The following is a 54,864-nucleotide window of genomic DNA, read 5'->3' as shown; positions in this document are numbered from 1 at the left end:
TCTGGGTCGTGACCCGGCATGCGATCGATTACCGCGGCAATGTCGCCGCCGGCGAGAGCGTGACCGGCGAAACCTGGGTGCCGGAACCGCCCAAGGGCGCGCGCTTCGACCGGCACGTCCGCTTCACCGGCGCGGATGGCCGGGTGAAGGTGGAGGCGGTGACGACCTGGGCGCTGCTCGACCGCGCGACCGGGCGGTTGCTGCGCGTGCGGCCGGAGGTGGCGGCGCCGTTCTTGTCCTAACATCCTCCCCTGCTCCGCAGAGGCGGGGCGGAGGGGCAGCCAAGCAAGACTGTGGCCTGTGGCTGCCCCTCCACCACTCGGCTGCGCCGAGCGGTCCCCCTTCCCGCAGAGCGGGGAGGATTTGCATTACCCGCTGTTCCTCAGCGCCGTCGCCACGGCGTTGATCGACAGGAGGATGCCTTCGCCGATGCGGGGGTCGTCTTCGCCGGCGCGGTGGCGCTTCATGAGTTCGATCTGGAGGAGGTTGAGCGGTTCGATATAGGGCAAACGGAGGCGGATCGAGGCTTCCAGCGCGGGATGCTTTTCGAGCAGGCGCGACTGGCCGGTGATCGCCAGCAGGCCGTCGTGGGTCTGGTGCCAGCCGTCGCGGATGCGGGTGAAGATAGCCTCGCGCAGGCGTTCGTCCTCGACCAGCTGGGCGTAGTGGCCGGCGATCTCGATGTCCGACTTGGCGAGCACCATCTCCATGTTGGCGAGGGTGGCGGCGAACAGCGGCCAGCCCTCTGCCATCTCCTTGAGCAGCGCCTTGTCCTCGAAGCCGGCGAGCGCCTGGCCGACGCCGTACCAGCCGGGCAGCATCACCCGCGCCTGCGCCCAGCTGAACACCCAGGGGATGGCGCGCAGATCCTCGATCGCATCCGATTTCTTGCGGCTCGCCGGGCGGCTGCCGATCTTGAGCCCGGCGATCTCGCCGATCGGCGTCATCTGGCGGAAGAAGGTGCGGAAGCCCTCCGTGCCGTAGACGAGGTCGCGATAGGCATGGAAGGCGGTGTCGGACAGCCGATCCATCGCGCCGGCGAATTGCGTGTTCTCCGTATTGGACAGCCGTTCGGGTTCGAGGCTGGCGAGCAATGTCGCGGACGCGATCGCTTCGAGGTTGGTCATCGCGCTGTCGCGGGTGCCGTATTTGGCGGCGATCACCTCGCCCTGTTCGGTGATGCGGATGCGGCCCTGCACGGTGCCGGCGGGCTGCGCGCGGATCGCCGCGAAGGCCGAGCCGCCGCCGCGGCCGACCGCGCCGCCGCGGCCGTGGAACAGCTGCATGCCGACGCCCGCCGCCTCGAACACCGGCTTCAAGGCGGTCGATGCCTTGGACAGCTGCCAGGTGGAGGTGAGGTAACCGCCGTCCTTGTTGCTGTCTGAATAGCCGATCATCACCTCCTGATGCCCGCGCCCCCGCGCGATGGCGGCGATCTCGGGCAGGGCGAACCAGTCGGTCATGATGCCCGGCGCGGCTTCGAGGTCGCCGACGGTTTCGAACAGCGGCACCGCCATGATCGCGGCGGTCGCCGGATCGCCCGCACGGTAGAGGCCGACCTCCTTCAGCAGCAGGTTGATCTCGAGCAGGTCGGACACCGACTGCGCCATCGAGACTATATAGTTGGTGATGCACGCCGGGCCGTATTTGGCATGCGCCTCCGCCGCGGCGAGGACGATCTTCAGTTCGGAATCGGTTTCGTCCGAATAGGTGGTGAAGCGGCTGGCGAGGGGGCGGGCGTTGGCGAGTTCGCGGCGGAGCAGCGTGACCCGCGCCGCCTCGTCGAGCGCCAGGTAATCGTCCTCGACCCCGGCGGTCTTCAGGAGTTCCGCGACGACGCGCTCATGCACGGCGCTGTTCTGGCGCAGGTCGAGCGTCGCGAGGTGGAAGCCGAACGTCTCGACCGCGCGGATGAGGCGGCCGAGCGCGCCGCCGGTCTTGAGCGCCCCGGCGGCGGACAGGCCATGGGCGATGGCGACGAGATCGGCGCGGAAGGCCTGCGGATCGGGATAGGGATCGCCGGTGAGATGGCCGGGGCGGGCGGCGGGCTTGCCGGTCAGCGCCTGGTGGGTTGCGGCAAGACGCGCGTAGATGCCCGACAGCGCGCGGCGATAGGGCTCGTCCGAACGGCTTTCGGCGGTGTCGCCGCTTGCCGCCGCCAGCGCCTCGACCGCGGCGTCGACGGGGACGTGCTGGGTCGAGATCGACAGTTCGGCGCCCAGCGCATGCACCGCGTCGAGATAGAAGCCGAGCACCGTCTCGCAGGCGCGGGCGAGCGCGGTGCGCAGCGAATCGGCGGTGACGAAGGGATTGCCGTCACGGTCGCCGCCGATCCAGCTGCCCGGCCGCACGAAGCTGGGCACGCGTTCTCCGAAGGCGCGGTCCCAGCGCTGGTAGAGCGCGGGGAGGGCGGGGAGGAACACGTCGCGCATGTAGGAGAGCGCGGTTTCGACCTCGTCGGTGACATACAATCGCTCGCGGCGCAGCACGCGCGTCTGCCAGAGCAGCGCGATCTGGCGGGTGATCGCATCCTCGACCCGGTCGCCGTCCGGCGTCTCTTCGCGGCCGGCATCCTTCAGCTGCATCAGCTGGGCGATGCGGTTGCGATGGTCGATCATGCTCTTGCGCCGCACCTCGGTGGGGTGGGCGGTGAGCACGGGGACGATCAGCGCATGGGCGAGCAGCTGCTGGACGCGATCGCGGCCGATCCCCTCCGCCTCCAGCGTGGCGAGCGCGGCGGCGACGTCGGCGCCCTGTTCGGCGGCGATGCCCTGGCGATCCTCGGCAAGGTTGGCGAGCATCGAGAAGAGCATGAAGCCGCGCACGAAATCGAGCGTCTCGTCGAGGCCGAGGTCGCTCAGCTGGCGATGCACCGCATCGCTGTCGCCGTGGCCGCGGTGGCGCTCGACGGAGGCGCGGCGGATCGTCTCGGTCGCCTCGAACAGCGCCTCGCCGCCATAGGCGCGGATGACGTCGCCGAGCTTGGCGCCGAGGAAGCGGACGTCCGGGTTGTTGGCGATGGGCGGCAGGGATGCGGGATCGACGGTGGCCATGCCGCCATGCTGCGCTGCGGTAGAGGCGCGGTCAACCGGGGATGGCGTTGGGCGGGGGAAAGGAGAGCCTTTGCGGGGATCCTCCCCGGCACGGGGAGGTGGCACGCCGCAGGCGTGAGGGAGGGGGCGACACCTATGCGGATCCCCCCCCTCCACCACCCGGCTGCGCCGGGCGGTTCCCCTCCCCGTGCCGGGGAGGAATGGGGGCTATTTCTCGGCGGCCTGGTTGCCCAGCGGTTCGCCGAGGACGGGGCCGGTTGTGGCGGGGGCGGGGCGGCGGCCGGCGCGCCATTCCTTTTCCTCTTCGGAGGTGACGGTGCCGTCGCGGTTGAGGTCCATCTGGTCGAAGCGCTTGATGGTGCCTTCGCTCCATTCAATCATGCTGATCTCGCCGTCGCCATTGCGGTCGAGCGCCATCAGGCGGCTGTTCTGCCGCGGCAGTTCGGTGCGGTCGAGCCGGTCGTCGCCATTGCGGTCGAGCGTGCGGAAGCGGCGTTCCATGGCGCTGGAGAAATCGACGCGGCTGGTCACCGCCGGCGGCACGAAGCCGGCCGCATTGACGGTGGCGTCCGCCTCTGCCGCGGAGTTTTCCTGCTTGCCGCAGGCGCCCAGCGCCAGCAGCGCGCCGCCCAGCGCCGCCACGATCAATCCGCCACGCACATGCTGTCTCCCGTGTCGTTACGCCTCGAGCTCGACGTCCCAATAGAGCCAGTCATGCCATGTGTCGTGCAGATAGTTGGGCGGGAAGGCGCGGCCGTGTTCCTGCAATTGCCAGTTGGTCGGCCGGATCGGCTCTATATAGAGCGGCATGTGCGCCTGTTTGGGGGTCCGCCCGCCCTTTTTGAGGTTGCACGGCGCGCAGGCGGTGACGACATTCTCCCACGTGGTCCGTCCGCCCTGCGCGCGCGGCACGACATGGTCGAAGGTGAGATCGCGCGTCACGCCGCAATATTGGCAGGCGAAGCGGTCGCGCAGGAACAGGTTGAAGCGGGTGAAGGCGGGAAAGGCCGAGGGGCGGACATATTGCTTGAGCGCGATGACGGAGGGCAGCTTGATCTCCGCATTGGGGCTGCGCACGGCGCGCTCGTAATGCGCGACGATGTCGACCCGGTCGAGGAACACCGCCTTGATCGCGGTCTGCCACGGCCAGACGCTGAGGGGATAATAGGACAGCGGCGTGTAGTCGGCGTTGAGGACGAGCGCCGGGCAGCTGTCGGGGTGACGGATCAGATCGGGATGAAACACGGCTCCTCCCACGGATTACCCGCAGGCCGTGTCGCCCACGAGAGTGACGGGGGTATGACAGCACGGCCGGACGATCGGGGTCAAGCGTCCTGCGTCAGCTCCCGGCGGCGGCGCGGCGGATGACCGGCGTCGTCACCCGTTTCGCGCCCAGCCCGACGGGGCCGCTGCACCTGGGCCATGCCTATGCGGCGATCCGGGCGCATGACCATGCGCGGGGGGCCGCGGGCGGGGCCGGCGGCACCTTCCTGCTGCGGATCGAGGATATCGACGGCACGCGCAGCCGCGAGGAGCATGTCGCGGGGATCATGCAGGATCTCGCCTGGCTGGGGCTGACCTGGGACGGGGAGGTCGTGCGGCAATCGCAGCGACTCGGGATGTACGAGGCGGCGCTGGCGACGCTGCGGGCGGGCGGGCTGCTCTTTCCGTGTTTCTGCACGCGGGCGGATATCGCGGCGAGTGCGAGCGCGCCGCATCATGGGCCGGACGGGTTGGTCTATCCCGGAACGTGCCGGCATCTCGGCGCTGCCGAGGTGGAGCGGCGGATCGCGGCGGGCGTGCCGCATGCGTGGCGGCTGGCGATGGATCGGGCCGTGGCGGCGGCGGGGCCACTCGGCTGGACCGATCTGACGGCGGGGCCGCAGGTCGCCGATCCGGCGGCGTTCGGCGATGTCGTGCTGGCGCGCAAGGACGCGCCGGCGAGCTATCACCTGGCGGTGACGATCGACGATGCCGCGCAGGGCGTCACCGATGTGGTGCGGGGGCGCGACCTGATGCGCGCCACCGACGTGCACCGGCTGCTGCAGGCGCTGCTCGGGCTGCCGACGCCGGTCTATCGCCATCATGCGCTGCTGCTCGGTCCGGACGGCACGCGGCTGGCCAAGCGCAACGGCGCACCCGCACTCGCCGACCTGCGGGCCGCGGGCGAGGATGGACAGGCGCTCGCCGATGGCCTGCGCGCCGGCCGGCTGCCCTTGGGCTTTGCGGCGACGAGCGCCTAGGGCCATTGGCTTTGCGACGGCGAACGCCTAGATTGGCGGCATGAACACCTTCCTCGTCATTCTGCTGATCGCGGCGATGCTGGCGACGGTGGTTTCGCTGGTCCGCGGCATCATCGCCTTCCTCCAGGAAAGCCATGCGCAAGTGAAGAACGGCGAAGGGCCGTCCGCCGCTTCGCTGAAGTCGAACCGGATGATGCAGATGCGCATCTTCTACCAGGCGCTCGCCATCCTGATCGTGGTGGTGATCCTGTTCGCCGCCGGGCGGACCTGACGCGCCGGGTGGTCAAGCTCAACCGCATCTATACCCGCACCGGCGATGCCGGCACGACCGGCCTGGTCGACGGATCGCGCGTGTCGAAGGCGGCGCCGATCATGGCGGCGATCGGCGACGTCGACGAGGCGAACAGCGCGCTGGGCGTGGCGATCGGCCTGCTGGGGACCCGCAAGCCGGCGGCGTGGGCGGCGGTGATCCAGAACGACCTGTTCGACCTCGGCGCGGATATCGCGACGCCGGCCGGCATCGACGGCGCACTGCGCATCGTGCCGGCGCAGGTGGCGCGGCTGGAGGCGGAGATCGACGCGATGAACGCCGATCTGGCGCCGCTGACCAGCTTCATCCTGCCGGGCGGCGACCCGGCGGCGGCGGCGCTGCACCTCGCCCGTGCGATCGCGCGGCGGGCCGAACGCAGCGCCGCCGCGGTCGAGGGGCTGAGCCCCGCGGCGCTCGCCTATCTCAACCGATTGTCCGACTGGCTGTTCGTCGCGGCGCGTGAGGTGAACGGGCGCGGCGCGGGCGACGTGCTGTGGCGGCCGGGCGCCAGCCGCTGACGCGTCACCATTGACCGATTCCGCACCGAGGGCGGTGCGGATGCAACCCTTTGCGCCGCCAAACGCTTCACCTCGATCAATGATGGGGGGAGCATAGGTCGTGTTGAAGCTTGCCCCCGACCCGTCCCATGCGCTCGGCGAACGCTATCGCGCGGTGCGGGGACTGACGCTGGCGCTCGCCGCGCCGCTGTCCGATGCGGACGCGACGGTGCAGTCGATGCCCGACGCCTCGCCGGCGAAATGGCACCTGGCGCATACCACCTGGTTCTTCGAGACGTTCGTGCTGCGCGACCATGTGCCGGATTACCGGCTGCACGACGATCGCTTTCCGTTCCTGTTCAACAGCTATTACGAGGCGGAAGGGCGGCGGCATGCGCGCGACCGCCGCGGCATGATTACCCGGCCGACGCTGGACGAGGTGCGCGCCTATCGCGCCCATGTCGACGCGGCGCTGATCGCGGCGCTGCCGGCCCTGCCCGCGGCGGCATGCGAGCTGGTGGCGCTGGGCTGCCACCACGAGGAGCAGCACCAGGAGCTGCTGGTCACCGACATCCTCCACCTGTTCGGCGAGAACCCGCTGGAGCCAGCGCTGTGGCCGGCGGCGCCCAAGGTGCCGGTGGCGATGCCCGGGCCGATCCGCTGGATCGAGCGGGCGGGCGGCATCGTGACGGTCGGCCATGACGGCGACGGCTTCGCGTTCGATTGCGAGGGGCCGCGGCACGAGGCGCTGCTGGTGCCGCATGCGATCGCCGACCGCACCGTCACCAACGGCGAATGGGCGGCCTTCATCGCCGACGGCGGCTATCGCGAGCCGCGGCATTGGCTGGCGGACGGCTGGGCCTGGGTGAAGGCGGAGGGCGTGACGGCGCCGCTCTATTGGGAAGAGCGGGACGGCGGCTGGACGCGGATGGGGCTCGACGGGCGGCGGCCGATCGACCCGGCGGCGCCGGTGACGCATGTCAGCCTGTACGAGGCGGATGCCTATGCCGCCTGGGCGGGCGCGCGGCTGCCGACCGAGTTCGAATGGGAAGCGGCGGCGCAGGCGCATGACGCGGCGGGCGGCAACCAGATGGATCGCGCCGGGCCGGTCGAGCCGCGTCCGGCGGCGGCGGGGGATTCCGCCTTCTTCGGCGATGTATGGGAATGGACCGGCAGCGCCTATCGCCCCTATCCCGGCTTTCGCGCGGTCGAGGGCGCGGTCGGCGAATATAACGGCAAGTTCATGAGCGGCCAGTTCGTGCTGCGCGGCGGCAGCTGCGCCACACCGCGCAGCCATGCGCGCGCCAGCTACCGCAATTTCTTCTATCCGCACCAGCGCTGGCAGTTCACCGGCGTGCGCCTTGCCAAGGACATCTGAATGTTGAAGCCCGAGATCGAGGACGGCGAGCAGGGCCTCGCCGATCCGCAGTTCCGCGCCGACGTGCTGACCGGGCTGGAACGCCGCCCGCGCGCGATCCCGGCGCGCTGGTTCTACGACCGCCGCGGATCGGAGCTGTTCGAGGATATCACCGCGCTGCCGGAATATTATCCGACCCGCACCGAGACGGCGATCCTGGAGACGATCTGCCCCGAGGTCGCGGGGATCGCGGGCCGGGGCCGCGCCGTCGTCGAGTTCGGATCGGGATCGTCGACCAAGACGCCGGTGCTGCTGCGCTGCACCGAGCCATCGGCCTATGTGCCGATCGATATCTCCGGCGCGTTCCTGCGCGAATCGTCGCGGGTGCTGTCGCAGGCGTTTCCCAACCTGCTGGTGCTGCCGTTCGAGGCGGATTTCATGCGCGCGCTGGTGCTGCCGCAAGCGGTGGCGGATGCGCCGAAGCTCGGCTTCTTTCCGGGATCGACGATCGGCAACATGATCCCGCTGATGGCGGTCGACCTGCTGCGGGCGATGCGCGCCTCGCTGGGGGAGGGCGCGATGCTGCTGATCGGCATGGACCGGGTGAAGGATCCGGCGACGCTGGTCGCCGCCTATGACGATGCCGCGGGGGTGACCGCGGCGTTCAACCTCAACCTGCTCGAACGGATCAATCGCGAGCTGGACGGGACCATCCCCGTCGACGCTTTCGCGCACGAGGCGCGCTGGAACGACGATCGCGCGCGGATCGAGATGCATCTGGTCGCGCGCCGCGAGGTCGATTTCACAGTCGACGGCCGGCCCTTCGCGATGGCGGCGGGCGAGAGCATCCATACCGAGAACAGCCACAAATACGGATCGCGCGACGCGCGCATCCTGCTGCGCTCGGGCGGGTGGACGCCGCTGAAGGAATGGACCGACCCGGACGGCCTGTTCTCCGTCTACCTTGCCGAGGCGCAGGCGGAGCGGCCCGCGCCCTGATTGCCGGAGGATCGAAAGCCGCTATGGCGCGTCCAACGAGCGAGGAGATGGACGTGAGCAAAGCAGTGGGCGTGATCGGTGCGGGGCAGATGGGCGCGGGCATCGCACAGGTGTCGGCGGCGGCGGGCTATCGCGTCGTGCTGAGCGACGTGTCGCTGGAGCGCGCGGAGGCGGGCAAGGCGGGGATCGCCAAACTGCTGGCGCGCGCGGTCGAGAAGGAAAAGATCGACGCCGCGACGCGCGATGCGACGCTCGGGCGGATCGAGCCGGTCGGCGATGTCGCGGCGATGGCGGAATGCGGCCTGGTGATCGAGGCGGCGACCGAGCGCGAGGCGATCAAGCGGGCGATCTTCGGCGATGTCGGCAAGGTGCTGGCGCCGGACGCGATCCTCGCCTCCAACACCTCGTCGATTCCGATCACGCGGCTGGCGCAGGCGACGCCCGATCCGGCGCGCTTCATCGGCGTGCACTTCTTCAATCCGGTGCCGGTGATGGGCCTGATCGAGGTGATCCGCGGGCTCGCGACGTCCGATGCGACCGTCGCGGGGATCGAAGCCTATGCCGAGCGGCTGGGCAAGGCGGTGGTGCGCGCCAACGATGCGCCGGGCTTCATCGTCAACCGCGTGCTGATGCCGATGATCAACGAGGCGATCTTTGCATTGGGCGAAGGTGTCGCGACGATCCGGGATATCGATCTTGCCTGCCAGCTGGGGCTCAACCACCCGATGGGGCCGCTGACGCTGGCCGACTTCATCGGCCTCGACACCTGCCTGGAGATCACGCGCGTGTTGTTCGAAGGGACGGGCGATCCCAAGTTCCGCCCGGCGCCGCTGCTGGTGAAATATGTCGAGGCGGGATGGTTCGGCCGCAAGACCGGCCGCGGCTTCTACGATTACAGCGGCGCGACGCCGGAGCCGACCCGCTGAGGAGACGCGCGATGAGCCTGGACGACACGATCGTCGAGACGCCCGAGGGGCCGATGACGTTCAAGGAATGGAAAAAGAAGAACCCGGTGCAGCTGCCCTCGCGCCGGACGAAGGGCAAGGACCTGCCCAACAAGGTGAAGACGCGGACGGGGGAGTAGGGCCGTCCCGCTCTCAACCGTCATCCCGGCGAAGGCCGGGATCCATGGACTCGATGCCGGCCGTCGTTGCGCGCTACGATCAGCCGCGTGCATCCATGGGTCCCGGCGTTCGCCGGGATGACGATCAAGAGCGGTAACGCACCGCATACACCAGCGCCAGCACCGCCAGGAACGGCAGGCCATAGGCCAGCGTCGCCGCGAACGCGGTGGTGAACGGCGTCGTCAGCAGGATCGCGAGGATCGCGCCGGCCCCGGCGAGGCTGGTCCAGGGATAGCCCCACAGCCGGAACCCCGGCGGCGGCCCGTGGCGGCGGCGGAAGGCGAGATGGGTGGCGAAGATCATCCCCCAGGTGAACAGCGCGCCGAAGATCGAGATGGCGATCATCACCCCGAACGCCGCCTCCGGCCGCCATGCATAGACGCCCGCCGCGACCGCGATCCCCGCTGCCGACACGATCAACGCCGAGAGGGGGACGCCGCGTGCGCTGACCCGCGCCAGCGCCGCCGGTGCGAGGCCGCTTTCCGCGAGGCTGAACAGCATGCGCGAGGCGGTGTAGAGCTGGCTGTTCATCGCCGACAGTGCCGCGATCAGCACCACCGCGTTGATGATCCCGGCGGCATAGGGCACGCCGGTCGCCTGCATCACGGTGACGAACGGGCTGGTCGCGGTGCCCGCCGCGGTCCAGGGCACCAGCGCCAGCATCACCGCCAGGCTGCCCAGGTAGAAGAGCGCGAGCCGCAGCATCGTCGAGCGGAAGGCGCGGACGATCGCGCGTTCGGGATCGCGGGCCTCGCCGGCGGCGACGGCGATCATCTCGATGCTGAGATAGCTGAAGATCGCGACGATCACCGCGGTCCAGATGCCGCCGATGCCGTGGGGCGCGAAGCCGCCGTGCGCGGTGTAGTGGGTGAGGCCGATGCCGCTGCGCGCGATCACCCACAGGCCGATCGCGATGAACGCGACGATCGCGGCGATCTTCACCGCCGAAAAGACGTATTCGACTGCGCCGAACAGCCGGACGCTGGCGCCGTTCACCGCCAGCAGGGCAAGGCCGAAGCCGGCGATCCACCACAGCCCCGCCACGTCCGGCGCCCAGTAACGCATGTAGACGGCGACCGCGGTCACCTCCGTCCCGATCGCCAGGATGATGCAGGCGACATAGGCGTAGCGGACGAGGAAGCCGGCGAACCGGCCGAGGTAGCGTTCGGCGAACAGCCCGAACGATCCCGTGGCGGGGTCGGCCACCGTCATCTCGGCGAGGCAGCCCATCAGCGCCAGCGTGATGAGGCCGGCGATGGCATAGCTGACCAGCACCGCCGGCCCGGCGAGGCCGATCGCGAAGCCGCTGCCGAGGAACAGCCCGGTGCCGACCGCGCCGCCTATGGCGATCATCGCCAGCTGGCCCGGCCCGAGCGTCCGCTTGAGGCCGGTCATGGCGGGATCAGCCGATCAGCAGCCCGGCGAGCGCCGCCGACATCAGATTGGCGAGGCTGCCCGCGGCGAGCGCGCGCAGGCCGAGCTTGGCGATCATCGGCCGCTGGTTGGGCGCGAGGCTGCCGGTGACCGCCATCTGGATCGCGATCGACGAGAAATTGGCGAAGCCGCACAGCGCGAAGGTGACCACCGCCACCGTCTGGTGCGACAGGCCGGTCTGCTTGCCGAGATCGATATAGGCGACGAATTCGTTGAGCACGATCTTTTCGCCGAACAGGCCGCCGGCGATCCCCGCCTCGTCCCACGGCACGTTGAGCAGGAACATGACCGGCTGGAAGACGTAGCCGAGCAGCGCCTGGAAGCTGAGGCCGGGCAGGCCGACGAGGCCGCCCAAGCCGGCGAGCAGGCCGTTGGCGAGCGCGACCAGCGCGACGAAGGCGAGCACCATCGCGCCGACCGCGACGGCGAGGCGCACGCCGGTCTGCGCGCCTTGCGCGGCGGCCATGATGAGGTTGGCGGGCTTTTCCTCGTCATGCGTCGCTTCGGGCAGCGGCTCTCCCGGCGTGCCTTCGGGGAGCAGCGCGGCGGGGCCGGCGCCGCTGATCCGGCTTTCGGCGAGGTGGATCTGGCGGTTCTCGTCGGGCAGGTCGCCCAGCGGCAGTTCGCCTTCGGGCGCCACGCTGCGGTCGGGCATGATGATCTTGGCCATCAGGATGCCGCCGGGGGCCGCCATGAAGCTCGCGGCGAGCAGATATTCGATGCGGATGCCCATCGAGGCATAAGCGGCGAGGATGGTACCGGCGACGCCTGCCATGCCGCTGGTCATCACGGTGAACAGCTGCGGCGGGGTGAGCCCCGCGAGATAGGGGCGGATGACGAGCGGCGATTCGGACTGGCCGACGAAGATGTTCGCCGCCGCGCAGAGCGATTCGACCTTGGAGGTGCCGATCACCCGCTCGATCGCGCCGCCGACCCAGCGCACCACTAATTGCATGACGCCGAGATAATAGAGGATCGAGACGAGGCTGGCGAAGAAGATGATGACGGGGAGGGCGGCGATCGCGAAGCTCTGGCCGCCGATCTCCGGGCTAGCGAGCTTGCCGAACAGGAATTCGGTGCCGCGCTGCGAATAGCCGAGCAGCGCCGACACGCCAGCCGAGGCGCCGGCCAGCGCGGCCCGGCCCGGCCCCCAATAGAGCACCATCGTCGCGATCAGCGCCTGCAGCGCGAAGGCCGCGCCGACGACGCGCAGCCGGATCGCGCGGCGATCGGTGGACAGCGCGAAGGCGAGGCCGAGAATGACGAGGATGCCGGCAACGCCGATCAGGATACGATGCATCGAAGAACCTGCGGGAAAGGAGCACGCGGCCCCCCGGCAGCGCGCGCGCCAGCATACACGTGGTTTTTTGCGTGGCCAGTCTGGAGTTTGCCGGGACGGGCGCCGAGTGAAGAGCGGCACCCTCCTCCGCTCGCCCTGAGCCTGTCTAAGGGTGCCATGCCTCAAGCGTGACGCCCCCTGGATAGCCGCCCTTCGACAGGCTCAGGGCAAACGGTGGTTCCTAGTTGCTGTGCAGGACCTCAGACGAAGCCGAGGTTCCAGCCGGATGCGTTGTAATTGCCCATGTTGGGGAGCACCGTGGTGAGGTCGCCGTTGCCGACGCCGAACCAGCTGGCCAGCGTCGCGGCATATTGATCGACCGCGATGGTCGGCAACAGGCGGCCCTGGCCGACGTCGTCGGGCGTGCCGTTGCCGACCGCGGGCGGCGTGCCGTAGAAGCGGCGGCCGCGCACCGCACCGCCCATGACGAGATGGTGGCTCCCCCAGCCGTGGTCCGATCCGTCGTCGTTTGATTGCAGCGTGCGGCCGAAGTCCGATGCGGTGAAGCTCGTCACCTTGTCCGCGACGCCCAAAGCGACGGTGGTGTCGTAGAAGGCGCGCATCGCGTCGGCGACCTTGCCGATCAATGCGGGATGCTGCGCGACGAGATTGTCGTGCAGGTCGAACCCGCCGATCGAGACGAAGAACACCTGCCGCTTGGCGCCCAGTTCCGACGACACCGAGATCAGCCGCGCGACCATTTTGAGCTGGTCGGCAAGGCTGTTGCCGGTCGGGAAGAGCGGGAAGTTCGCCGCGGGGGCGCCGGCGAGCGCGCCGCTGACCTGGGTATAGGTGTCGAGCGCGCGCTTGCTGACGCGGGCGTGCTCGCCGGCGAAGAGGTTGGCGTTGCTGCCGGTCATCAGGCTGCGCAGCGTCGCCGCCGCGGTGGTCGAGCCGTAGAGGGAGCTGGCGTTGTTGATGAGCGCGATCGGGCCGCCGGTGCCGATCGCATATTGCACCGCCGCCTTGCCGGTGAGGTACACCGCATTGCCGCTGGCGTTGATGCAGGTCAGCGTCGAGGCGCCGTTGCCCGACTGGAACAGGTCGCCGATCCGCCCGCCCCAGCCCGAGGTGGCGCCTTCGGGATTGGAGGCCTGGAAATAGCTTTGCTGATCGTTGTGGCTGAACAACTTGGGCGGCAGGCGGACGCTGTTCGCCTGATATTGCGCCTTGGTCGTCGGCTGGACGAGGGTGCCGACGTTGAGCGCGACGGCGAGCTTGCCCTGATCGAACAGCGGCAGCAGCGCAGCCATCGTCGACGCCAGCGCATATTGCCGCCCGCCGGGCAGCGCGGTCGCCGGATTGAGCAGCGTCGCCGCCAGCGATTCGCGATTGAGCGCGATGTTGGAACGCGCGGCGAGATAGGCGGCATAGCTGGCCTGATCGTAGGCGGGCAGCGTGTTGGCGTAATCGTTGCCGCCATAGAGGAAGATGCAGACCAGCGCCTTGTAATCCGTGGCGGTCGCGGCCGCCGCCTCGCCGATCGCGGCGAGGCTGGTGACGAAGGGTGTGGCGACCCCGGCGACGCCGAGGGCGGCGGAGCGCTTGAGGAAGGCACGGCGGGAGGTGTCTCGGGCGAAATCCATGGGGCTCACCGCAGGGTCAGGAAGTCGGGGGAGGCGAGCGTCAGCAGCAGCGCGATGCCGACGCGGTTGGTGGCGGCGTTGGTCGCCGTCATCGCGACGCTGTCCACCGCCGCGCGGATCGCGGTGACGGTGGCGGCGCCGAGCTGGCCGGCGGCGAGGACGAGATTGACCTCGTCGACCAGCGCGGCGCTGTCGGACGCCTTGGCCGTGAGATCGGAATAGTCCGGCTTCATGTCGCCGGTGCCGTTGGCGACCAGGGCCTGCATGTAGTTGACGTAGGCGACGACGCTTTGTTCGTTGGTGATCTGAAATTCCGGCGCGACCAGGCCGGCGTTGCTGATCGCGGTGGCGGGCGGCGTGTAGGCGGGGCGGAAGAAGTTGAAGACGGTGGCGCTGCGCCCCATCGACTGGCCGAGCCGGTTGGACTGGCTGGAGGTGTCGCCGAAGCCCCAGGCGTTGGAGGCGGAGGCGATCTTCGCCAACCGCGCCCAGGCGGTGAGCCGCATGACGGGTTCGCGCAGCTTGCCGGCGGTGGTGCTGGCGAGGGCGTCGTCGCTGCGCGCCTCGGTGTCGAGCAGGATCGCCTTGATGACCGCCTTCATGTCGCCGCGGACGCCCGCGCCGTTGTTGGCGAAGACGGCGGCGACGCGGCCGACATAGGCGGGCGAGGGGTTGCTGGTGACGAGGCGCTGGATCAGCTGCTTCGAGACGAAGGGCGGCAGGTTGGCATGCGCGAAGATCGTGTCCAGCGCGGTCTTGATCGCCGCCATGCCGCCGCCGCTGGTCGAGGTGCCGAGAAAGCTGGCGGTGCCGGTTTCGTTGATCGCGGCGTTCATCACCAGCGGCTGGCGATAGCGATCGGGCGTGCTGCTGACAGTGGTGGCGAGGCTCAATCCGGTGAAGACGCGGGCGAGGCCGGAGACGTCGGCCGGCGTATAGGTTTCGAGCGGCACGCCGGCATTGGTCCTGACGCTGCCGTCGGCGTTCAACTGGTAGAGGCCGAGCGTGAACAGCTGCATCAGCTCGCGCGCATAATTCTCGTCGGGCTGCGCGCCGGTCGCGGCATTGGCCTTGCGGTTGCCGAGGAAGGTGAGGAACGATCCCATCGCCGCGTTGGTGGTGATCGCATCCAGCAGCGTGCGGTAATTGCCGAAGGCGTTGTCGAGCAGCACGTCGACATAGGCCGCGGTGGCGAACTGCTTCCAGTTGAGATTCACCCCGCCGATGCCGACGACGAGCATGTCGAGCAGCGCCATGCCGATGCGCTGGCGCAGCTGGTCGGGCTCGGCGATCATCTGTCGCCACAGCGTCGTGTCGAAGCCTGCCTCGCCATTGATGTTGGCGGCGACGTTGTAGCCGTTGGCGACGAGCCAGTCCCAGTGCGAGGTCGCGCGTGGCAGTGCGAACTGGTCGTCGATCCAGCCTTCGTAGCGGCGGCTGACGACCGTATCGATCATCGTGCGGGTCGCGCCCATGGTGCTTTGCGCGAGGAAGCGGCTGGCCTGCGTCGGGGTGATCGCGGCGGGGGCGACGACGACGGGTGTCGATGCGGTCGGCGCCGGACTGCCCGTGCCGCCGCTGCCGCAGGCGGCGAGCAGCAGCGCCGGCGCGAGCGTGCCGCCGAGCTTCAGCGGATCTGCTCCGCCGGCGTCGTCTGAAACGATGGCGAGCGTATCGGCGCCCGCCGAATCCTGATCCAGCATCGTGTTGCAGTCCCCCGACCGGCGCGCTCGAACACCCTCCCGCGAGCGTTCCGGACATGTAGCGGCATCATAGCAGGCAAGATGTTAACGAAGTGGTTTAACGCCGATCGGATCGGCGCGGATCGGGCCGGATTGGCCGCAGCCGTAACGAAAAACGCCCCGGGGTGAGCCGGGGCGTTTCTTGGGGTGGGGCCGGGTCACGGGAGTAAATCCCGTGACGTCGATCGCGGCTTTGCCGCGTCGGCCGAGCCGAGGGCGTGCGGCTTTGCCGCATCGGGGCGTAGCCTTAGGCTACGCACCTCGCCCTCGCCTCAATCGATCTTCGGCAGGGTTTCGAACTGGTGGTAGGGCGGCGGCGAGGAGAGCGTCCACTCCAGCGTCGTCGCGCCTTCGCCCCAGGGATTGTCCGGGGCCTTCGGCCCCGCGATCAGCGAATAGATCACGTTGACGAAGAAGATCACCATGCCGGCGGCCATGATCTCATAGCCGTGCGTCGCGATCGCATTCCACGTCGCATAGGCATCCGGGTAATCCGGATAGCGGCGCGGCATGCCCTGCAGGCCGAGGAAGTGCATCGGGAAGAACAGCACGTTCACGCCGACGAAGAACACCCAAAAGTGCAGCTGGCCGAGGAACTCGTTATACATCTTCCCGAACATCTTCGGGAACCAGTAGTAGAAGCCGGCGAACAGGCCGAACACGGCGCCCAGGGACAACACGTAGTGGAAGTGCGCCACGACGTAATAGGTGTCCTGCATGTAATCGTCGATGCCGCCGTTGGCGAGCACGACGCCGGTGACGCCGCCGACGGTGAACATGAAGATGAAGCCGATCGCCCAGACCATCGGCGTCTTGAACGACAGCGAACCGCCCCACATCGTCGCGATCCACGAGAAGATCTTGATGCCGGTCGGCACCGCGATGACCATGGTGGCGGCGGTGAAGTACATCTTTACGTTCACGGAAAGGCCGGTCACGAACATGTGGTGCGCCCACACGACGAAGCCGACGACGCCGATCGCGACCATGGCATAGGCCATGCCGAGATAACCGAAGACGGGCTTGCGGCTGAACGTCGCGATGATCTGGCTGACGATGCCGAAGCCCGGCAGGATCATGATGTACACTTCGGGGTGGCCGAAGAACCAGAACAGATGCTGGTAGAGGATCGGATCGCCGCCACCGGCGGGATCGAAGAAGGTGGTGCCGAAGTTGCGGTCGGTCAGCAGCATGGTGATCGCCGCGGCGAGCACCGGCAGGGCGAGCAGCAGCAGGAAGGCGGTGACCAGCACCGACCAGACGAACAGCGGCATCTTGTGCAGCGTCATGCCCGGTGCGCGCATGTTGAAGATGGTGGTGATGAAGTTGATCGCACCGAGGATCGACGAGGCGCCGGCGAGGTGGAGCGACAGGATCGCCATGTCCACCGACGGTCCGGGCTCGCCATAGGTCGAGAGCGGGGCATAGACCGTCCAGCCGGTGCCGGCGCCGCCGAAGAAGGGCGAGGCGAGCAGCAGCGAGAACGCCGGGATGAGCAGCCAGAAGCTGACGTTGTTCATCCGCGGGAACGCCATGTCGGGCGCGCCGATCATGATCGGCACGAACCAGTTGCCGAAGCCGCCGATCATGGCGGGCATGACCATGAAGAACACCATGATGAGGCCGTGCGCGGTGATGAGCACGTTCCACAGGTGGAGCGCATGGTCGAGGCCGCCGTCGCCGCCGGGCAGGAAGTTCGCCCAGCCGACGAGATATTGGATGCCGGGATGCGCCAGTTCGGCGCGCATCAGGCCCGAGATGGCGCCGCCGATGATCCCCGCGACGATCGCGAAGATCAGGTAGAGGGTGCCGATGTCCTTGTGGTTCGTCGACATGAACCAGCGGGCGAAGAAGCCGGGCTTGTGATCGGCATCGTGATGCGCGTGATCGTCGTGCGCGACGAAAGCGTGGGGGTGGAGAGCGGTATCCGTCATCTTACTGTCCCGCGTTGCCGGTGGCCGGGTTGCCGGTCGCACCCTGCGTCGTTGTCGGAGAGGCATTGACCTCGGTGGTGGGGCGCAGCACCGGTTCCGTGCCGTTGTCGGGGCCGGTGATCGCGTCCGCTTCCCGCGCCTCCTCGCGCTTCACCGCGGAGCCTTCGGCGCCGGGCTGCGGGATCACCTTGTCCGAGGGCGCCTTGCTGCCCGGCATGGTGCCGCCCTTGGCGCGGACCCAGGCGGCGAATTCCGCAGGCGGCACCGCCTGTACCGCGATCGGCATGAAGGCGTGGCGCGCGCCGCACAATTCGGAGCACTGGCCGAAGTAGAGGCCGGGCTTTTCGATGGTGAAGCTCGTTTCGTTGAGACGGCCGGGCACCGCGTCCAGCTTGATCCAGAAGGCGGGCACCGCCCAGCTGTGGATCACGTCCTGCGAGGTGGTGATGAGGCGGATCGGCACGCCGACCGGCAGCACGATGCGGTTGTCGACCGCGAGCAGGCGCGGGCCGTCGGCATCGGTGCGGAACCGCTCGCCCTTGGCGACCTGATCCTTTTCCTTCAGCATGTTGGCGGTGATCTCGAACCCGCCGTTATCCGGGTATTGATAGCTCCAATACCATTGGTTGCCGATCGCCTTCAGCGTCACCGCGCCCGCCGGGGCGGGTTTGAACTGCGCCTGCAGCAGCCCGATCGAGGGCACGGCGATCAGCACCAGGATGATGACCGGTGCCAGCGTCCAGATGATCTCGATCGCGGTGTTGTGGCTCGTCTTCGACGGGATGGGATTCGCCGCCTTGCGATAGCGGACGACGACCCAGAGCAGCAGCAGCAGGACGAAGACGCTGATGATCGTGATGAGCGGGAACAGGATCGAATCGTGGAACCAGTGCGCGAACTGCCCGTTGCGCGTGACCTGCGGTTGCAGGCCGATGCGGCCGTCGACCGGATGGCCGACGCCGGGCTCGATCGCGGTCACCGGTGCGCCATCCTGCGCGAGCAGTGGCGAGGCGGGAGCGGCCGGCGGCGTCGCGGCCGCCGTGGTCGGCGCGACGTTCGACACGCCGGCCGGAGCGGCGGCGGCCTGCGGTTTCGGCGATGCCTGTGCGGCGACCCCCATGCCTGCAAGCGCCAGCCCCGCGGCGAGTGCGATCCCCTTGAACCCTGTGCGCATGCGTGTCGTCACCCCGTCCTATTCCCTCGCCCGCCCGGCGTGCGGGCCGTTCCGGGCGCGGAAATTGCACCCCTTTTGCCATGGCCTATACGCGCGGGCACGGCGCGCCTCAAGCGCCACACCCATGTTTATGACGCGCGGGCGCTTGGCGCAGGCGTGGCGAGTTCTTATGGAGCGGCCATATCCGACGCAGTTTTCGTGAGACGCATGATGACCGACGACGACGTGCTGGCCGAATTCCGCGCCGCCGATGCCCTGCTGGAAGGGCATTTCATCCTGTCGTCCGGCCTCAGGAGCTCGCGCTACCTGCAATGCGCCCGCGTATTGATGGACCCGCGCCGGGGCGCGCGGCTGGCCGAGGCGCTGGTGGAGCGGATCCCGGCGGAGCTGAAGGCGCGGATCGGCGCGGTCGTCTCCCCGGCGATGGGCGGCGTGATCGCCGGGCACGAGATGGCGCGCGCGCTGGGCGTCGAGGCGATGTTCGTCGAGCGGCCGACCGGCACCTTCGAATTGCGCCGCGGGTTCCGCCTGGAGCCGGGGCAGGAGGTGCTGATGATGGAGGACGTCGTCACCACCGGGCTGTCGTCGCGCGAGGCGATCCTGGCGATCGAGGCGGCGGGCGGGCGCGTGATCGCGGGCGCCGCTTTGGTCGACCGGTCGGGCGGGACGGCCGATCTGCGCGTGCCGTTCTTTCCGCTGATCCGGCTGGACGTGCCGACCTATGCGGCCGATGCGCTGCCGCCCGAACTGGCCGCGATCCCCGCGATCAAGCCGGGGAGCCGGGCGGCTTGACCGATCGCCTTCGCGCCGCCGACGATCGCCTTCGGCTGGGGGTCAACATCGACCATGTCGCGACCGTCCGCAATGCGCGCGGCAGCGGCTATCCCGATCCGGTGCGCGCCGCGCTGCTGGCGGCCGAGGCGGGGGCGGACGGCATCACCGCGCACCTGCGCGAGGACCGGCGGCACATCACCGACGACGATATCGCCCGGCTGTCGGCCGCGCTGACCGTGCCGCTCAACCTCGAGATGGCGGCGACGGACGAGATGCTGGGCATCGCGCTGCGCCACCGCCCGCATGCCGCCTGCATCGTGCCCGAAAAGCGCGAGGAGCGGACGACCGAGGGCGGTATCGACGCCGCCGGACAGCACAACCGGCTGGCGCCGCTGGTCGCGGAGCTGGGTGCGGCGCGGATCCGCGTCTCGCTGTTCATCGAGCCCGACCCGCGCCAGATCGAGGCGGCGATGCGACTGGGCGCGCCGGTGGTCGAGCTGCACACCGGCCGCTATGCCGAACTGGATGGCGAGGCGCGCGCCGAGGAGCTGCGCCGCCTGGCCGATGCCGCCGCGCTGGCGGTGAAGAACGGCATCGAGGTGCACGCCGGCCATGGCCTGACCTTCGACAATGTCGGGCCGATCGCGGCGATCCCGCAGGTGCGCGAATTGAACATCGGCCATTTCCTGGTCGGCGAGGCGCTGTTCGTCGGGCTGGACGAGAGCGTGCGGCGGATGCGCGAGGAGATGGATGCGGCGCGTGGGTGATCCCGTGCCGGGGAGGATCGGCGCATGATCGTCGGCCTGGGGTCGGACCTGTGCAACATCGAGCGGATCCAGGCGTCGCTGGAGCGGTTCGGCGCGCGCTTCGAAACCCGCGTGTTCACCGACGCCGAGCTGGCGCGCGCCGCGCGGCGGCCGTTCACGCGGGCCGGCACGCTCGCCAAGCGCTTCGCGGCGAAGGAGGCGTTTTCGAAGGCGGTCGGCACCGGCTTCAAGGCGGGCGTGTTCATGAAGGATATCGGGGTCGTCAACGCCCCCTCGGGCGCGCCCACGCTGGCGCTGACCGGCGGCGCGAAGGAACGCCTTGACGCGATGATCCCTGACGGCCACGTCGCACGGATACATTTGACCCTGACCGACGATCATCCCTGGGCACAGGCCTTCGTGATCATCGAGGCGATTCCGGATCCCCAGCCATGAAGGAAGCGGTGTTGGACGGCAGCAAGCCCAGCGAAGCGGCGGCGGCGGGGGTGCCGGCGCCCGAACCGGCCGCGGCGCCCCCAAAGAAGTCGACCGACTGGTGGGGCGAGATCAAGGGCATCTTCTGGCTCGTGCTGATCGTGCTCGGTTTCCACAGCTTCATTGCCAAGCCCTTCTATATCCCGTCGGAATCGATGCTGCCGGGTCTCAGGATCGGCGACCGGCTGGTCGTGTCGAAATTCGCCTACGGCTGGTCGTTCGTCTCGCCGACGATCCCCAACCCGGTCGCGATCTTCAAGAGCCTGGTGCTGCACGAGCCCGAGGAGAGCTGGAGCGTCGGCCTGCCGTTCGTGCACGGCCGCCTGTTCGGCAGCCTGCCGACGCGCGGCGACGTGGTGATCGTCACCCCGCCGGGCACCCGCAACGATTACATCAAGCGCGTCATCGGCCTGCCCGGCGACACGCTGGCGGTGCGCGGCGGCACCGTGATCCTGAACGGCAAGCCGATCCAGCGCGGCCCGCTGCATTACGTCGACCTGCCGGTCGATACCAACAGCCCGTGCAGCGAGAGCGAGTATTACGGTGCCAAGCGGCCCGCGCCCCAGGGCTCCAAGGGCGGCGGCTACGTCTGCCACCTGCCGATCGTGACCGAGACGCTGCCCAATGGCCGCCATTACGACACGGTCGATCTGGAACCGGACAGCCCCGGCGACAATTACGGCCCGGTGAAGATCCCCGCCAACCACGTCTTCCTGATGGGCGACAACCGCGACCGGTCCGCCGACAGCCGCTTCGCGCTGTCGCAGCTGGGGCTGGGCGGCCCGGTGCCCTATGAGAACCTGGGCGGCCGCGCCGAATTCCTCACCTTCAGCCTGGATGGCGATGCGACGCTCAACCCGCTGACCTGGTGGGGATCGCTGCGCTCGGGCCGTGCCGGCCTGTCGCTCCACCCCGCATCGGACAAATAGCATGAGCGACGCAGCCACCGGCCCCGCGATCGTGCAGGACCCGAGCCCGAACGAGTTGCGCGATCCGTTCGTGCGGCAGGAGCTGAAGCGGGCGACGGTGTGGCTGGGCCTCGCCGGTGCCATCGCGCTGGCGGTGATCCTGGTGCAGCCGCTGCTCATCATCTTTGCCGGGCTGGTGTTCGCGGCCCTGCTCGACGGCGGCGTGCGGCTGCTCGGCAAGGTGCTGCCGATCGGGCGCGGCTGGCGGTTGCTGATCGTTGTCCTGCTGACGATCGCCTTCCTTGCCGGCACCTTCTACCTCACCGGCGTGCAGGTGTCGGCGCAGGTATCGCAGCTGCGCTCGACGCTGGAATCGCAGGCGAACCGGGTGACGAGCTGGCTGAGCACGCAGGGCCTGATGCCCGGCGCCTCCGACGTCAGCGGCATCGCGCGGCAGGCGCTGTCCTCGGTCGGGCGGATCACCTCCTGGGTCGGCACCGCGTTCGGCGCGCTGACGACGATGTTCATGATCGTCGTCATCGGCCTGTTCGTGGCGATGGACCCGCGCACCTACCTGCGCGGCCTCGAATGGATGGTGCCGCGGCGCAACCGTGCGGAGTTCTCCGTCGTCGTCGAGCGGATGGGCAAGACGCTGCGCCGCCTGCTCGCCGGCCGCCTGCTCGGCATGGTGGCGGAGGGCATCCTGACCGGCATCGCGCTGTCGATCGGCGGCGTGCCGATGGCGATGATTCTGGGCATCCTGACCGGATTGCTCGCCTTCATCCCCAATATCGGCGCCTTCATCAGCGGCGCGCTGATGATCGCGGTCGGTTTTTCGGCGGGCACCCATGTCGGCTTCTGGGCGATCGGCACCTATGTGATCGTGCAGGGCTTCGACGGCTATGTGCTGCTGCCGATCGTCGCCAAGAAGACGGTGGACCTGCCGCCGGCGCTGACGCTGGGCGCGCAGATCATGGCGAGCGCGCTGTTCGGCATCCTGGGGCTGGCGCTCGCCGATCCGATGACGGCGATGGTGAAGACCGCCCTGGAGCGCAGCGCCGAGCGCGAGGGCGAGCAGGATTCAGGTCAGGGCGTCGAATAGCGCCAGGTAGCGCGCGGCGGAATCGCTGCCGGGCTGCGGCACCGGCACCGGGCGCGGGGCGTCCAGCCAGTGGGTGAGCGCGGCGGCCAGCGCGGCGGGATCGTCCATCGCGACGATGCTGCCATGCGCCGGCGTCGCGACGATTTCCTGCACCGACGGGCTGCAGGCGGTGGCGACGACGGGCGTGCCGACCGACAGCGATTCGCGCAGCACCCCGGGCACGCCTTCGTAATCGGAGGGCAGCGCGAGGACGCCGGCGCGGGCCATCGCCGGCAACGGATCGGCGACATGGCCGGGCAGGTGGACGCGGCCGGCGAGGCCGGCGTCGCCGACCTGCCGTTCCAAGGCGCCGCGGAGCTCGCCCTCGCCGAGGATCACCACCTGCACGTCGGCGGGCAGCGCCGGGACGGCTGCGACCAGCCGGTCCCAGCGCTTCTGCGGCGCAAGGCGGCCGACACCCAGGACGATCCGCCCGGCGGGGAGCGGCGGCGCGACGGCGGCGGTATCGCCGTGAAGGGCGGGCGGATTGGGGATGACGCTGGTGCGCAATTCCATGCGCGTCGCGCGCGCCGCCTGCGCCGCGGTGGCGGGCGTCATCGCCACGAGATGATCGAGGAAACGGCCGTGCTGCGCCAGCCACAGCCGCTGCCCGGTGCCGAGCAACAGGCCATGGTCGCCGCGCTGCGTGGCATTGGACATCTTGGCGACGATCGGCGGACACTCCGCGCCGAGCCGCGCGCGCAGCCAGGCGGCGACCAGCGTGTAATGGTTGCCGGCGCAGAACACCGCATCGGGCCGCAGGCGCCGGACGATGGCGGGCAGCCGGACAAGCTGCCGCGCATAGCTGCGCCCGCCCATCGGCTCGATGGCGAGGCCGGGCGGGATCTCGCCGGCAAGCGCGCCGCGCGAATCGCCGATCGCCAGCGTCACGCGCCGCCCCGCCGCCAGCCAACCGCGGGCGAGGCGCAACTGCGCCCGCTCGACGCCGCCGCCTGCCAGGTCCTGGGCAAAGGTGAGGATATGGTCGGCCGGCATCGTCTTGAAACGTCTGCCATAGGTGTGCGTGACGCGACAGTGAAACGAAATTCATGTGCACGAAAGGTCGATTGAGGTTAAGCGGCGGGCACCATCATCGTTCGGACCAACGGGTGCAGATCGACCATAGCGCAGGCCGTCCCCACGCCGAGATCGTGCCGCCGTCCCCGGACATCGCGGGGCTACAGCCCTTGAAAACCATCCGGAGCCGTTGGCCTGCGATCATCGGCGGGCTGGTCACGCTCGCCATGCTGGCTGGCCTGGCGCATGAGCTGCTGAACGCCGGTCTTGCCGGCCTGGAACGGGCGACGCCGCGCAACCCGCTGTTCTACCTCGCCTTCGCATTGCTCTATTTCGTGCCGCCGGTCGCCGACTATGTGATCTTCCGCCGGCTGTGGGGGATCCCGCTCGCCGGGCTCGTCGCGCTCATCAAGAAGCGGATCGCGAACGACGTGGTGATGGGCTATTCGGGCGAGGCCTATTTCTATGCCTGGGCGCGGGCCCGCGCGCAGCTGGTCGCGGCGCCGTTCGGGGCGGTGAAGGACGTGTCGATCCTGTCGGCGATCGCCGGCAATGCGGTGACGCTGGCGATGATCGCGATCGCGCTGCCGGTCGGGCGCAACCTGATCCCGCCGGAGATGATGCGCTACGTCTACGGGTCGCTGGCGGTGATCTTCGGCACGTCGCTGCCGTTCCTGATCTTTTCGCGCAAGGTGTTCTCGCTGCCGCGCGGGCAATTGTGGTTCGTGTTCGGCGTGCATTGCGCGCGGCTGATTCTGGGTGCGTTCTTCCTGGCGCTCGCCTGGGCGCTGGCGATGCCGAGCGTGGCGCTCGGCACGTGGTTGTTCCTGTCCGCCGGGCGGATGCTGTTCTCGCGCCTGCCCCTGCTGCCCAACAAAGACCTGCTTTTCGCCAACTTCGCGATCCTGATGATCGGCGAAGACCAGGCCCTGTCGGAGCTCATCGCCTTTACCGCGGCCGCGGTGCTGCTGGTGCATGCGCTGCTGATCCTGGGCTTCGGCCTGCACCATCTGGCGACGAGGAAGCCGGCATGAAGCGTGTTGCGTTCACTCTGGCGGCGGTAGCGGCGGCGGCGATGACGGCGGCGCCGGCCGCCGCACAGGTGCTGGGCAGCGACGAGGCGGCGTGCCGGCCCGGCGGCGGCCCGGCGATCCTCGCCCAGGTCGTTGGCATGAAGGACCGGCAGGGCCGCATCAAGCTGGAGCTGTATCCCGCCAACGACGAGGATTTCCTGAAGGACGACAACGTGCTGGTGGCGCAGGGCAAGACGTTCCGCCGCGTCTGGACCGGCATCCCGGCGAGCGGCCCGGTCGCGGTGTGCATCCGCGTGCCGCGCCCCGGCCGCTACGCTCTGCTCGTCACCCATGATCGCGACGGCAAGAACAAGTTCAATTTCTTCAAGGACGGCGCCGGCTTCCCCGGTTCGGGCAAGCTCGGCATGTCGCGGCCCAAGCTGCCGCAGGCGGTCGTCGACGTCGGCGAGGGCACGGCTGAGCGCGTCGTCCGCATGCAGTATCTGCGCGGGATCATGAGCGGTTTCGCCCCCCTGAAAGATAATTGAGGCGCGCCATGCGGATCGTCGACGTCAACGAGATCTATTCGCCGACCGGCGGCGGGGTGCGCACCTATATCGATCGCAAGATCGAGGTGCTGGCCGGCATGGGTCACGAGCTGATCGTGCTCGCCCCCGGCCGCGAGGACCGGATCGAGGAGCGGCCGGGCGGCGGCGCGGTGCATTACATCAAGGCGGCGGGCATGCCGTTCGATGCCAATTACGGCCTGTTCTGGGATGCCGAGCCGCTCCACCGCCGGCTCGATGCGCTCGACCCCGACGTGGTCGAGAATTGCTCGCCGTGGAAGAGCGCCTGGATCGTCGCGCAATGGCGCGGCCGGGCGATCCGGTCCTATTTCATGCACAACGACAATCTGGAGGCCTATCCCAAGCGCTGGTTCAAGCAGCTCGCCTCCGGTAAGCGGATCGAGCGGGCATTTTCCTGGTACGACCGCTACCTCGGCCATTGCCTCGACCAGTTCGACACGGTGGTGACCAACGGCCCGTCCTTGACCCGCCAGCTCGCCCAGCGCGGCGTGCACGTCGATGCAACCATGCCGCTCGGCATCGAGCGGGCGCATTTCTCGCCCGGTCTGCGCGACGAATCGCTGCGTAGCGCGCTGCTCCAGCAATGCGGCCTGCCGCCGCACGCGCATCTGCTGCTGGGTGTCGGCCGCCATCATCCCGAAAAGCGGTGGCCGACGGTGATCGACGCGGTGCAATGCGTCGGCGCCCAGGCGCCCGTCGGCCTCGTAATCCTGGGCCAGGGCATGGATACCAAGACGCTGGAGCGGCATATCGGCGACAATCCGCATATCCGCCTGTTCAAGCCGGTGTACGACCGCCGCCGGCTGGCGACGATCATGGCGAGCGCTGACGCCTATATCCACGGCTGCGGCACCGAGACGTTCGGGCTGGTGCCGGCGGAAGCGCTGGCAAGCGGCACGCCGCTGATCGTGCCCAACGGCGGCGGCACGGCCGAGATCGCCGACCCGCGCTATGCCGAGGTGTACGAGCAGCGCGACGCGCGCTCGTGCGCGGATGCGATCCTGCGGCTGCTGGCGCGGGACCGGCCGATGCTGCGGCGCGCGGCGCTGGTCGCCTCGTCCCGGGTGCGCACCGACGAGGAACATGCCGCCGATCTGGTCGCGCATTATGCCGCGGTGATCGCGGCCAAGGCGGGTCAGCCGGCGAGAAGGTCCGCGTAGGCCGCCGGCTGGTGCCGGCGGAACGCGGCAAAGGTCGCGGTGATGCTGGCGAGCAGCGCCGGCACGCCGGTGTCGCCCGGATGCACCGCGATGCGGACGTTGCGCGTCGGCTGCAAGGCATGGCGCAGCACGCCGGCCGCGGCGAGCGAACTCAGCTGGCGCGGGCGGCTGCGGCTGGCCCAGGTGATGACCGGCCCGCGCGCGACCGTGGCTCCGCCGGGCTGCCAGACGCGGGCGTGATCCTCCGCCAGCGCGAAGCCTGCATCCTTCAGCGCGGCCCGCGCGCCTTGCGAATAGAGCCAGGCGGGGGCGATGAAGCCGGTGGCGGCGCGGCCGGTGATATCCTCCACCAGCGCCTTGCCGCGGCGCATGCGCAGCAGCGCCGCGGCATGGCTGAGGCCCAGGAATTCGCCCTCGCCCGCCGTCATATGCTTCGCCTTGAACGCGGCGGAGCCGCCGGCATGCGCACTGTCGTCGCGGTGCGTCCAGCCATGGACGAACATCTCGATCCCCTCGTCTGCCCAGCCGCGCAGGCGGGTGGCGAAGGCGGGGGTGATCGGCGCGCTGGACCAGTGATCGGGCACCACCAGCATTGCGAGCCGCCGGCCGACATGCGGGGCGAGATGGTCGAGCAGGCGGTCGACCTCCCCCTCGAAACGGGGCGAGACGTCGTGGATCGAGGCGAACAGGCGTTTCATCGCGTGCGATGATAGACGCGCAACAGCTCGTTGCCCATCGGCAGCGTGGCGGTCAGCCGATAGTCGCGTGCGACGGCGGCGACGACCAGGGCGCGGCCTGCGGGTCGTTCGCCCTTGAACAGTGGCCGCATGACGATCACCGCGGGGCGTGCCACGAGGATGCGGCGGATCTCGCCATCCTGGTCGACGCCGGTCGCCCCCGCTTCGCGCATGCGGGAGAGGTGTGAGGACAGAAGGTAGGGCGAGAGGGCGCAGCGCCCCGTTGCGGCATAGATCATCGGATTGCCCGAATAGACGTAGAGGCAGCTCGGGCCGTGGCCGACCGCCCGGGCGATCGCGGCGAGCTGTCGCGCGTCGCCGCGCTCCATGCGCTGGACGAGCAGCGTGATCTGTCCGGCGAGCGCCGCGGTCAGCAGCAGCGCCGGGGTCCAGCGCCGCTGCCATGTCGCACGACCGAGCAGGCCGGCGGCGGCGGCGCAGGCGGGCAGCAGGATCGGCAGCGCATAATGATCGAACCAGGGGCGGAAGACGAGCACGCTGCCGATCGCCACCGCCAGCCACAGCGCGACGAGGCGCCGTTCGGCGGCGCCGGCGGACGGCGTCTCTCGCCGCAGGGCGAGGACGGCGAGTGACACCACCGGCGACACGATGAGGATCAGCTGGCCGAGGTTCTGCGCCAGCTCGCCGATCGGATCGGGGTTGCGATGGAAGATCGAGATGAAATTGGCATAAGCAAAGGCATCCCATCGCCCGATCGCGGCATACCAGGCGGCAGCGATACCGGTGGGGGCGAGCGCGACGGCCGCCAGCGCGGCGCCATAGGCCAGCGTCACCATCGGCCGGCGCGTCGCCCGCCAGTCGGCGAGCATCAGCCACAGGCCGAAGAAGATGCCTTCGAACACGACCGAATATTTGATCTGCAACGCGATGCCGACCAGCGCCATCGCCCCGAAGCCGCGCGCCCGCGTGATGTGCGGCGGCACGATCAGCAGCGCCGCGACGATCATCAACAGATTGTAGAAGACCGGCGCCTGCCCGTCCTGCCCGCCGAGCAGCACCAGCCAGAGCAGATAGGCGATGCCCGCCGCGGTCGCCCCGGCGGCGTAGCCCAGCCGATCGGCGAGCCGGGCGACTGCCCATGCGGTGGCGATCGCGCTGGCGGTGGCGAGCAGCTGATAGGCCAGGATGCCGGCGGGAAAGCCGAGCCGGGCCGGAACCGCGTACAGGAGGAACAGCCCGACCGGCTTGCGATCCCAGATATCGACGAACGGCACCGCGCCCTGCCACATCCGCAAGGCGGTGACGAAGTAGAATTCCTCGTCGACATGCACCACCGGATTGCCGAAGGTCAGCGCCCGCGCGGCGATCGCGACGAGGATCAGGACCGGCAGGCGCAGCCGCGGATTGGCGAGGATGGGCATCAAGGCGGCCTAGCCGCGCCAGGGCCGCGTGCCAACGGCCAGTACATCGCGGTCATAGCACCCGTCATGCCCGCCGCTACGGGCATGACGGATGCGGTCGGCGTGGCTCAGTTGAGGACGACGGTCACCGCGCGGCGGTTTTGCGCCCAGCTCGCCTCGTCCGATCCCAGCGCGACCGGGCGTTCCTTGCCGTAGCTGATCGTCGTCAGGCGCGACGGATCGATGCCCTTGGCGACGAGGTAGTTCTTGGCGGCATTGGCGCGGCGGTCGCCCAGGCCCAGGTTGTATTCGCGCGTGCCGCGCTCGTCGGCATGGCCTTCGATCGTCGCGCGCACCTGGGGAAAGCGTTGCAGCCAGGCGGCCTGGCTGTCGAGGATGGCGCGCGCATCGGCGTCCACGTCGCTCTGGTCGAGGCCGAACAGCACGGTGTTAGAAGTCACCGAGCGGCGGAAGTCGGCATCCGAACCGGGCACGACGGTGTCGCCGACCGGACCGGTCGCGGGCGGGGGCGTATTGAGGCCGGCGGTGTTGTCGACCGGAGGCGGCGGCAGCTGCTTGGGCTTGCTGGCGCAGGCCGCCAGCGAAGCGAGTGCGGCTGCGGCGAGCAGCGTGTGGGTCAATCTTGCCATCGTCATGTCTCCCGTGACTGGAACGTTTCGCCCCCGAAACTCCCTGTTCGTAACGCTTTACGGCCGTAAGGGTCCCCAGGCCGGATCCGACCCGTCGAGCGGCGTCGGGATGCGGCGCTCGACCTGGCCGGTCAGGTCGACCATCCACAGGTCCGCCTTGCCGCCGCTGCCCGAGCCTGAGCGGTAAAAGGTGATGACGCGGCCGTTGGGCGACCAGCTCGGCCCCTCGTCCTGGCCGCGGGTCAGGATCTTCTCGCCGCTGCCGCTGGGCGACATGGTGCCGATGCGGAAGGCGCCGCCCAATTTGGTGAAGGCGATGAGGTCGCCGCGGGGGCTCCACACCGGCGTCGCATAGCGGCCGCCGCCGAAGCTGATCCGCTGCTGGTTCGATCCGTCGGCGTTCATCACGTAGATCTGCTGGCCGCCCGACCGGTCGCTCTCGAAGACGATGCGGCTGCCGTCGGGCGAATAGCTGCCGCCGGTATCGATGCCGGGCGAATTGGTGAGCCGCTGCGGCGTACCACCCTGCGCCGAGACGCGGTAGATGTCGGTGTTGCCGTTCTGCGCCATCGAGAAGAGGATCCAGCGGCCGTCGGGCGAGAAGCGCGGCGCGAAGGTGAGGCTGGCGTTCTGCACCACCCGGCGCGGGCGGCCCGAGCCGAGATCGTAGACGTAGATCGACGGCCGGTCGTTCTCGTAGCTCATGTAGACGATAGACTGCTGGTTCGGCGCGAAGCGCGGCGTCAGCACGATCGACTGGCCGTTGGTGAGGAAGCGGTGGTTGGCGCCGTCCTGGTCCATGATGGCGAGGCGCTTGATGCGCTTGCCCTTCGGCCCCGTTTCGCTGACGTAGACGACGCGGCTGTCGAAATAGGGACCTTCGCCGGTCAGTCGCGAATAGACCATGTCGGCGCATTTATGGCCGGCGCGCCGCCAGTCGGCGGGCGAGACGACGAAGCCGGTACGCTTCAGCTCGATCTTGGAAAAGACGTCGTACAGATAGCAGCCGATCGTCAGGTTGCCGTCGCCGTTGGCGCGGACGAAGCCCTGGACGAGCGCCTGCGCGCCGGTGCCGCCCCAATAGTCGAACGCGGGGGCGTTGACCTCCTGGAAGCCGACGGGGCGCAACTGGTTGGCGCCCAAGGGCGTGAACAGGCCGGAGTTCCTGAGGTCGTTGGCGATGATGTCCGCCATCTGCCGGCCGAGCGCGTCGGTGGAGCCGGCGGGCGTATCGACGACCTGCGCGGTCGGCATCGCGGGAATGGCGATCGGCATCGGTGCCGAGACGCCGCCGGTGACGGAGACCTCGAGAGGCGCCGGACCCTGCTGTCCCGCGGGCGCGGCCTGATCCGGCGGTGCGGGTGCGTCCTGCGCCATGGCGGGGGCGGCGAGGGCGACGCCCAGCGCTACGAGCAGGGATCGGATCATGGGCATCGTCTGAAACCTCTTTACCTTCACTGGCACCAATCCCTCGTCACCCCGGACTCCTTCCGGGGTCCACGTGTCCGCGGCGGCTGGCCTCTCGCCGCCTGTGTCGCCGCTTGCCGCCCGGTGGCCCCCGGAACACATCCGGGGTGACGCCGTGTGTGCGGCAGGACTCACCGGATCTTCCACTGGAAGTTGATGTTGTTCCAGCCCCCCGAGGGGGTGGAATAATATTCCGCCGGCAGCTTCAGCGGCGAGCAGCCCTTGAAGGCGGCGACGCCGAGGTCGATCACGCGCTGCTTGTAGCGTTCGTTCTCGTCGGTCACCCCGGCCTGACGGACCATGCGCGGCGTGGCCGCGAGCGTGCCGTCCTCGTTGAGCTTCAGGTTGAGCGTCGTCACGATCTCGTTGGCGCCGGGGCCGGGGTTCACCTGCCGGTCGGCGCAAGGCTGGATCTGCCGTGCGATCGCCTGGACGATGCCGGCCATCGCGCGCGCATCGATCTTGGCGGCGCGGGGGGCGGTGGAGGTGCTGGTCGACGGTTCGCTGGTCAGCCCCTCCAGGAAATTGGCGCCGAGCCGCGATCCGCGCGGCTTGGCGGCCTTGGCGGTTTCGCTGTTGCCGGTGCCCTTGGCGGCGGCGGGCTTGGCCAGAGCGGAGGGCTTGGCCGCGGTCTTCGCCGGTTTGGCAGGGGCGGCCTTCGCCGTTTCGCGGGCGGGCGCCGGCTTGGCCGCGGGTTTCGTCGGAGCTTCCGCCGCGGGCTTCGGCTTGGGCTGCGGCTTGGCCGGGGCGGGCTTCGGCTTGGGGGCCGGCGCGGGCTGGGGCTTGGGCGGCGCCGGTTTGGGCGGCGCCGGCTTGGGCTGGGGCGCGGGCGGCGCGGGTTCGGGTTCCGGCTCGGGTTCGGCGACCGGTTCCGCCGGCGGCGCGGCATCCTCCGGCTCGCCCTGCTCGGGCGCGACCGACTGGGCGGGCGGGGTGACGGATTGCGGCGCGGTCGCCTCCAGCCCGACGTCCTTCACCAGGCTGACCTCCATCGGGGTCTGCTGGAGCTTTTCGGGGTTGGGCGTGGCGAGGAAGCCGACCGACAGCAGGCCGAAGAGCACGACGTGTCCCGCGACCGCGACGCCAAGGCCGATCTTCTCCGCGCGATCCATCAGCGGGCGTCTCCGCCTTCCACCGTCACCAGCGACACGCGATTGAGGCCGGCGCGGTTGAGTTCGCCCATGACCCGCATCACCCGGCCGTAATCGAGCGCACGGTCGGCGCGCAGGAACACCTGCGGCGGCTCACCGCCGGCCTGCACCGCGGCGATCCGTTCGAGGCGCTGCGGCAGCGCGGTTTCGGCGATTTCCTCGTCATCGAGGAACAGCTTGCCTTGCGCGTCGAGCGACAGCTGCACCGGCTTTTGATCCTGGTCGAGCGCCTTTGCCCGGCTGTCGGGCAGGTTGACCGGCACGCCCGCGGTGAGCAGCGGCGCGGTGACCATGAAGATGATGAGCAGCACCAGCATCACGTCGACCAGCGGCGTGACGTTGATGTCGGCGACCGGCGCGCGCCGGCCACGGCCGCGCTGCGAGGGGAGGTTCATGGCCATTAGATCCTCCCCGGCACGGGGAGGGGGACCGCGTCACGCAGTGACGTGGTGGAGGGGGCTCTCCACACAATGCGGCGCCTGCGGGAGCTCCCCTCCGTCACCGCTGCGCGGTGCCACCTCCCCGTGCCGGGGAGGAGTTGGAAGACGCCGCTCACCGCGAACCGTCCAGCTGGCGCGAGAGGGTGGTGTGGAAGCCATCCGCGAAGCGATTGAGTGCGGCCTCGATACGGTTCACGCCGTGGCTGAAGCGGTTGTAGGCGATGACCGCCGGGATCGCGGCGAACAGGCCGATCGCGGTGGCGAACAGCGCCTCGGCGATGCCGGGGGCGACCACGGCGAGGCTGGAGTTCTGTGCCTGGGCGATGCCGGTGAAGCTGCGCATGATACCCCATACCGTGCCGAACAGCCCGACGAAGGGCGCGACCGAGCCGATCGTCGCGAGGATGTTGAGTCGATCGCCGATCCGGTCGATCTCCAACGCGGCGGCGGCGCCCATCGCGGTCGCGAGGCGCTCGCGCGTGCCGCCCTTGTCGATCGATCCGCCCGCGGTGGAGCGGCGCCATTCCTTCACGCCGGCCACGAAGACGCGCGCCGAGGGCAGGTCCTTGTCCCCTTCCGCCTTGTAGAAGGCGTCGATATCCTCCGCCTTCCAGAAATCGCGCTCGAACCCGGCCATGCCCTTGCGGATGCGACCGAGGCGCCGCCAGAAGGCGATGATGAGCGCCCAGGTCCAGATGCTGGCGCCGAGCAGCCCGGCCATCACGATCTTCACGACCACGTCCGCCTGCAGGAACAGTGCGACCGGCGACAGCGTCGCCGCATCCATGTTGAACACCGGATTCATGAAGAGGTCCCCTGCCAGATCAGGCTTTGATAGATATCGACCCACGCGGCCGGTTGACGCTTCGGCCGCCCCGATGGCGCGACCAGCGCCGCCGTGACCTCGGCCTCCGTCAGAACAAGCGGACCGCGCCTGACTGTTTGATGAATAACGACGCTGGCGGCGCGCACGACGGCCATGCGGCTGACGACGAGCAGCGCATCGTCGAGGCGCGCGGGCGCGCGGTAGCGGATGGAAAGATCGGCGACCGCATAGACGCCATCGCCCGCATCGTGGACGCCGCGCTGGTCGATCCCGGCGAGGCGCAGCATGTCGGAGCGCGCACGCTCCATGTAGCGCAGGTAATTGGCGTGATAGACGACGCCGGACAGATCGGTGTCCTCGAAATAGACGCGCACCGGGAACCGGTGCTCGCGCCCTTCGAAGCGTCCCGCCTGCGGCTGGTCGATCGCGTCCTCACCCATAGGGTGGCGGCGTTAACCGAACCGCGCGCCAGGGGAAACCCCATAGGCGCGTGGCCCGGGCAGGATCAGTGGGTTACGACGGCGCCCGTATCCGCGAAGACGCTGGGGTCGAGTTCCAGTCGCGGACGCGCGGCGGGGATGGCGGCGGGGACCGCCTGCACCACCGCGCTGGCGGGCGTCGCGACGTTCATCGCCATGCGGTTCGCCGCCGCCCGCTGGGCGCGCCAGGCGTCGAAGGCGGCGTAGAAATCGGTGAAGGGTTTTTCCAGCACCGCCAGCCGGCCGGCGGCAAAGGCGGGCAGATCGGCCGCGGTGACGGTCGCGCCGTCGGCCAGCGTCGCGGCCGCGGCGTTGCAGAAGGCGTCGTGCGCGGGCACCTGGCTGAAGAAATTGTAGAGCCGCGTCATCTGATCGTCGTAGCGATCCTGCCAGTCGCCGCCGCCGCTCTTGAATTCGGCGGCAAGGCGGGTCTGCGCGGTGGCGAGCGCCGCCTTCTGCTGGGTGAGCAGCGCATTGTAGCCTGCGACGATCGCCGCCTCGTCGGAGCCGCGGCAGGCGAGCGCGGCGACGTTGAGCGCGGCGCGCAGGTGCCAGACGGTGGCATCGGCACTGAGGTTGCGATTGGGCGTGGCATAGCGGCCGTCGCTCATCAGCGCGGGGATCGCCATGCCGGCATAGCCGCCCTTGGGCATCGCAAGCGGGGCAGGAGCGGGCGTGGGAAGCGGCGGCGGGGCGACCGCCACCGTCTTCGGCTTGACCGCGCAACCGGCGAGCAGCGCCAGGCCGACCGCGGTGAGAGCTATGTAACGGCGCATCGCACGAATCCTTCCCTGCCCCCCGGCAAGGTGCGGATCATCGCGCAGGAATGGTTAACGGGAGGTAAGGATCACGCTCGTTTCTTTCCCGGCACGGGGAGGGGGACCGCGCCGCGCAGCGGCGTGGTGGAGGGGCAGCCCCAGGCGACGTGCCTGCTTGGCCGCCCCTCCGTCAGCGCCTTGCGCTGGATTTACGCAGTGCGCTTCTCCAGCGCGCTTGCGGCCTCGGTCATCAAGGCGGCGATGATGTCGGCGATCGGTTCTTCCCGGGTCACCATGCCGACCGACTGGCCGGCCATGACGCTGCCGTGTTCGATGTCGCCGTCGATCACCGCACGGCGCAGCGCCCCCGCCCAGTAATGCTCGATCTGCAACTGCGCCTCGGCCATGGCGACGCGGCCTTCGTCGAGACTCTGCGCGACCTCGCGCTGCTTGGCGGTGAAGAGTTCGCCGCCGGCATTCTTGAGCGCGCGCACCGGGATCACCGGCAGGCGCGGGTCGATCTGCACGCTCGCCACCGCGTCGCGGGCGGAGGCGCGGATGAACGCCTTCTTGAAATTGGCATGCGCGATCGATTCGGTCGCGCAGACGAACCGCGTGCCGAGCTGCACGCCCGCCGCGCCCATGTCGAGATAGCCGGCGATCGCCTCGCCGCGGCCGATGCCGCCGGCGACGAACACCGGGACCGCCTCGGCGATCTCGGGCAGCATCTCCTGGGCGAGCACGCTGGTGGAGACGGGGCCGATATGGCCGCCCGCTTCCATCCCCTCGATCACCAGCGCGTCTACCCCCGAACGGATCAGCTTCTTGGCCAGCGCCAGCGTCGGCGCGAAGCAGATGACCCTGGCGCCGGACTCCTTGATCGCCTCCAGCGCGCCCTTGGGCGGCAGGCCGCCGGCGAGCACGACGTGGCCGACCCGGTGGCGCGCGCAGACCGCGATCAGGTCGAACAGCGCGGGGTGCATGGTGATGAGGTTGACGCCGAACGGCCTGGCGGTCAGCGCCTTCGTGCCCGCGATCTCCGCGTCGAGCAGCTCGGGCGTCATCGCGCCGCAGGCGATCACGCCGAAGCCGCCGGCGTTGGACATGGCGGCGACGAGGTTGCGCTCGCTGACCCACGACATCGCGCCGGCCATGATCGCGACCTCGCTGCCGAGGAAGGCGGCGCCGCGCGCCATGCGGCGCCGCAATCTCTCCCCTCCTGCGTGCAGGGGGGGCTGGGGGAGGGCTTGGACGGCGGTTTCGTTGGCAGCGAGAGTCATGGCTTACGCCATGCCCTCCCCCGGCCCCTCCCGCAAGCGGGAGGGGAGTTTACCGGCTTACGCCGCCTCGGCGTCCAATCCGTAGGCGGTGTGGAGGACGCGGACCGCCAGCTCCGTTTCGTCTTCGTGGATCAGGACCGACACCTTGATCTCGCTGGTCGAGATCGCCTGGATGTTGATGCCGCGCGCGCCCAATGTGGTGAACATCGTGCTGGCGACGCCCGCGTGGCTGCGCATGCCGACGCCGACCACCGAAATCTTGGCGACGCGCGTATCGTGCACCAGCTCGCCGAAGCCGATCGCCTCGCGCGCCTGGTTGAGCGATTCCAGCGACCGCGCGAGGTCGGCGGACGGCACGGTGAAGGTGACGTCGGTCGAGCCGTGGTTGTGCGCGATATTCTGGATGATCATGTCGACGTTGATGTTCGCATTCGCGAGCGGTTCGAAGATCGCGGCAACCGCGCCCGGCTTGTCGGGGACGCTGGTCAGGGTGATCTTCGCCTCGTTCTTGTCGTGCGCGATGCCGGTGATCAGCTGGCGTTCCACGTCGTCAATCTCCTCTTCGCCGACGATCATCGTGCCGGGCAATGTGTCCGCCATCGGAGCATCCTCGCCGGTGAAGGACGAGAGCACCTGGACGCGGACCTGTTCCTTCATCGCGAGGCCGACCGATCGGGTCTGCAGCACCTTCGCGCCGACGCTGGCGAGTTCCAGCATCTCTTCATAGGTCACCTTGGCGAGCTTGCGCGCACGCGGCACGATGCGGGGATCGGTGGTGTAGACCCCGTCGACGTCCGTATAGATGTCGCAGCGGTCGGCCTTCACCGCCGCGGCCACCGCCACCGCCGACGTGTCCGACCCGCCGCGGCCGAGCGTCGTCACCCGATTATCGTCGGTCAGGCCCTGGAAGCCGGGGATCACCGCGACCTCGCCCGCGCCCATGCTGGCGAGCAGTGCGTCCGTCTCGATGGTGCCGATCCGCGCCTTGGCATGGGCATCGTCGGTGTGGACGGGCAACTGCCAGCCGAGCCACGAGCGTGCCTTCACCCCCGCCGCCTGGAGCGCGATCGCCAGCAGGCCGCTGGTGATCTGTTCGCCCGCCGAGACGACGACGTCATATTCCTTCGGGTCGTAGAGCGAGGACGCCTCGCGGCAGAAGCCGACCAGCCGGTCGGTCTCACCCGCCATCGCCGACACGACGACGGCGACCTCGTTGCCCGCCTCCACCTCGCGTTTGACGCGCGCCGCGACGCTCCGGATGCGCTCGATCCCGGCCATCGACGTGCCGCCGAACTTCATCACGATCCGCGCCATGGGTTCTCGCCAAACTCCTTGGGGTAAAGGGGCCGTCCTGATAGGTAGGGGGCATGGGAAGCGCAAGCAGCACGATCGATCCTCCGCGGGCCAGCACGATTGACCCCCGCGAAGCCAGGCATTTCGGGGCCATGGCGCAGGACTGGTGGGACCCCAAGGGCTCGTCGGCGATGCTGCACCGGCTGAATCCGGCACGCCTCGGCTATATCCGGGCCGCAATCGACCTGCATTGGGACGGCGACGACACCAGCTTCACGCCGCTGTCCGGCAAGACCGCGCTGGATGTCGGCTGCGGTGCCGGCCTGCTGTGCGAGCCGCTGGCGCGATTGGGCGCGCATGTCACCGGCATCGACGCGGCGGCGGAGAATATCGCGGTGGCAGCCACGCATGCGGCGGCAAGCGGCCTCGCCATCGATTATCGCGCCGTCGGCGTGGAGGCGATGACGGGGCGCTTCGACCTCGTCACCAGCCTGGAGGTGATCGAGCATGTCGCCGATCCCGCCGGCTTCGTCCGCGGCCTTGCCGAATGCCTGGCCGACGACGGGCTGCTGATCCTGTCGACGCCCAACCGCACGCCGCTCTCGCGCCTGGCGCTCATCACGCTGGCGGAAGGGACGGGCCGCATCCCGCGCGGCACGCACGATTGGGACAAGTTCCTGACCCCGGACGACCTTGCCGACCTGCTGACCCGCGCCGGGCTGACGGTGACGGACGTCACGGGGCTGGGCTTTTCGCCGGCCAAGGGCTTCGTGCTGAGCGAATCGACGGCGCTCGATTATTTCATCACCGCGAAGCGCGTGCGGGCTTAACCGAGCGCCTGATCGAGCAGCTTGGCGAGACGAAGCCCGCCGCGCTCCACCTCCAGCCGGGCGACGGGGACGATCCGGTCGATCGTCGCCGCGTCCAGCGTCACCTTGGCGGGCGACGGCGCGCAGGGATCGCCTTTCAAGGCGCTTGCATAGACCACGTCATGCGCGACCTGCCATGATTCGCGGCTCCAGTCGGTGACGGTGCCGGCGGCGATCCGGCGCTTCTCCGCGGCGGGATAACGGCGGACGAGGCTGGGGCCGCTGGTGATCGCGCGCTCGGCGAGCGTACCGTCCCAGATCGAATGGAGGTTGAAGCGCCTGGGGCTGTAGCTGCCATATGCGGCGGCGAGGTCGTTGCCGCCCTTGTCGTGCTTCTCGCCGGCATGGAGTGGCTGGTGCAGGTCGCCGACGAAGTGGATCAGGAAGACGAGCGCCTGCGCGCGCTCCTTCGCCGAAGCACGGCGGTCCTTGAGGATCGCGACGTCGCGCGTGATCTGCGCCGAGACGCAATTGCCGTCCTTGCAGGCCTCCTCCAGCGTGAAGGGCGCGCAGACGTCCACGTCCTGGAAATGCCAGTTATAGGCATAGCCGAAGCGCGGCTTGCCATCCGGGCCCTTCAGCGGCTTGACGCAATCGGCCCAGGTGCTGGCGCCCTCGATCGTGGTGGCCGGGCATTGCGGCGTGTCGAGCAGCGGCGTCTGGGCGAGCAGCTTGCGGATCGCGACGCGGGTGCGCGGCGCGACATTGGCATAAGCGATCCGCGCTACCGTCTGATGCCCGAATTCCCAATAGGCCTGGGCAGGAGCGGCGAAGGTCAGGGCGGCAAGCGCCACGGTGGTGAAGCGAAGCGAGATCATGGCGACGCTTTAACGATCGGACAGTGATGCTGACAGTGAAAAGGCGTTCACTCGTCGCCGTAGACCGCCACCTCGCGCAGGCCCGCTGCCGTGGCGCGGGCGCGGTACATGCCGGGGGTGGTGAAGGTCCAGACGGCCTCGCCGCCCGACGCGGTGACGATCACGCCGCCGGTGCCGCCCAGCGCCTTCACCTCTGCCATCACCGCCTCGGCCGCGGCCTGCGGGCTGTCGCCGGCGAGGCGGATGCGTGCCGCGATCTCATGTGCGACGCCGACCCGGATGAAGAATTCGCCCGAGCCGGTGCAGGAGACGGCGCAGGCGCGGTCGTCGGCGAAGGTCCCCGCGCCGATCAGCGGCGAATCGCCGATCCGCCCCCAGCGCTTGCCGGTGACGCCGCCGGTGGAGGTCGCGGCGGCGAGATGGCCGGCGGCATCGCAGGCGACCGCGCCGACGGTGCCGTATTTCATGTCGACGTCGAACGCGTCGGCTCCATTCGCGTCCTGGGCGCGGGCGAGCAGTTCGTCGAGCTGGCGGCGTCGCTCCGGCGTGGCGAACCAGGCGGGGTCGACCGCCTCCAAGCCCTGTTCGCGGGCGAAGCTTTCCGCGCCGGTGCCGCTCAGCAGCACGTGCGGGCTCGCCTCCATCACGCGGCGGGCGAGCGCCACCGGCGATCGCGTGGTGGTGAGGCCGGCGGCGGCGCCGGCGGCGCGATGGTGGCCGTCCATGATCGCGGCGTCGAGTTCGATCGTCCCGTCGCGGCCGAAGGCGGCGCCGCGGCCGGCGTTGAAATGCGGATCGTCCTCCAGCACCTGCACCGCCGCCTCGACCGCATCGAGGGCGCTGCCGCCGGCCGACAGGATCGCGCCGCCCCGATCGAGCGCGAGGGCGAGCGCCGCGCGCACGCCGGCATCCTGTTCGGGCGTCAGGCGGTGGCGCTCGATCGATCCGGCGCCGCCGTGGATCACCAGCGACCAGGGAGTGGGGGTCATGATGCAGCCTTATGCGGATGGGGCAGGGGACGCAGCCCGATGAGCGGGCGCAGCCAGGCGATGCGGCGCCCGAGCTGGTAGAACAGGACGCAGCCGGCGACGGTCGCCGCGACCAGCACCGCGAACTCGGCGCCGCCGGGCAGGCCTGCCGGCATCAGCCAATAGGCGACGACGACGATGATCGTCTGGTGGACGAGGTAGAAGGGGAAGACCGCCTCGGTCAGCATCTGCCGCACGGGCGCATCGCGGTTCCAGTGCCGCTCCGCAAAGCCGATCAGCGCGACGATCGTCCCCCATTGCTGCACCGCATGCGCCGCGCCGTAGAGCGGGTAGACCCAGCGCGGCGCCCCGCCGTCCAGCACCAGCTCGACCGCGAGGATGAAGCCGTAGCCGGCGATGCCCATCGCCGCGCCGACCCAGCGCCAGCGCACGCAGGCGGCGAGCACCGGCGCCGATCCCGCCAGCGCGAAACCGAAGAGGAAGGCGGGCAGGTAGCTCATGTGCGCCATCGCATCGTGCGCAGGGTCGTGCGTCTCATAGCCCATCGGGAACCACCAGGCATGGATGCAGACCAGCCAGGCGAGCGGCAGCACGAGCAGCGCCGGCCCGTCGAACAGGCGATCGAACACCCGCTGTGCGCCGCGCCAGCGGATGGCGATGACCAGCAATGCCAGGACCAGGGTGTAGAGCCACAGGTAGAGCACGAACCACAGGTGGTTGAGCGCCGGCAGGACGATGCCGCCGAGCGCGCCGAAGCGGAAATAATCATGCACCCAGAAGGAGAGGAAGCCGCCGGCATAGCCATGCTGCGTCACCAGCTCCACCCAGCTTTGCGGCGGTACCACCACTGCGACGCCGAAGGCGAGCGGCACCAGCAGCCGCGCAGTGCGCTGGCGCAGGAAGCCGCCGGTATGGCTCGCCCGGCTGAGCAGCGCGCGGCTGGCATAGCCCGACACCACGAACAGCAGGCTGAGCCGCCAGGCATTCACCGCCAGCATCGGCAGCACGGCCCAGTCGGCGCCGTTCGGGCTCTTGGCATGGAACCCCCAGGGAACGAACACCATGCCGACGTGATAGACGATCAGGATCGCAAAGGCGGCGACACGCAGCCAGTCGAGGCCATAATGGCGGGAGATGGGGAGCCGATGGGAAGGTGGGGGCGACATGGAACCGCACCCGCCCTACACCACCGACTTTGAACCGCAACCCGGCTGCTGTATATAGCGCCCCATGTCCTTACGTCCGTGGCGCGATATCGTCCGCCGTCAGAGCCGCCAGATCATGGTCGGCAACGTTCCCGTGGGCGGCGATGCCCCGGTCACCGTGCAGACGATGACCAACACGCCGACGCCCGACATCCGCGCGACGCTGGATCAGATCCGGCGTTGCGAGGAGGCCGGCGTCGACATTATCCGCGTCTCGTGCCCCGATGTCGAATCGACCGCGGCGCTGAAGCAGATCGTGCGCGGCAGCCGCGTGCCGATCGTCGCCGACATCCATTTCCACTACAAGCGCGCGCTGGAGGCGGCCGACGCGGGCGCGGCGTGCCTGCGGATCAATCCGGGCAACATCGGCAGCAGCGACCGCGTCGCCGAGGTGGTGCGCGCCGCCAAGGCCAACGGCTGTTCGATCCGCATCGGCGTCAACGGCGGCTCCCTGGAAAAGGACTTGCTGGAGAAATACGGCGAGCCGTGCCCCGACGCGCTGGTGGAAAGCGCGCTCGACCATATCAAGCTGCTGCAGGATCACGACTTCCACGAATATAAGGTCGCGGTGAAGGCGTCGGACCTGTTCCTCGCGGTCGCCGCCTACCAGCAGCTGGCCGAGGCGGTGGATTGCCCGCTGCACCTCGGCATCACCGAGGCGGGCGGCTTCGTCGGCGGCACGGTGAAATCGTCGATCGGCATCGGCAGCCTGCTCTGGTTCGGCATCGGCGACACGATCCGCGTCTCGCTGTCGGCGGAGCCCGAGGACGAGGTGCGCGTCGGGTTCGAGATCCTGAAGGCGCTCGGCATCCGCAATCGCGGCGTGCGTGTCGTCAGCTGCCCGTCCTGCGCACGGCAGGGCTTCGACGTGATCCGGACCGTGCAGGCGCTGGAGGAGCGGTTGCAGCATATCCGCACGCCGATGAGCCTGTCGGTGCTCGGCTGCGTCGTCAACGGCCCCGGCGAAGCACGCGAAACCGATATCGGCATCACCGGCGGCGGCAACGGCAAGCACATGGTCTATCTGTCGGGCGTCACCGACCACCATGTCCAGGACGAGGGCATGATCGATCATATCGTCCGCCTGGTCGAGGCCAAGGCGGCGGAGATCGAGGCGGCGGAGGCGGTCGCGCAGCCGCAGGCGGTGGCCGCGGAATAGGTCCTGTGCTAACAGTCAGGTCCTGGAGGACGTGACATGACCTATCATGCCAAGGTGATTGCAGGCGGCAAGATCGTGATCCCTGCCGATCTGCGGCGTGAACTGGGCATCCGCGACGGGGACACGCTGGTCGTCGACCGGACCGAGGATGGTGGCGTGCGTCTGATGACCTTTCAGCAGGTCATCCGCGAATCGCAGGAAAAGGCGCGGGCGATCTTTGGCGAGGACTATACCGTCGACGCGTTCCTGCGGGAGCGTCGCGCCGATTGGGGCGAGGAATGACCATCGTCGTCGATGCGTCGGCGGTCATGGCCTTGATGCTGGGTGAAGCGGGAGCGGATATGGTCATGCAGGTCGTCCGCGGCAGTTGCATGTCTGCTGTCAACGTATCCGAATGCTGTGCGCGGGGCGTCGAGCGCGGCGCGCGCGCCGACGAGGTGCTCGCGATCCTGCGCGCCTATGAGATCGAGATCGTACCGTTCGACCTCCCCCTGGCGGTGGAGGCGGCGCGGCTGCGCGAGCCTACCCGCCCGCAAGGCGCGTCGCTGGGCGACCGTGCCTGCCTGGCGCTCGCGATCAGCCGGAGCGCGCCTGTCTACACGAGCGACCGGCGGCTGTCCGAGATCGACCCGGGTATCGGCGTCGACATCCGCCTGATCCGATGAGCCGGCACGTCTCGCCCGTCACCGCCTTCGGCGTCGCCGCGGGCGGGATTGCCGTCTACGCGGCGATGGATGCCATCATGAAGGGGTTGTCGATCGCGCATGGCGCCTATGCGGCGGTGTTGTGGCGCTCCGTCGCCGGCGTCGTGCTGCTCGGGCCGGTGTTCCTCGCGCGGCGCAAGGCGTGGCCGACGCGCGCCGCGCTGCGCCTGCATGGCGCGCGCGGGCTGATCGCCGGCGGATCGGTGCTGCTGTTCTTCTGGGGTCTCGTCCGCGTGCCGATGGCGCAGGGCGTGGCGCTGACCTTTCTGGCGCCGTTGATCGCGCTCTTCCTCGCCGGGCTGACGCTGGGCGAGCGCATCCGCCGCGCGGCGATCGGGGGATCTTTGGTCGCCAGCCTCGGCGTGCTCGCCATCGCCGCGGGCCAAGTGCAGGCGCGTGCCTCGGAGGAGATGGTGCTGGGCAGCGTGGCGATCATCGCTGCCTCCATCCTCTATGCCGGCAGCCTGATCCTGCTGCGGCGGCAGGCGCAGGTCGCCGATCCGCTGGAGGTGGCGCTATTCACCAGCATCGTGCTGAGCGGATTGCTGCTGGTCGGCGCGCCGTGGTTTGCCGCCATGCCGATGGCGGCGGACCTGCCCGCGATCGTCGCCGCCGCCGCGCTCGGCTCGGTGTCGGCGGTGGCGCTCGCCTGGGCCTATGCGCGCGCCGAGGCGCAGGTGCTGGCGCCGGTCGAATATACCGCCTTCGTCTGGTCGGCGCTGTTCGGCTGGCTGGTCTTCGCCGAGCGCGTGTCGCCGTGGACGGTGGCGGGGGCGCTGCTCATCATCGCCGGGTGCCTGGTCGCGGTACGCAAGCCCGCGCCGGGGCCGCAGATCGAGGTTGCGCAATGATCCGTCCCGCCACGCCCGCCGATGTCGCCACCATCCTCGGCTTCGTGCGCGACCTTGCCGCGTTCGAGCGCGAGCCCGATGCGGTGGAGGCGACGGAGGCGAGCCTGCACGACGCGTTGTTCGGGCCGCGGCCGGCAGCGGAGGCGGTGATCGCCGAGGATGCCGACGGGGCGCTCGGCTTTGCGCTGTTCTTCCACAATTTCTCGACGTGGAAGGGGCGGCGCGGTCTGTACCTCGAAGACCTGTACGTGACGCCCGAGGCGCGCGGCAAGGGCGTGGGGACCGCGCTGCTGCGCCATCTCGCCGGAATGGCGGTGGAGCGCGACTGCGGCCGGTTCGAATGGGCGGTGCTCGACTGGAATGCCGATGCCATCGCCTTTTACCGCCAGATGGGCGCGGTGGGGCTGGAGGATTGGACCGTGCAGCGCGTCGATGGCGACGCGCTGCGACGGCTGGCGAAAGCCGACTGACTCAGTCGTCGCGGCCCGGCACGTCGTGGTCGTGCGGTTCCTCGCCTTGCGCCTTGGCGGCTTCGTAGCGCTCGACCGCCTCCAGCGTGATGCGGCGCGCTTCGTCGGCGTCGCCCCAGGTGCCGATGCGCACCCACTTCTTCTTCTCCAGGTCCTTGTAGTGGGTGAAGAAGTGCTCGATCTGCTCGAAGACGATCTCGGGCAGATCGTCGCGGCCGCCGACCTTGGTATAATACGGAAAGGTGGAATCGACCGGCACGCAGACGAGCTTTTCGTCGCCGCCGGCTTCGTCTTCCAGGTTCAGCACCGCGATCGGCCGCGCCCGCACGACGCAGCCGGGGATGAACGGCGAGCGCGAGACGACCAGCGCGTCGAGCGGATCGCCGTCCGGCGACAGCGTGTGCGGCACGAAGCCGTAGTTCGCCGGGTAGCGCATCGGCGTATGCAGGATGCGGTCGACGAACAGCGCGCCCGACGCCTTGTCGAATTCGTATTTCACGGGCTCGCCGCCGGTCGGCACCTCGATGATGACGTTGAGGTCGTCGGGCGGGCTCTTGCCGACCGGAATCAGATCGATACGCATGAAAGTCCCTTGTTGGTCGTTACCTGCTGCGGTCAGCGCGGCATCAGCAGCTTGTCGAGGCCGGTCTCTCCCGTGCCGACCTTCTGGAGGCGCGGATAGCGGGGGCCGCCGTGATAGTCGATGGCGACTTCGCGGTAGCGTGGCCCGTTCTTGACCAGCAGGCGGATCGGCTCCTTCGAGGATTGCGCCGCCACGATCGCCGCCTTCATCACGTCGCCGCTATATGCCGCGCCATTGACCGCCTGGATCACCGTGCCGACGTCCAGCCCGGCCTTGAACGCGGGCGAATCCCAGATCACCGCGCTGACCTCGCCATCACGGCCGACCTGGAGGCCGACCGAGAAGCTGACGTTGATCGTGCCGCTCTTTTCGGCGCGGGTGAAATAGGGCGTGGGTTCGGGGCCGTAGACCAGCTTGTAGCCGTTCATCGCAAAGCCCTCGACCGGCGCGGGCTGGCCCGTTTCGGTCAGGCGCCGCTGGAGGAAGCTCGCCCAGTCATACGGCTGGATCGCGTTCAGCGTCGCGGCGACATCGTCGAACGTATAGGTCAGCTCGCCCCAGTCGCCATCGCGCACGCCAAAGAAGGCGCGGGCGAAATCGTCGATCGACTTGGTGCCGCCCGACTGCTGGCGGAGCATCGCATCGACCTCCATCCAGACCATCAGGCCCTCGTTGTAATAATCCTCGCTGCGCTGCCAGCTGGTCCAGCCCTTGGGCTTGCGCGAGGAGATGATCGGATCGTTGGTGGTGTCGATGAGGTTGCGCCACTGGCGTGCGGGCGCCAGCGCATAGCTGCCGGCGATGCCGGCATAGGCGTCCAGCGTGTCCTGCTTGCTGACCAGGCCCGAGCGCGCCTGGAGCACATAGCCCCAGAATTGCGTCTGCCCCTCGTACACCCACAGCGACTTGTCGCGCATCGGCGTGCGGTAATCGGGCGTCCACAGTTCGGCACCGCGGCGGAACTTGCCGTCCCAGCTATGGGTGAATTCATGCGGCAGCAGATTGCGGGCGGCGACGTTGGCGTCCCATTCGGTGAAATAGGTGGGACGCGACCCGTTTTCCGAGCTGCGATGATGTTCGAGGCCGATGCCGCCCAACTGGTCGGACAGCGACAGCAGGAATTCGTAACGGTCGTAATGCTGCGCGCCGAAGGTCTTCACCGCCTGCTCGACCAGCCGCTTGTGCGCGTCGATCTGCTCGGGCTTGGCGGCGAGCAGTTCGGGCGAATCGGCGAAGACGTTGAGGTTGACCCGCGGGCTGAGCGCCCAGACCTTGCCGTAGCGGCCGGCGAGCAGCGGCGAATCGACCAGGATCTCGTAATTCGTCTTGTCGTAGGTGTAGGTGGAGCCGGTCGCCTTGGACGGGATCGCACCCGCCGCCGTCCAGCCGGTGGGGAACTTCACCGTCATCTGCACCGGGATCTGGCGGGTGAAATAGCCCGCCGGGTAGAGGCTGACCGAATTGGGCTGCAGGCTGATGAGGTTGGGCGTCACCGCGATGCGGCCCTGGTCGCTCTTGGTCGCCGACAGGAACTGGAACTCCGCCTCCAGCGTCCGGACGCCGGCGGGCACGTCGATGTGGAAGGCGAAGACGTCGACCATGTCGCGCGTCCAGGGGATGACCTTGCCGTTGCCGCGGATGACGAGGCCCGCGAGCTTCTCGATCTCGCCGCGCGGGGAATGCGCGCCGGGCAGCCACTTGGGGAACAGCAGCGCCATCGGCCCCGCCTTGGCGACCGGGATCGTCTCGCGGACGCGGAAGATGCCGCGTTCGGTATCGGTGGCATCGACGTCCAGCTTCAACGTGCCCGGGTAGGGGATATCCTGGGCTAGCGGGATGGTGTCGGTGAACGGCACCGGCTGGGGGGCGCTGTTGCCCGCGGGGACCTGCGCCAGAACGGGCGCGGCGGCGGACAGGAAGAGGGAGGCGACGAGAAGCTTGCGGATCATGGAAATCCTTCGGGCGATAGATTGTTGCGCAAATGTGTAATCGTGCAAAAGGTCAGCCGTCCAGCCTTATCAGCCGCTGCTGCCACCCAGCACGTTGATGGTGAAGGCGAGCACGCCGAGGTTGAAGACGAAGGCGGCGAGGGACTGGCCGAGCACGACGCGGCGGATACGCTGCGACCCGATCGACACGTCGGACGTCTGGAAGGTCATGCCGAGCGTCGCGCTGAAATACAGGAAATCCCAATAATCGGGCTCCTCGGTATCCGGGAAGTCGAGCCCCCGGCTGTCCTTCGCCTCGTCGTTGGCGAGATAGAAGAGGTGGGCGTAGTGCAGCGCATAGACCAGGTTGGAGAATAGCCAGGCGAGCACCAGCGTGGCGATGACCAGGGCGATCGCCAGCGCGTCGTTGCGCCCCTTCAGCTCGCCGGCCACGGCGACGAGGATGACGATCATCGTCGCCGCCGTAATGCCGAGCAGCACCCCGCGATTGGCGTCGTTGTCCCGCGCCGCGCGCCGCATGCGATCGGCGGTGGCATGGCCGAACAGCGGCACCAGCGAGATGAGGAACAGCAATGCCGCGATGTCGAACCCCGCCATCACGCCGCGTCCCTTGCCCAGCGCCGGGATCAGGAGCGCGAGGGCGGCGGCGAACACCAGCACGAACAGCGCGAAGCGCGGCGGCGCGATGCGGCTGCCGATCCCCCAATAGCGTTGTGTCCGGATCATGTCGGGGGTGCTAGCGCGCCGCCACGCTCTCGCCTAGATACCGCGGCCTTATGGCCCGTATCGAAACGCCGCGCCGGGTGCGCGGGACCCAGGATATCTTCGGCGAAGACCAGCGCCGCTTCGCGCAGGTGCTCGACACGTTCGATCGCGTGCGGCGGCTGTATTGCTTCGCCCGCGTCGACCTGCCGGTGTTCGAGGCGACGGAGGTGTTCGCACGCTCGATCGGCGAGACGACCGACGTGGTGTCGAAGGAAATGTACACCTTCCCCGACCGCGGCGGCGATTCGCTGACCCTGCGGCCGGAATTCACCGCCGGCATCGCGCGCGCCTTCCTGACCGAAGGGTGGCAGCAATATGCGCCGCTGAAGCTCGCCACCAGCGGCGCGGTGTTCCGCTACGAGCGACCGCAGAAGGGGCGCTATCGCCAGTTCCACCAGATCGATGCCGAGATCCTGGGCGCGCCCGAGCCGGCGGCGGACGTCGAGCTGCTGGTGATGGCCGACCAGCTGCTGCGCGACCTCGGCATCGCAGACGGCGTGACGTTGCAGCTCAACACGCTGGGCGATGCCGCGACCCGCGAGGCGTGGCGCGCCGGCCTGGTCGCGCATTTCGAGGCGCATCGCGGCGAACTGTCCGAGGACAGCCTGACCCGGCTCGACAAGAATCCGATGCGCATCCTCGATTCCAAGGATCCGCGCGACCGGCCGATCGCCGATGCGGCGCCGGATATCGATGCGTTCCTGACCGACGAGGCGCGCGCCTTCTTCGACGCGGTGACGGCGGGGCTGGATGCGGCGGGGGTCGCATGGACGCGCAACGCACGGCTGGTGCGGGGACTGGATTACTATCGCCACACCGCGTTCGAGTTCGTCACCGATCGGCTGGGCGCGCAGGGGACGGTGCTGGCCGGCGGGCGCTACGACGGGCTGGTCGAGAGCCTGGGCGGGGCGCCGACCGCCGGTGTCGGCTGGGCGGCGGGCGTCGAGCGGCTGGCGATGCTGCTGGCGGAGCCTGAAGCTGACGCGCCTCGCGTAATGGTAATCGGCCAAGCAGAATGGCTCGCAACGTCAGTCATCGCTCTAACAGCGGCTCTTCGACGAAGTGGCGTTGTAGCTGACTCAATTTTGACGGGATCATTGAATAAGCGATACGAAAAAGCTCAGGCCCGGCGTCCTGAACTTGTGTTCGTAGTAACTGCCGGGTTTGACGATCAAGGCCAGTCGCCAAGAACATTGGTTGATGTGAAGCGCGGTAAAGGCGCCGGCACAATGGACGGCGTGCAGGCCGAACGGATTGCCCGCGAAATGCTAGCTCGCCTTGGAACAATCGAAGAACTTGATGATGAGGCGCGTATAGGTGCCGACTTAGCGGTCTGGCTACCGCAATGACCACCATTTCCCGCGAACGGATCGCGCAGATCGAGGCGCGGCGGGACGAGTTGCAGGCGCTGATGGCGACCGGCGACCTGCCTTCCGACCGGTTCGTCGCCGTGTCCAAGGAATATGCCGAGCTGGAGCCCGTCGCCCAGGCGGCGGGCGAGGTGCGGCGGCTGCGCCAGGAGGCGGAGAGCCTCGCCTATATGGCGGAGGACACCGGCGACGAGGAATTGCGCGCGATGGCGGCCGAGGAGCTGCGCGAGAACCGCGCCGCGCTCGACGCCGCCGACCGCCGCCTCGCGCTGGCGCTGCTGCCGCGCGATGCCGCCGACGAACGCGCGGCGATGCTGGAAATCCGCGCCGGCACCGGCGGCGACGAGGCGGCGCTGTTCGCGGGCGACCTGCTGCGCATGTACCAGCGCTATGCCGAGGCGCAGGGCTGGCGGGTGGAGGTGATCTCCTCCTCCTCGTCGGACGCGGGCGGGTTCAAGGAGGTTGTCGCCTCCGTCACCGGCACCGGCGTGTTCGCGAAGCTGAAGTTCGAGGCGGGCGTCCACCGCGTCCAGCGCGTGCCGGTGACCGAGGCGGGCGGGCGCATCCACACCTCCGCCGCGACGGTCGCGGTGCTGCCCGAGGCGGAGGAGGTCGACGTGCGCATCGACGAGGCCAAGGACCTGCGTATCGACGTGTATCGCTCGTCCGGCCCCGGCGGCCAGTCGGTCAACACCACCGACAGTGCGGTGCGCATCACCCACCTGCCGACCGGCCTCGTCGTTATCCAGCAGGACGAGAAGTCGCAGCACAAGAACAAGGCCAAGGCGCTAAAGGTGCTGCGCACCCGCCTGTACGAGGCGGAGCGCGAGCGGCTGGCGAGCGAGCGGTCGGGCACCCGGCGCGCGATGGTCGGCTCGGGCGATCGCTCCGAGCGCATCCGGACGTATAATTTTCCGCAGGGGCGGGTGACCGACCACCGCATCAACCTGACGCTCCATCGCCTGCCGGAAATCCTGGAAGGCGAGATGGACGAGCTGATCGGCGCGCTGATCGCCGAGGACGAGGCGGAACGGCTCGCCGCGCTGGATGGGTGAGGCGTCAAGCCTCCCCGCGCCGTGCGCGGGGAGGAATGGTGTGCCCCATACCTCTCCCATCCCGTCATCCCGGCGCAGGCCGGGATCCATGGACGCGCGCGGACGGTGGGTCGCGGCAACCTCGATCCGATCCTATCCATGGGTCCCGGCGTACGCTGGGATGACGGGTTGAGGGTGTCGGGCTCTTCCCTCCACGCCGCACTCGCCGCGGCGGCGGCGCGGTTCGGCTTCTCGCCCACGGCACGGCTCGATGCCGAGCTGCTGATGGCGCATGCGCTCGGCATCGACCGCAATGCGCTGCTGCTCGACATGCAGCGCCCGGTGCCGCCGGGCTTCGCCGCGCTGGTCGAACGTCGCGCGGCGCACGAGCCGGTCGCCTATATCACCGGCACGCGCGGCTTCTGGACGATCGACCTTGCGGTCGGTCCCGGCGCGCTGGTGCCGCGGCCCGACAGCGAGACGCTGCTGGTCGCCGCGATCGCGCATTTCGCCGGCCGGGCACCTGCGACCATCCTCGACCTCGGCACCGGTCCCGGCACGCTGCTGCTCGCCGCACTGGACGAATGGCCTGCGCGTGGCCTCGGTATCGATCGATCGGAGCAGGCGCTGGGCTATGCACGGGCGAATGCCGCGGCGCTGGGCATGACGCCGCGTGCGTTGTTCGTCCGCGGAGACTGGGCGGCGGCGATCGACGCGCGCTTCGACCTCGTGCTCGCCAATCCGCCCTATATCGGGACAGCCGAGGCCCTGCCCGACGAGGTGCGCCGCCATGAACCCGCCTCCGCCCTGTTCGCCGGGCCCGACGGCCTCGACGATTACCGCAGCCTCGCGCCGCAGCTGGCCCGACTGATCGCGCCGGGTGGCTGTGCGGCGGTGGAGATCGGCCATACCCAGGCCGATGCGGTCGCCGCTGTGTTCGCCGCAGCGGGCCTTGCGAGCGTGGTCCACCGCGATCTCGGCGGGCGCGATCGCTGCCTGCTGGCGACGCCGGTGGAGGCGCACGCGCCACAGGGTTGAAAGAAGGGACCGCAATCCGCATATTTCGCTTGTCGGACCTGCCCGTCGCCAGCTATTGGTCGGGCCGGGGCACGCTTCATCAACGATTGCGCGGTAATCGTCGGGCAGTGACCCGCATCCTTCGTCAGCAGGCCGCTCTCGCCCGGCGGCCATGACAGGCTCGAGCGTTGCCTATGGCACGCCGCGACCCGGAGGGTTGCACCGTACGACCGGGAGCGAAGGCCGGAGGATCGGCCGGATTGGTTTTGAGGACCATTTACTCAGATCATGGGACAGTAGCTTGATCAACAATCGGCAGAACGGCCGTCGGCGCGGCCGTGGCGGCAACAACAACAACAACAACGGCGGCGGCAACGGTCCGCGGCAGGGCGGCCAGGGGCGGCCCGACAACGGCAATCGCATCGACAGCCGCGCGCGCGGCAACGCCAACCAGCTGTTCGAAAAGTACAAGAACCTCGCCAGCGAGGCGCAGCGCCAGGGCGACCGGGTCAACACCGAATATTACCTGCAGTTCGCGGATCATTATTTCCGCGTGCTCGCCGACCAGCGAGGCCGCTTCGAGGACAATCAGCCGCGCCGCCAGCAGCCCTTCGACCTCAACGACGACGAGGATTACGGCGACGAGGGCGAACCGATCCGCGCCGGCGAGCAGGACGGCGACGTCCAGCAGCCGCAGCAGCGCGAGGATCGCCCGCAACGCCAGAGCCGCAACTGGGAAGAGCGCGGCAATCGCGACGATCGCGGCAACCGGCCGCAGCGCGAGGAGCGCGGGGCGCAGGACGATCGCGGCCAGCGCGAAGACCGTGTCCAGCGGGACGACCGGCCGCAGCGGGACGAACGCCCGCAGCGCGAGGATCGCGTCCGCCGTCCGCGTTTCGAGGCGGAACAGCCGGTGGAGGTCGCCGGCCAGCGTCGCGCCGATCCGGTCGCCGAGGGCGAGTCGCTGGCCGAGCGGGCCGAGGCGGTGCTTGAGGCGGATTCGCCGGTATTGGCGCCCAAGCCGCGCCGCGGCCGCCCGCGGCGCGATGCGCAGCCCGCTGCACCGGCGACGGCGCAGGATGCCGAGCCGGAGAGCAACGGTGTCGACGCCGACCGCCTGCCGCCGTCGCTCAACATCGCCGCGGCTAACGATGCCGACGACGAGGCGCCCAAGCCCCGCCGCCGCCGCACCACGCGCACCCCGGCCGCCGAAGCGCCAGCGGCCGAGTAAGCCGCCGCTCAGCTGCCGATGCAAGAAGGGCCGGTTCCGCGAGGAGCCGGCCCTTTCGCGTTGAACGCCCGTGCCATCATGCGGAGCGATGACCGACCGTCTTCACCCTGGAGCGCCCGACACGATCCGGTCGTTCAAGCCCTAATCGTCGAACCGGTCGACATTCTCGTCATGGCCCGTGCCCGAACTGAGGAAGACGAGGCCCATCAGCGCGCCTGCCATCACCACCGATCCGCCGACGCCGCCCAGCACCGCCAGCATCGTCACCAGCGCCAGCGGCCCCTGCACCCAGGCCAGCGCCACGATCGCGGCGGCGCTGCACGTCGCGGCGACCAGCACCATCCAAGCCATGATCGCGCGAAAGCGCCCCCAGGCGTAAGCGGCATGGGCAGGATCGTCGAGGCCGGGACCGGGTTCACGCATGTTTTTGCCAATGCCGCGCAAACGTGATCTGTTCCAGTCCGCACCGCCGTTCGCACGATGGCCGGCGGGCGGGACGAGGAGGCGCATGGCATGACGATCGGAGCGATCCTGCGGAACAAGGGGGGCGACATCGCATCATTGCCCCCGACGGCGACGGTGGAACAGGCGGTGGCGCTGTTCGCCGAACGGCGGATCGGCGCGGTGCCGGTGGTGGATGGCGGCGCCGTCGTCGGCATCTTTTCCGAACGCGACGTGGTTCATTGCCTCGCGGGCGAGGGCGCCGCCGCGCTCGGCCGGTCGCTGGAGGCGGTGATGACGCGGCCGGTGCAGACGGTGACATCGGCGGAGCCGGTGATCGGCGCGCTGTCGCTGATGACGCGCCGGCGCATCCGCCACCTGCCGGTGGTGGAGGGCGAGGCGCTGGTCGGCTTCGTCTCGATCGGCGATCTCGTCAAATATCGCATCGACCGGATCGAGGCCGATGCCGCGGCGATGCGCGATTATATCCAGCAGGGTTAGGCGGCGAGCGGGCGCTTCGTCACCAGCGCGATCAGCTCGCGCACCGTGTCGCGTGCGAACAGCGCCAGCCACATGCCGTAGCTGGCCGCGCCGATCGCGACGAGGATGCCGAGGCGCGCCGCGGGCTCCAGCGGCGGCAGCGCCCGGTCGGCGAGCGTCACCACCACCGCCATCGCGATCCCGGCGAAGGCGGACGGCGCGATGGCGGCGGCAAGGTCGCGGGCACGCGCGCCGATCACCGGCAAGGATCGCCGGGTGCTCAACGCCAGGTACAGCGGATAGGCGGCGATCCAGCTCCACGCGAGGCCCTGGGCTCCCCAATGCACGCCGATCAGAAAGGCGAAGGCGAGCAGGACCGCGCCGACCGCGCCGTTGCGGGCACCGATGCCGGGCCGTCCGCGCGCATCGCAGGCTGGGGCATAGAGCACCTGCACCGTCATGAACGGCATCGCCACCGCGAGCAGCCGCACCACCGGCGCCACCTCCGCCCATTTCGCGTCCAGCATCGTCAGCACCAGCGGCTCGGCCGTTGCGGCAAGCCCGCAGTAGAAGGGCATGGCGACCAGCATGATGATCCGCACCGAGCGGATGAAGGCGCGCGCAACCCCTTTGGCATCGTGCTGCATCCGGGCATAGGCGCTGAACGCCACTTCGTTGAGCGGCGGCACGAACTTCGACACGAAGATCTGCGCGAGGAACAAGGCGGTGGTGTAGATGCCGAGCTGATGCGGATCGAGCCGCCGTCCGCCGATGAACACGTCCGCCTGGCTCTGCAGGAACCAGAAGAACTGCCCCGCCGCCATCACGCCGCCATAGCGGGCGAGATGCCCGACGCCGCGAAAGTCGAAGCTCGGCCGGATCAGCGAGCGTGCGCCCCAGGTCAGCATGATGGCGCGGACCGAATAGAGCGCGATCGGCGCCCATACGAGCGTCCACACGCCCCAGCCCGCGAGCGCGCCGCCCAATGCCGCTGCGGCGCCGGCGAACGATGCCGCGATATTGGCGCTTGCCTGGCGCCGGAATTCCATTGCCCGGCTGAGCAGCGCATAAGGCAACGCAGCGAAGGGCGTGATGACGTAGATGAGCGCCTGCACGCGCAGCAGCGCCGCGACCTCGGGCTGGCGGTAATAGGCTGCGGCGAGCGGCGCGAGCACGATCTGCGCGATCCCGAGGCCAGCGTTGAGGACGATCAGCATCCCGAACAACTGCCTGACCTGCCGCGGCGTCACGTTGTCGCGCTGGATCAGTCCGCTCGCCAGTCCATAGCCGTTCAGCATGTTGAGGAAGACGAGCACGACGCCCGTCATCGCGTAGAGGCCATAGTCGCGCGGATCGAGGATGCGGATGACGAGAAAGGTCGCCGCCCATTGCACCAGCTGCGCCAGGATCTGGCTTCCCGAACGCCACAGCACGGCGCGGCGGACCTGAGTCGCCAGCGATTCGTGTGGGGAGGGTGTGTCAGCCGGCGCGGAATGCATCACGATCCCCTACCGGCCCGAGCCTTCACATCCCGTAAACCTAAGGATTTCCGCCATCGGCGCGGCAATGTGACAGAAAAGTGCAAAAAGGGTTTGACGGTTCGAAACGACCCGCCTAGAGGGGCGTCACCGCAGCGATGGGCCGAACGGCTGGTTGCTGAGGTCGCAGACAATCTGGTGCGCTGAGCCTCTTCGAGGAGGGGTGATGAAGCTGCGCCGGTTCTTTTGTCTGATTGTTCTTTGACATTGTGATTTAGATGAAGGGACATGTGGGCGGCGGCTCGTGTGTGCTGGTTCCTCAGGGGCTGGTGTGCACGTTAAGCTAGTAAGCCGTTCGTATGTCTCGTTACATATC

The 54,864-nt window shown here is 69.1% G+C and carries 56 protein-coding genes (1 of these 56 only partly in view); 27 read left to right on the top strand and 29 right to left on the bottom strand.

All coding sequences use genetic code 11. The features are described from left to right. A protein-coding gene (locus AC4GY7_RS13060) for an acyl-CoA thioesterase (protein ID WP_491114846.1) crosses the window boundary here: on the top strand, positions 1-242 show its 3' portion. The gene continues 148 nt to the left of window position 1, outside the view; only the last 242 of its 390 coding nucleotides appear in the window; its start codon lies beyond the left edge, outside the window; it ends in the stop codon at positions 240-242. Between the two features lie 126 nt (positions 243-368). Here the strand turns inward: AC4GY7_RS13060 and ppc are convergent, their stop codons facing one another. The 3 genes from ppc to AC4GY7_RS13045 all read right to left on the bottom strand — a co-directional run bounded on the left by ppc (position 369) and on the right by AC4GY7_RS13045 (position 4,298). After that, positions 369-3,053 (bottom strand): phosphoenolpyruvate carboxylase, encoded by a 2,685-nt coding sequence (gene ppc / locus AC4GY7_RS13055; protein ID WP_491114843.1) that lies wholly within the window; start codon positions 3,051-3,053, stop codon positions 369-371. 207 nt (positions 3,054-3,260) lie between these two features. Further along, the gene (locus AC4GY7_RS13050; RefSeq protein WP_491114840.1) at positions 3,261-3,713 is read right to left on the bottom strand and encodes an EF-hand domain-containing protein; all 453 of its coding nucleotides are present in this window, start codon (positions 3,711-3,713) and stop codon (positions 3,261-3,263) included. Positions 3,714-3,731: 18 nt separating this feature from the next. Next, positions 3,732-4,298 carry an HNH endonuclease gene (locus AC4GY7_RS13045; protein ID WP_491114837.1) on the bottom strand — a complete coding sequence of 189 codons (567 nt, stop codon included), beginning with the start codon at positions 4,296-4,298 and terminating at the stop codon, positions 3,732-3,734. Between the two features lie 119 nt (positions 4,299-4,417). On the opposite strand from AC4GY7_RS13045, the gene gluQRS reads away from it, so the two are divergent. The 7 genes from gluQRS to AC4GY7_RS13010 all read left to right on the top strand — a co-directional run bounded on the left by gluQRS (position 4,418) and on the right by AC4GY7_RS13010 (position 9,543). Further along, positions 4,418-5,296: a tRNA glutamyl-Q(34) synthetase GluQRS gene (gene gluQRS / locus AC4GY7_RS13040; RefSeq protein WP_491114834.1), complete on the top strand. Its 879-nt coding sequence runs from the start codon at positions 4,418-4,420 to the stop codon at positions 5,294-5,296. 40 nt (positions 5,297-5,336) lie between these two features. After that, positions 5,337-5,567, top strand: coding sequence for a twin transmembrane helix small protein (locus AC4GY7_RS13035; RefSeq protein ID WP_491114832.1), 231 nt, complete (start codon positions 5,337-5,339; stop codon positions 5,565-5,567). An 8-nt stretch (positions 5,568-5,575) separates the two neighbouring features. Then, positions 5,576-6,124 carry a cob(I)yrinic acid a,c-diamide adenosyltransferase gene (locus AC4GY7_RS13030; RefSeq protein WP_491114829.1) on the top strand — a complete coding sequence of 183 codons (549 nt, stop codon included), beginning with the start codon at positions 5,576-5,578 and terminating at the stop codon, positions 6,122-6,124. Positions 6,125-6,224: 100 nt separating this feature from the next. Beyond that, entirely contained in the window at positions 6,225-7,481 is a 1,257-nt protein-coding gene (gene egtB / locus AC4GY7_RS13025) for an ergothioneine biosynthesis protein EgtB (RefSeq protein WP_491114826.1), read from the top strand. Continuing rightward, complete coding sequence (gene egtD / locus AC4GY7_RS13020; RefSeq protein WP_491114823.1) at positions 7,482-8,459, top strand: L-histidine N(alpha)-methyltransferase; 978 nt, start codon at positions 7,482-7,484, stop codon at positions 8,457-8,459. A 47-nt stretch (positions 8,460-8,506) separates the two neighbouring features. Beyond that, positions 8,507-9,385 (top strand): 3-hydroxybutyryl-CoA dehydrogenase, encoded by an 879-nt coding sequence (locus tag AC4GY7_RS13015; protein WP_491114821.1) that lies wholly within the window; start codon positions 8,507-8,509, stop codon positions 9,383-9,385. Positions 9,386-9,396: 11 nt separating this feature from the next. Beyond that, positions 9,397-9,543, top strand: coding sequence for a hypothetical protein (locus tag AC4GY7_RS13010; protein ID WP_443584147.1), 147 nt, complete (start codon positions 9,397-9,399; stop codon positions 9,541-9,543). Positions 9,544-9,667: 124 nt separating this feature from the next. On the opposite strand, the gene AC4GY7_RS13005 is transcribed toward AC4GY7_RS13010, so the two are convergent. From AC4GY7_RS13005 to coxB, 6 genes are all read right to left on the bottom strand, one after another. After that, positions 9,668-10,978, bottom strand: a complete 1,311-nt coding sequence (locus AC4GY7_RS13005; protein ID WP_491114817.1) for an amino acid permease — start codon at positions 10,976-10,978, stop codon at positions 9,668-9,670. 7 nt (positions 10,979-10,985) lie between these two features. Next, positions 10,986-12,317, bottom strand: coding sequence for a NupC/NupG family nucleoside CNT transporter (locus AC4GY7_RS13000; protein WP_443584145.1), 1,332 nt, complete (start codon positions 12,315-12,317; stop codon positions 10,986-10,988). Positions 12,318-12,556: 239 nt separating this feature from the next. Beyond that, the gene (locus AC4GY7_RS12995; RefSeq protein WP_491114813.1) at positions 12,557-13,942 is read right to left on the bottom strand and encodes a DUF1501 domain-containing protein; all 1,386 of its coding nucleotides are present in this window, start codon (positions 13,940-13,942) and stop codon (positions 12,557-12,559) included. Between the two features lie 5 nt (positions 13,943-13,947). After that, positions 13,948-15,645, bottom strand: a complete 1,698-nt coding sequence (locus tag AC4GY7_RS12990; RefSeq protein ID WP_491114810.1) for a DUF1800 domain-containing protein — start codon at positions 15,643-15,645, stop codon at positions 13,948-13,950. Positions 15,646-15,956: 311 nt separating this feature from the next. Further along, entirely contained in the window at positions 15,957-17,618 is a 1,662-nt protein-coding gene (ctaD, locus tag AC4GY7_RS12985) for a cytochrome c oxidase subunit I (protein ID WP_443584467.1), read from the bottom strand. A gap of 1 nt (position 17,619) precedes the next feature. Beyond that, positions 17,620-18,792, bottom strand: coding sequence for a cytochrome c oxidase subunit II (coxB, locus tag AC4GY7_RS12980; RefSeq protein ID WP_491115356.1), 1,173 nt, complete (start codon positions 18,790-18,792; stop codon positions 17,620-17,622). Positions 18,793-19,002: 210 nt separating this feature from the next. On the opposite strand from coxB, the gene pyrE reads away from it, so the two are divergent. The 5 genes from pyrE to AC4GY7_RS12955 are packed head-to-tail and all read left to right on the top strand — an operon-like array spanning position 19,003 to position 22,817. Continuing rightward, positions 19,003-19,584 (top strand): orotate phosphoribosyltransferase, encoded by a 582-nt coding sequence (gene pyrE / locus AC4GY7_RS12975; protein WP_491114806.1) that lies wholly within the window; start codon positions 19,003-19,005, stop codon positions 19,582-19,584. Next, positions 19,581-20,333 (top strand): pyridoxine 5'-phosphate synthase, encoded by a 753-nt coding sequence (locus AC4GY7_RS12970; RefSeq protein WP_491114803.1) that lies wholly within the window; start codon positions 19,581-19,583, stop codon positions 20,331-20,333. The genes pyrE and AC4GY7_RS12970 overlap by 4 nt, the downstream gene beginning before the upstream one ends. Before the next feature lie 24 nt (positions 20,334-20,357). Then, complete coding sequence (acpS, locus tag AC4GY7_RS12965) at positions 20,358-20,768, top strand: holo-ACP synthase (protein WP_443584470.1); 411 nt, start codon at positions 20,358-20,360, stop codon at positions 20,766-20,768. After that, entirely contained in the window at positions 20,765-21,736 is a 972-nt protein-coding gene (gene lepB / locus AC4GY7_RS12960) for a signal peptidase I (protein WP_491114799.1), read from the top strand. Before acpS ends, lepB begins: the two co-directional genes overlap by 4 nt. Before the next feature lies 1 nt (position 21,737). Then, complete coding sequence (locus AC4GY7_RS12955; protein ID WP_491114796.1) at positions 21,738-22,817, top strand: AI-2E family transporter; 1,080 nt, start codon at positions 21,738-21,740, stop codon at positions 22,815-22,817. Here AC4GY7_RS12955 and AC4GY7_RS12950 read toward each other — a convergent pair. Then, positions 22,797-23,852, bottom strand: coding sequence for a glycosyltransferase (locus AC4GY7_RS12950; RefSeq protein WP_491114793.1), 1,056 nt, complete (start codon positions 23,850-23,852; stop codon positions 22,797-22,799). The two genes, AC4GY7_RS12955 and AC4GY7_RS12950, sit on opposite strands and share 21 nt — an antisense overlap. Before the next feature lie 191 nt (positions 23,853-24,043). Between AC4GY7_RS12950 and AC4GY7_RS12945 the strand changes: the two genes are divergently transcribed. Genes AC4GY7_RS12945 through AC4GY7_RS12935 form a run of 3 tightly spaced genes read left to right on the top strand, consistent with a single transcriptional unit; the run spans position 24,044 to position 26,633 of the window. Further along, positions 24,044-24,907 carry a hypothetical protein gene (locus AC4GY7_RS12945; RefSeq protein ID WP_443584474.1) on the top strand — a complete coding sequence of 288 codons (864 nt, stop codon included), beginning with the start codon at positions 24,044-24,046 and terminating at the stop codon, positions 24,905-24,907. Beyond that, on the top strand, positions 24,904-25,434 hold the full coding sequence (locus tag AC4GY7_RS12940; RefSeq protein ID WP_491114789.1) for a DUF2141 domain-containing protein: 531 nt from the start codon (positions 24,904-24,906) through the stop codon (positions 25,432-25,434). The genes AC4GY7_RS12945 and AC4GY7_RS12940 overlap by 4 nt, the downstream gene beginning before the upstream one ends. A gap of 8 nt (positions 25,435-25,442) precedes the next feature. Beyond that, positions 25,443-26,633: a glycosyltransferase gene (locus AC4GY7_RS12935; protein ID WP_491114786.1), complete on the top strand. Its 1,191-nt coding sequence runs from the start codon at positions 25,443-25,445 to the stop codon at positions 26,631-26,633. Here AC4GY7_RS12935 and AC4GY7_RS12930 read toward each other — a convergent pair. From AC4GY7_RS12930 to AC4GY7_RS12880, 11 genes are all read right to left on the bottom strand, one after another. Next, a complete protein-coding gene (locus tag AC4GY7_RS12930) occupies positions 26,609-27,331 on the bottom strand; it encodes a DUF2334 domain-containing protein (RefSeq protein WP_491114784.1) in 723 nt (240 codons plus the stop codon). The two genes, AC4GY7_RS12935 and AC4GY7_RS12930, sit on opposite strands and share 25 nt — an antisense overlap. Further along, positions 27,328-28,752: a hypothetical protein gene (locus AC4GY7_RS12925; RefSeq protein ID WP_491114781.1), complete on the bottom strand. Its 1,425-nt coding sequence runs from the start codon at positions 28,750-28,752 to the stop codon at positions 27,328-27,330. Before AC4GY7_RS12925 ends, AC4GY7_RS12930 begins: the two co-directional genes overlap by 4 nt. A gap of 107 nt (positions 28,753-28,859) precedes the next feature. Beyond that, entirely contained in the window at positions 28,860-29,381 is a 522-nt protein-coding gene (gene pal, locus AC4GY7_RS12920) for a peptidoglycan-associated lipoprotein Pal (protein WP_491114778.1), read from the bottom strand. Between the two features lie 57 nt (positions 29,382-29,438). Continuing rightward, positions 29,439-30,809 carry a Tol-Pal system beta propeller repeat protein TolB gene (tolB, locus tag AC4GY7_RS12915; protein ID WP_491114775.1) on the bottom strand — a complete coding sequence of 457 codons (1,371 nt, stop codon included), beginning with the start codon at positions 30,807-30,809 and terminating at the stop codon, positions 29,439-29,441. A gap of 170 nt (positions 30,810-30,979) precedes the next feature. Beyond that, complete coding sequence (locus tag AC4GY7_RS12910) at positions 30,980-31,960, bottom strand: cell envelope biogenesis protein TolA (RefSeq protein ID WP_491114772.1); 981 nt, start codon at positions 31,958-31,960, stop codon at positions 30,980-30,982. Beyond that, entirely contained in the window at positions 31,960-32,400 is a 441-nt protein-coding gene (gene tolR, locus AC4GY7_RS12905) for a protein TolR (RefSeq protein ID WP_491114769.1), read from the bottom strand. Before tolR ends, AC4GY7_RS12910 begins: the two co-directional genes overlap by 1 nt. 151 nt (positions 32,401-32,551) lie before the next feature. Beyond that, entirely contained in the window at positions 32,552-33,244 is a 693-nt protein-coding gene (gene tolQ / locus AC4GY7_RS12900) for a protein TolQ (RefSeq protein ID WP_443584483.1), read from the bottom strand. Continuing rightward, complete coding sequence (locus AC4GY7_RS12895; protein WP_491114764.1) at positions 33,241-33,705, bottom strand: YbgC/FadM family acyl-CoA thioesterase; 465 nt, start codon at positions 33,703-33,705, stop codon at positions 33,241-33,243. The genes tolQ and AC4GY7_RS12895 overlap by 4 nt, the downstream gene beginning before the upstream one ends. Before the next feature lie 65 nt (positions 33,706-33,770). Beyond that, complete coding sequence (locus AC4GY7_RS12890) at positions 33,771-34,520, bottom strand: hypothetical protein (RefSeq protein ID WP_491114761.1); 750 nt, start codon at positions 34,518-34,520, stop codon at positions 33,771-33,773. A 191-nt stretch (positions 34,521-34,711) separates the two neighbouring features. Continuing rightward, positions 34,712-35,698 (bottom strand): NAD(P)H-dependent flavin oxidoreductase, encoded by a 987-nt coding sequence (locus AC4GY7_RS12885; protein ID WP_491115354.1) that lies wholly within the window; start codon positions 35,696-35,698, stop codon positions 34,712-34,714. A gap of 141 nt (positions 35,699-35,839) precedes the next feature. Further along, entirely contained in the window at positions 35,840-37,096 is a 1,257-nt protein-coding gene (locus AC4GY7_RS12880) for an aspartate kinase (RefSeq protein WP_491114758.1), read from the bottom strand. Between the two features lie 53 nt (positions 37,097-37,149). Here AC4GY7_RS12880 and ubiG point away from each other — a divergent pair, with 53 nt between their 5' ends. Next, positions 37,150-37,905, top strand: coding sequence for a bifunctional 2-polyprenyl-6-hydroxyphenol methylase/3-demethylubiquinol 3-O-methyltransferase UbiG (gene ubiG / locus AC4GY7_RS12875; RefSeq protein WP_491114755.1), 756 nt, complete (start codon positions 37,150-37,152; stop codon positions 37,903-37,905). Here the strand turns inward: ubiG and AC4GY7_RS12870 are convergent. The 3 genes from AC4GY7_RS12870 to AC4GY7_RS12860 are packed head-to-tail and all read right to left on the bottom strand — an operon-like array spanning position 37,902 to position 40,917. Next, entirely contained in the window at positions 37,902-38,762 is an 861-nt protein-coding gene (locus AC4GY7_RS12870; protein WP_491114752.1) for a S1/P1 nuclease, read from the bottom strand. The genes ubiG and AC4GY7_RS12870 overlap by 4 nt on opposite strands. 47 nt (positions 38,763-38,809) lie before the next feature. Next, positions 38,810-39,751, bottom strand: a complete 942-nt coding sequence (locus AC4GY7_RS12865) for an isoaspartyl peptidase/L-asparaginase family protein (RefSeq protein WP_491114749.1) — start codon at positions 39,749-39,751, stop codon at positions 38,810-38,812. Beyond that, positions 39,748-40,917, bottom strand: a complete 1,170-nt coding sequence (locus AC4GY7_RS12860) for an acyltransferase family protein (RefSeq protein WP_491114746.1) — start codon at positions 40,915-40,917, stop codon at positions 39,748-39,750. The genes AC4GY7_RS12865 and AC4GY7_RS12860 overlap by 4 nt, the downstream gene beginning before the upstream one ends. 64 nt (positions 40,918-40,981) lie before the next feature. Here AC4GY7_RS12860 and ispG point away from each other — a divergent pair, with 64 nt between their 5' ends. The 5 genes from ispG to AC4GY7_RS12835 are packed head-to-tail and all read left to right on the top strand — an operon-like array spanning position 40,982 to position 44,140. Beyond that, positions 40,982-42,115, top strand: coding sequence for a flavodoxin-dependent (E)-4-hydroxy-3-methylbut-2-enyl-diphosphate synthase (gene ispG, locus AC4GY7_RS12855; RefSeq protein WP_491114743.1), 1,134 nt, complete (start codon positions 40,982-40,984; stop codon positions 42,113-42,115). 36 nt (positions 42,116-42,151) lie between these two features. Next, on the top strand, positions 42,152-42,397 hold the full coding sequence (locus tag AC4GY7_RS12850) for an AbrB/MazE/SpoVT family DNA-binding domain-containing protein (protein WP_491114740.1): 246 nt from the start codon (positions 42,152-42,154) through the stop codon (positions 42,395-42,397). Beyond that, positions 42,394-42,780, top strand: a complete 387-nt coding sequence (locus AC4GY7_RS12845) for a type II toxin-antitoxin system VapC family toxin (protein WP_491114737.1) — start codon at positions 42,394-42,396, stop codon at positions 42,778-42,780. The genes AC4GY7_RS12850 and AC4GY7_RS12845 overlap by 4 nt, the downstream gene beginning before the upstream one ends. Continuing rightward, positions 42,777-43,670: a DMT family transporter gene (locus tag AC4GY7_RS12840; protein WP_491114734.1), complete on the top strand. Its 894-nt coding sequence runs from the start codon at positions 42,777-42,779 to the stop codon at positions 43,668-43,670. The genes AC4GY7_RS12845 and AC4GY7_RS12840 overlap by 4 nt, the downstream gene beginning before the upstream one ends. Further along, positions 43,667-44,140: a GNAT family N-acetyltransferase gene (locus AC4GY7_RS12835; RefSeq protein ID WP_491114731.1), complete on the top strand. Its 474-nt coding sequence runs from the start codon at positions 43,667-43,669 to the stop codon at positions 44,138-44,140. Before AC4GY7_RS12840 ends, AC4GY7_RS12835 begins: the two co-directional genes overlap by 4 nt. A gap of 1 nt (position 44,141) precedes the next feature. Here AC4GY7_RS12835 and ppa read toward each other — a convergent pair whose 3' ends face one another. The 3 genes from ppa to AC4GY7_RS12820 all read right to left on the bottom strand — a co-directional run bounded on the left by ppa (position 44,142) and on the right by AC4GY7_RS12820 (position 47,398). Beyond that, positions 44,142-44,723, bottom strand: coding sequence for an inorganic diphosphatase (ppa, locus tag AC4GY7_RS12830; RefSeq protein WP_443584495.1), 582 nt, complete (start codon positions 44,721-44,723; stop codon positions 44,142-44,144). A 32-nt stretch (positions 44,724-44,755) separates the two neighbouring features. After that, positions 44,756-46,672 (bottom strand): M61 family metallopeptidase, encoded by a 1,917-nt coding sequence (locus tag AC4GY7_RS12825; protein WP_491114727.1) that lies wholly within the window; start codon positions 46,670-46,672, stop codon positions 44,756-44,758. Positions 46,673-46,741: 69 nt separating this feature from the next. Continuing rightward, a complete protein-coding gene (locus AC4GY7_RS12820; RefSeq protein ID WP_491114724.1) occupies positions 46,742-47,398 on the bottom strand; it encodes a DUF1345 domain-containing protein in 657 nt (218 codons plus the stop codon). A gap of 50 nt (positions 47,399-47,448) precedes the next feature. Between AC4GY7_RS12820 and hisS the strand changes: the two genes are divergently transcribed. The 4 genes from hisS to AC4GY7_RS12800 all read left to right on the top strand — a co-directional run bounded on the left by hisS (position 47,449) and on the right by AC4GY7_RS12800 (position 52,089). After that, on the top strand, positions 47,449-48,786 hold the full coding sequence (hisS, locus tag AC4GY7_RS12815; RefSeq protein WP_491114721.1) for a histidine--tRNA ligase: 1,338 nt from the start codon (positions 47,449-47,451) through the stop codon (positions 48,784-48,786). Further along, complete coding sequence (gene prfA, locus AC4GY7_RS12810; RefSeq protein WP_491114718.1) at positions 48,783-49,862, top strand: peptide chain release factor 1; 1,080 nt, start codon at positions 48,783-48,785, stop codon at positions 49,860-49,862. The genes hisS and prfA overlap by 4 nt, the downstream gene beginning before the upstream one ends. A gap of 138 nt (positions 49,863-50,000) precedes the next feature. After that, complete coding sequence (prmC, locus tag AC4GY7_RS12805) at positions 50,001-50,879, top strand: peptide chain release factor N(5)-glutamine methyltransferase (RefSeq protein WP_491114715.1); 879 nt, start codon at positions 50,001-50,003, stop codon at positions 50,877-50,879. Positions 50,880-51,159: 280 nt separating this feature from the next. After that, positions 51,160-52,089, top strand: a complete 930-nt coding sequence (locus AC4GY7_RS12800; RefSeq protein ID WP_491114712.1) for a DUF4167 domain-containing protein — start codon at positions 51,160-51,162, stop codon at positions 52,087-52,089. Between the two features lie 141 nt (positions 52,090-52,230). Here the strand turns inward: AC4GY7_RS12800 and AC4GY7_RS12795 are convergent, their stop codons facing one another. Continuing rightward, the gene (locus AC4GY7_RS12795) at positions 52,231-52,512 is read right to left on the bottom strand and encodes a hypothetical protein (RefSeq protein ID WP_491114709.1); all 282 of its coding nucleotides are present in this window, start codon (positions 52,510-52,512) and stop codon (positions 52,231-52,233) included. 90 nt (positions 52,513-52,602) lie between these two features. Here AC4GY7_RS12795 and AC4GY7_RS12790 point away from each other — a divergent pair, with 90 nt between their 5' ends. Beyond that, complete coding sequence (locus AC4GY7_RS12790; RefSeq protein WP_443584503.1) at positions 52,603-53,031, top strand: CBS domain-containing protein; 429 nt, start codon at positions 52,603-52,605, stop codon at positions 53,029-53,031. Here the strand turns inward: AC4GY7_RS12790 and AC4GY7_RS12785 are convergent. After that, on the bottom strand, positions 53,028-54,509 hold the full coding sequence (locus tag AC4GY7_RS12785) for a lipopolysaccharide biosynthesis protein (protein WP_491114706.1): 1,482 nt from the start codon (positions 54,507-54,509) through the stop codon (positions 53,028-53,030). The genes AC4GY7_RS12790 and AC4GY7_RS12785 overlap by 4 nt on opposite strands. Between the last annotated feature and the right edge of the window lie 355 nt (positions 54,510-54,864).

The sequence above is a fragment of the Sphingomonas sp. SP5 genome, assembly GCF_058313455.1.
This window is presented reverse-complemented; position numbering and strand designations above follow the sequence as displayed.

Coding starts and splice junctions, on each gene's coding strand:
- AC4GY7_RS12890 (WP_491114761.1), bottom strand. CDS start 34,520: ATGCGCCGTTACATAGCTCTCACCGCGGTCGGCCTGGCGCTGCTCGCC.
- gluQRS (WP_491114834.1), top strand. CDS start 4,418: ATGACCGGCGTCGTCACCCGTTTCGCGCCCAGCCCGACGGGGCCGCTG.
- AC4GY7_RS12850 (WP_491114740.1), top strand. CDS start 42,152: ATGACCTATCATGCCAAGGTGATTGCAGGCGGCAAGATCGTGATCCCT.
- AC4GY7_RS13000 (WP_443584145.1), bottom strand. CDS start 12,317: ATGCATCGTATCCTGATCGGCGTTGCCGGCATCCTCGTCATTCTCGGC.
- prfA (WP_491114718.1), top strand. CDS start 48,783: ATGACCACCATTTCCCGCGAACGGATCGCGCAGATCGAGGCGCGGCGG.
- AC4GY7_RS13035 (WP_491114832.1), top strand. CDS start 5,337: ATGAACACCTTCCTCGTCATTCTGCTGATCGCGGCGATGCTGGCGACG.
- AC4GY7_RS12845 (WP_491114737.1), top strand. CDS start 42,394: ATGACCATCGTCGTCGATGCGTCGGCGGTCATGGCCTTGATGCTGGGT.
- AC4GY7_RS12835 (WP_491114731.1), top strand. CDS start 43,667: ATGATCCGTCCCGCCACGCCCGCCGATGTCGCCACCATCCTCGGCTTC.
- AC4GY7_RS13005 (WP_491114817.1), bottom strand. CDS start 10,978: ATGACCGGCCTCAAGCGGACGCTCGGGCCGGGCCAGCTGGCGATGATC.
- AC4GY7_RS12940 (WP_491114789.1), top strand. CDS start 24,904: ATGAAGCGTGTTGCGTTCACTCTGGCGGCGGTAGCGGCGGCGGCGATG.
- AC4GY7_RS12860 (WP_491114746.1), bottom strand. CDS start 40,917: ATGTCGCCCCCACCTTCCCATCGGCTCCCCATCTCCCGCCATTATGGC.
- tolR (WP_491114769.1), bottom strand. CDS start 32,400: ATGGCCATGAACCTCCCCTCGCAGCGCGGCCGTGGCCGGCGCGCGCCG.
- AC4GY7_RS12870 (WP_491114752.1), bottom strand. CDS start 38,762: ATGATCTCGCTTCGCTTCACCACCGTGGCGCTTGCCGCCCTGACCTTC.
- AC4GY7_RS12795 (WP_491114709.1), bottom strand. CDS start 52,512: ATGCGTGAACCCGGTCCCGGCCTCGACGATCCTGCCCATGCCGCTTAC.
- ppc (WP_491114843.1), bottom strand. CDS start 3,053: ATGGCCACCGTCGATCCCGCATCCCTGCCGCCCATCGCCAACAACCCG.
- AC4GY7_RS12925 (WP_491114781.1), bottom strand. CDS start 28,752: ATGCCCATCCTCGCCAATCCGCGGCTGCGCCTGCCGGTCCTGATCCTC.
- AC4GY7_RS12990 (WP_491114810.1), bottom strand. CDS start 15,645: ATGCTGGATCAGGATTCGGCGGGCGCCGATACGCTCGCCATCGTTTCA.
- AC4GY7_RS12880 (WP_491114758.1), bottom strand. CDS start 37,096: ATGGCGCGGATCGTGATGAAGTTCGGCGGCACGTCGATGGCCGGGATC.
- AC4GY7_RS12790 (WP_443584503.1), top strand. CDS start 52,603: ATGACGATCGGAGCGATCCTGCGGAACAAGGGGGGCGACATCGCATCA.
- AC4GY7_RS13015 (WP_491114821.1), top strand. CDS start 8,507: ATGGACGTGAGCAAAGCAGTGGGCGTGATCGGTGCGGGGCAGATGGGC.
- AC4GY7_RS12820 (WP_491114724.1), bottom strand. CDS start 47,398: ATGATCCGGACACAACGCTATTGGGGGATCGGCAGCCGCATCGCGCCG.
- acpS (WP_443584470.1), top strand. CDS start 20,358: ATGATCGTCGGCCTGGGGTCGGACCTGTGCAACATCGAGCGGATCCAG.
- AC4GY7_RS12825 (WP_491114727.1), bottom strand. CDS start 46,672: ATGATCCGCAAGCTTCTCGTCGCCTCCCTCTTCCTGTCCGCCGCCGCG.
- AC4GY7_RS12895 (WP_491114764.1), bottom strand. CDS start 33,705: ATGGGTGAGGACGCGATCGACCAGCCGCAGGCGGGACGCTTCGAAGGG.
- AC4GY7_RS12840 (WP_491114734.1), top strand. CDS start 42,777: ATGAGCCGGCACGTCTCGCCCGTCACCGCCTTCGGCGTCGCCGCGGGC.
- ctaD (WP_443584467.1), bottom strand. CDS start 17,618: ATGACGGATACCGCTCTCCACCCCCACGCTTTCGTCGCGCACGACGAT.
- ppa (WP_443584495.1), bottom strand. CDS start 44,723: ATGCGTATCGATCTGATTCCGGTCGGCAAGAGCCCGCCCGACGACCTC.
- AC4GY7_RS12785 (WP_491114706.1), bottom strand. CDS start 54,509: ATGCATTCCGCGCCGGCTGACACACCCTCCCCACACGAATCGCTGGCG.
- prmC (WP_491114715.1), top strand. CDS start 50,001: ATGGGTCCCGGCGTACGCTGGGATGACGGGTTGAGGGTGTCGGGCTCT.
- lepB (WP_491114799.1), top strand. CDS start 20,765: ATGAAGGAAGCGGTGTTGGACGGCAGCAAGCCCAGCGAAGCGGCGGCG.
- AC4GY7_RS13010 (WP_443584147.1), top strand. CDS start 9,397: ATGAGCCTGGACGACACGATCGTCGAGACGCCCGAGGGGCCGATGACG.
- AC4GY7_RS12865 (WP_491114749.1), bottom strand. CDS start 39,751: ATGACCCCCACTCCCTGGTCGCTGGTGATCCACGGCGGCGCCGGATCG.
- ispG (WP_491114743.1), top strand. CDS start 40,982: ATGTCCTTACGTCCGTGGCGCGATATCGTCCGCCGTCAGAGCCGCCAG.
- pyrE (WP_491114806.1), top strand. CDS start 19,003: ATGACCGACGACGACGTGCTGGCCGAATTCCGCGCCGCCGATGCCCTG.
- AC4GY7_RS12955 (WP_491114796.1), top strand. CDS start 21,738: ATGAGCGACGCAGCCACCGGCCCCGCGATCGTGCAGGACCCGAGCCCG.
- AC4GY7_RS12950 (WP_491114793.1), bottom strand. CDS start 23,852: ATGCCGGCCGACCATATCCTCACCTTTGCCCAGGACCTGGCAGGCGGC.
- hisS (WP_491114721.1), top strand. CDS start 47,449: ATGGCCCGTATCGAAACGCCGCGCCGGGTGCGCGGGACCCAGGATATC.
- tolB (WP_491114775.1), bottom strand. CDS start 30,809: ATGATCCGATCCCTGCTCGTAGCGCTGGGCGTCGCCCTCGCCGCCCCC.
- coxB (WP_491115356.1), bottom strand. CDS start 18,792: ATGCGCACAGGGTTCAAGGGGATCGCACTCGCCGCGGGGCTGGCGCTT.
- AC4GY7_RS12930 (WP_491114784.1), bottom strand. CDS start 27,331: ATGAAACGCCTGTTCGCCTCGATCCACGACGTCTCGCCCCGTTTCGAG.
- ubiG (WP_491114755.1), top strand. CDS start 37,150: ATGGGAAGCGCAAGCAGCACGATCGATCCTCCGCGGGCCAGCACGATT.
- AC4GY7_RS12935 (WP_491114786.1), top strand. CDS start 25,443: ATGCGGATCGTCGACGTCAACGAGATCTATTCGCCGACCGGCGGCGGG.
- AC4GY7_RS12885 (WP_491115354.1), bottom strand. CDS start 35,698: ATGGCGCGCGGCGCCGCCTTCCTCGGCAGCGAGGTCGCGATCATGGCC.
- AC4GY7_RS12910 (WP_491114772.1), bottom strand. CDS start 31,960: ATGGATCGCGCGGAGAAGATCGGCCTTGGCGTCGCGGTCGCGGGACAC.
- egtD (WP_491114823.1), top strand. CDS start 7,482: ATGTTGAAGCCCGAGATCGAGGACGGCGAGCAGGGCCTCGCCGATCCG.
- AC4GY7_RS12995 (WP_491114813.1), bottom strand. CDS start 13,942: ATGGATTTCGCCCGAGACACCTCCCGCCGTGCCTTCCTCAAGCGCTCC.
- tolQ (WP_443584483.1), bottom strand. CDS start 33,244: ATGAATCCGGTGTTCAACATGGATGCGGCGACGCTGTCGCCGGTCGCA.
- pal (WP_491114778.1), bottom strand. CDS start 29,381: ATGGCAAGATTGACCCACACGCTGCTCGCCGCAGCCGCACTCGCTTCG.